Origin of the sequence: Buttiauxella brennerae ATCC 51605, from assembly GCF_001654925.1 — a bacterium.
GTDB lineage: Bacteria > Pseudomonadota > Gammaproteobacteria > Enterobacterales > Enterobacteriaceae > Buttiauxella > Buttiauxella brennerae.
In genome coordinates this window covers 1-57,671 of record NZ_LXER01000034.1, presented here as the reverse complement: position 1 = coordinate 57,671, position 57,671 = coordinate 1, and the positions used below count along the sequence as shown (strand labels likewise).

Here is a 57,671-nt window from a genome sequence, read left to right as displayed (position 1 = left end):
TGCGCTTTGCTGACCGCAACCAGCACCAAATTTTCCTCGAGCCTGAAGGGCTAACCAGCAACGAAATCTACCCGAACGGTATCTCCACCAGCCTGCCGTTTGATGTTCAGATGCAGATTGTCCGTTCGATGGAAGGCATGGAAAACGCGAAGATCGTGCGTCCAGGCTATGCTATCGAATACGATTTCTTCGATCCTCGTGATCTGAAACCAACGCTGGAAAGTAAGTACATCGAGGGGCTATTCTTTGCAGGCCAAATTAACGGTACCACCGGTTACGAAGAAGCTGCGGCACAAGGCTTGCTGGCGGGTCTGAATGCCGCGCGTTTCTCTGCGGAGAAAGAGGGTTGGGCCCCACGTCGTGATCAAGCATACCTTGGCGTACTGGTCGACGATCTTTGCACCCTCGGTACCAAAGAACCGTACCGCATGTTCACCTCACGTGCTGAATACCGCCTGATGCTGCGTGAAGACAACGCAGATCTGCGTTTAACAGCTGCTGGCCGTGAAATGGGGCTGGTGGATGACGAGCGTTGGGCACGCTTCAACGAAAAGCTGGAAAGCATTGAACTTGAACGCCAGCGCCTGAAAGACATCTGGCTGCATCCTCACTCTGAAAGCGTCGAAGAAGTGAATGCGAAGTTAAGCGCACCTCTTTCTCGTGAAGCAAATGGTGAAGATCTGCTGCGTCGACCAGAAATGACCTATGCTGAGATGATGCAATTGTCCGTGTTCGCACCGGGCCTTGAAGATCCGCAATCTGCTGAGCAGGTGGAAATTCAGGTCAAATACGAAGGCTACATCGTTCGCCAGCAAGAAGAGATTGAAAAACAACAACGTAACGAAAACACGTTGTTGCCTGCAACGCTCGATTATCGCCAGGTGAGTGGTCTTTCTAACGAAGTGATCGCCAAGCTTAACGATCATAAGCCTGTTTCAATAGGGCAGGCATCGCGTATTTCAGGGGTAACACCAGCAGCGATTTCCATTCTGCTTGTCTGGTTAAAAAAACAAGGCCTGCTACGCCGTAGCGCCTGATGCATACATTCCAGGGCCAGGATATCCTGGCCCCTTTTTTTGATTGATGGGTAATACCACCGTGCTTAACAAACTGAATCGCCTGCTGAATAGCGCAGGCATTACGTTGCCAGAAAACCAGAAACAACAATTGGTTGGCTATGTTGAACTGCTCCACAAATGGAACAAAGCATACAACCTGACTTCCGTGCGTCTTCCTGAAGACATGTTGGTGCGCCATATTCTCGACAGCATCGTTGTTGAACCACATTTGCAGGGATCGCGTTTTATCGATGTGGGAACAGGGCCGGGTTTACCGGGTATTCCACTCGCAATTGTGCGACCAGACTCGCATTTCACTTTGTTAGACAGCCTTGGTAAGCGTGTGCGCTTCCTGCGCCAGGTTCAGCATGAACTTCACCTTGAGAACATCACGCCTGTGCAAAGTCGTGTTGAAGAGTTTCCTGCACAACCGCCATTTGATGGTGTCATCAGCCGTGCATTCGCCTCGATGAACGACATGGTGACGTGGTGTAAACATCTGCCAGCTGAGAACGGCCGTTTCTATGCACTCAAGGGTTTACGCCCGGATGATGAAATAGCAGCCTTGCCAGCGGAGTTTGAGGTTGAAGAGGTGATTCGTTTGCAGGTGCCAGAGCTTGATGGCGAACGACATTTGGTGAAGATTAAACCAAACAAAACTTAATATTTATCAAAAAAAGGCTAGAAAGGATTGTTTCGAGAACGTTAAAAATAGGAAGTAAAAAGCCTGAAATCTCTGGTTACATTTAACGCAATCTTAACTTCACGGCCTTGAGTTTTTAACGCGACGAGCGTTGCTGATTTTAAAAGTAGTCAACAATGAAAATATAACCCTGCTAAATATTTTGCAGGTAGCAGACACAGATGAATGTTAAAATATTAATAAAAATGTCAATGAGTTGTTTTAATGATGTTTACGGCTATTTTAAATAGAGTAGACAGTAATCAGCTTATTTATCAGGCATCTGTGTTTCGCACTTTATGAGGCAGACAAATGCATAAAGCCTGTGAGATGTTTGATTTGTGATCTGGTGCACGCTTTATTATGCGGTTATTTCGGTTGTTTGCAGTTTTTTTGAAAATAACCGGTATTCAGTAAATGTTTAAAAATAACCCTGCGGGAAAATATTTAAACATTTGTTCACCTTTTTGCTACTTATTGTTTGAAATCACGGGGCCGCACCGTATAATTTGCTCGCTTTTTGAGGCTTGACTCAAAGTCGTAAAGGCAGTTTTATACCAGCGCGACATACCCCGAAGGGAGCAGGAGTTAGGATACGCCATGTCTGTGTCGCTATTGAGTAGAAACGTTGCTCGTAAGCTTCTGTTCCTTCAGCTTCTTGCAGTGATAGCAATTGGATTGCTGTTTTGCTTCAAAGACCCCGCGTGGGGCGCTTCTGCTTTTGGCGGAGGCCTGGCAGCCTGGCTGCCAAATGCTGTGTTTATGAATTTTGCCTGGCGTCACCAGGTGCATACACCATCAAAAGGCCGCCTGGCCTGGACATTCGCCATTGGTGAAGTGTTGAAGGTGATTGCGAGCTTTACCATACTGGTGGTGGCGTTAGCTGGTTTTAAGGCGGTATTGTTGCCGCTTATTGTGACGTGGGTTTCGGTGCTGGTTGTGCAGATACTCGCACCAGCTGTAATTAACAACAAAGGGTAAGAGGCATCATGTCTGCAGGAGAAATCTCTACACCGCAGGAGTATATAGGCCACCATCTGAATAACCTTCAGCTGGACCTACGTACTTTCTCGCTGGTTGATCCGCATAACCCCCCAGCCACCTTCTGGACGCTCAATATTGACTCCATGTTCTTCTCGGTGGTTCTGGGTCTGCTATTCCTGGTGTTATTCCGTAAAGTCGCCAAAACAGCGACGAGCGGCGTACCTGGTAAGTTTCAGACAGCGGTTGAAATGGTTATCGATTTTGTTAATGGCAATGTCAAAGACATGTACCATGGCAAAAGCAAGGTCATTGCTCCGTTAGCCCTGACAGTCTTTGTCTGGGTATTACTGATGAACCTGATGGACCTGCTGCCAATCGATTTCCTGCCGTATATCGGTGAGCAAATCTTTGGCCTGCCAGCCCTGCGTGTGGTGCCGTCTGCGGACGTGAATATCACCCTCTCTATGGCGCTTGGCGTGTTTATCCTGATTCTTTTCTACAGCATCAAAATGAAAGGCATTAGCGGCTTCACGAAAGAGCTGACGCTGCAGCCGTTCAATCACTGGGCATTTATACCGTTCAACTTAATCCTTGAAGGTGTAAGCCTGCTGTCCAAGCCTGTATCACTTGGTCTGCGACTGTTCGGCAACATGTATGCCGGTGAATTGATCTTCATTCTGATTGCTGGTCTGTTGCCGTGGTGGTCACAGTGGATTCTGAGTGTGCCTTGGGCCATTTTCCACATCCTGATTATTACGCTGCAAGCCTTCATATTCATGGTTCTGACGATCGTTTATCTGTCGATGGCATCTGAAGAGCATTGATTTTACTTACCACTACTGTGTTTTAACTGAAACAAACTGGAGACTGTCATGGAAAACCTGAATATGGATCTGCTGTACATGGCTGCCGCAATTATGATGGGCCTTGCGGCAATCGGTGCGGCGATCGGTATCGGCATCCTCGGTGGAAAATTCCTGGAAGGCGCAGCGCGTCAACCTGATTTGATTCCTCTGCTGCGTACTCAGTTCTTTATCGTTATGGGTCTGGTGGATGCAATCCCGATGATCGCTGTTGGTCTGGGTCTGTACGTGATGTTCGCCGTCGCGTAGTAAGCGTTGCTTAAGATACCAAGCAATATCAGAACGTTAACTAACAAAGAGGCATTGTGCTGTGAATCTTAACGCAACAATCCTCGGCCAGGCCATCGCGTTTGTCCTATTTGTTCTGTTCTGTATGAAGTACGTATGGCCGCCAATTATGGCTGCCATCGAGAAACGTCAAAAAGAAATTGCTGACGGTCTCTCTTCTGCAGAACGTGCCAAAAAGGACCTTGACCTTGCACAGGCCAACGCGACCGACCAGCTGAAAAAAGCCAAAGGTGAAGCTCAAGTGATTATCGAGCAGGCGAACAAACGCCGCGCTCAGATCCTTGATGAAGCTAAAACCGAGGCAGAGCAGGAACGTGACAAAATCGTTGCACAGGCTCAGGCAGAAATCGACGCAGAGCGTAAACGCGCTCGTGAAGAACTGCGTAAGCAAGTGGCTCTGCTGGCTATCGCCGGTGCCGAGAAGATCATTGAACGTTCCGTGGATGAAGCTGCTAACAGCGACATCGTTGATAAACTGGTCGCTGAACTGTAAGGAGGGAGGGGCTGATGTCTGAATTTGTAACTGTAGCTCGCCCCTACGCCAAAGCAGCTTTTGACTTTGCCGTCGAGCACCAAAGCGTTGATAACTGGCAGCATATGCTGGGTTTCGCCGCTGAGGTGTCTAAAAACGAACAAATAGCAGAGCTTCTTTCCGGCGCATTAGCACCGGATACTCTCTCTGCGTCGTTTATCTCCATCTGTGGTGACCAGCTAGACGCCAACGGCCAAAACCTGATTAAGGTGATGGCTGAAAATGGGCGTCTGAAAGTTCTTCCTGATGTTCTTGAGCAATTCGTTCAATTGCGCGCAGCCCAGGAGGCTACCGTTGAAGTCGAAGTGACTTCTGCAAGCGCATTAAACGAAGAACAGCTTTCGAAAATCAGCGCCGCGATGGAAAAACGTCTGTCACGCAAAGTTAAGCTGAATTGCAAAATTGACAAGTCTGTAATAGCGGGTGTCATTATCCGCGCAGGTGATATGGTTATTGATGGCAGCGTACGCGGCCGTCTTGATCGCCTGACAGACGTCTTGCAGTCTTAAGGGGACTGGAGCATGCAACTGAATTCCACCGAAATCAGCGAACTGATCAAGCAGCGCATTGCTCAGTTCAGTGTTGTGAGCGAGGCTCACAACGAAGGTACAATCGTTTCTGTAAGTGACGGTATCATCCGCGTACACGGCCTGGCCGATGTTATGCAGGGTGAGATGATTTCCCTTCCGGGAAACCGTTACGCTATTGCACTGAACCTCGAGCGCGACTCTGTAGGTGCAGTAGTTATGGGTCCGTATGCTGACCTTGCCGAAGGCATGAAAGTTAAGTGTACTGGCCGTATTCTTGAAGTACCGGTAGGCCGTGGCCTGCTGGGTCGCGTGGTGAACACCCTGGGTGCACCAATCGATGGTAAAGGTCCGCTTGAGCATGACGGTTTTGCTGCCGTTGAAGCGATCGCACCAGGCGTAATCGAACGTCAGTCCGTAGACCAGCCTGTACAGACTGGTTATAAGTCCGTCGATGCCATGATCCCAATCGGTCGTGGTCAGCGTGAACTTATCATCGGTGACCGTCAGACAGGTAAAACTGCTCTGGCAATCGACGCCATCATCAACCAGCGTGATTCAGGCATCAAATGTATCTACGTTGCTATCGGCCAGAAAGCGTCCACTATCTCTAACGTGGTTCGTAAACTGGAAGAGCACGGCGCACTGGCTAACACTATCGTTGTTGTTGCAACTGCATCAGAATCTGCTGCACTGCAATACCTGGCACCGTACTCCGGTTGCGCGATGGGTGAATACTTCCGTGACCGTGGTGAAGATGCACTGATCATTTATGATGACCTGTCCAAACAGGCTGTTGCTTATCGTCAGATTTCCCTGCTGCTTCGTCGTCCACCAGGTCGTGAAGCTTACCCAGGCGACGTATTCTATCTCCACTCCCGTTTGCTGGAACGTGCTGCGCGTGTAAACGCTGATTACGTTGAAGCATTCACTAAGGGTGAAGTGAAAGGCAAAACAGGTTCCCTGACTGCGCTTCCGATTATCGAAACGCAAGCGGGTGACGTTTCCGCGTTCGTTCCGACCAACGTAATTTCTATTACCGATGGTCAGATCTTCCTGGAATCAACACTGTTTAACGCCGGTATTCGTCCTGCGGTTAACCCGGGTATCTCCGTATCTCGTGTTGGTGGTGCTGCTCAGACCAAGATCATGAAAAAACTGTCCGGTGGTATCCGTACCGCTCTGGCACAGTATCGTGAACTGGCTGCGTTCTCTCAGTTTGCATCTGACCTTGACGATGCGACCCGTAAGCAGTTGAGCCATGGTCAGAAAGTGACCGAGCTCCTGAAACAGAAACAATATGCGCCGATGTCTGTTGCGCAGCAGTCTCTGGTTCTGTTCGCTGCTGAACGTGGTTACCTCGAAGATGTGGAACTGGCTAAAATCGGTAGCTTCGAAGCCGCTCTGCTGGCTTACGTTGACCGTGACCATGCTCCACTGATGCAAGAAATCAACCAATCTGGTGGCTACAACGACGAAATCGAAGCGAAGCTGAAAGGCATCCTCGATTCCTTCAAAGCAACTCAGTCCTGGTAAAGTCTGGCGGCTTGTCTTAGGGCAAGCCGCAAGGCATTGAGGAGAAGCTCATGGCCGGCGCAAAAGAGATACGTAGTAAGATCGCAAGCGTCCAGAACACGCAGAAGATCACCAAAGCAATGGAAATGGTTGCCGCGTCCAAAATGCGTAAAACGCAGGAACGCATGGCTGCCAGCCGTCCTTACGCAGAAACAATGCGTAAAGTGATTGGCCACCTGGCTTTGGGTAATCTTGAATACAAACACCCTTACCTGGATGAACGCGAAGTCAAACGCGTGGGCTACCTGGTGGTGTCCACTGACCGTGGTCTGTGTGGTGGCTTGAACACTAACCTGTTCAAAAAGCTGCTGGCTGACATGAAAGAGTGGTCCGATAAAGGCGTTCAAAGCGAAATCGCAATGATCGGCTCTAAAGGCGTCTCTTTCTTCAACTCTGTAGGCGGCAATATTGTTGCTCAGGTGACCGGTATGGGTGATAACCCTTCCCTGTCCGAGTTGATTGGCCCGGTGAAAGTGATGTTGCAGGCCTACGATGAAGGCCGTCTGGACAAGCTGTATGTTGTCAGCAACAAATTTATTAACACAATGTCTCAGGTTCCTACCCTTACCCAACTGTTGCCGTTACCGCCAGCAGAAGATGGTGAGCTGAAGAAGAAAACCTGGGATTATCTGTATGAACCTGATCCGAAAGCGCTGCTGGATACCTTGCTGCGCCGTTATGTGGAATCTCAGGTTTATCAGGGCGTCGTAGAAAACCTGGCCAGCGAGCAGGCCGCACGTATGGTGGCGATGAAAGCCGCTACCGACAATGGCGGCAGCCTGATTAAAGAGCTGCAGTTGGTATACAACAAAGCTCGTCAGGCCAGCATTACTCAGGAACTCACCGAAATCGTCGGTGGCGCATCCGCGGTATAACCAGGTTTACGTTTTTAGAGGATTCGAGATGGCTACTGGAAAGATTATCCAGGTAATCGGCGCCGTGGTGGACGTCGAGTTCCCTCAGGATGCCGTACCAAAAGTGTACGACGCTCTTGAGGTTACAAATGGTAAAGACCGTCTGGTGCTGGAAGTTCAGCAACAGCTGGGTGGTGGCGTAGTTCGTACTATCGCCATGGGTACTTCTGATGGTTTGCGTCGTGGTCTGGAAGTTTCTAACCTCGATCACCCAATTGAAGTGCCGGTAGGTAAAGCAACTCTGGGTCGTATCATGAACGTCCTGGGCGAGCCTATCGACATGAAAGGCGATATCGGCGAAGAAGAACGTTGGGCTATTCACCGTTCAGCTCCAAGCTACGAAGAACTGTCCAGCTCTCAAGACCTGCTGGAAACCGGCATCAAAGTAATGGACCTGATTTGCCCGTTCGCTAAGGGCGGTAAAGTGGGTCTGTTCGGTGGTGCGGGTGTTGGTAAAACTGTAAACATGATGGAGCTGATCCGTAACATCGCGATCGAGCACTCCGGTTATTCTGTGTTTGCAGGCGTGGGTGAGCGTACTCGTGAGGGTAACGACTTCTACCACGAAATGACCGACTCCAACGTTCTGGACAAAGTATCACTGGTTTATGGCCAGATGAACGAGCCACCAGGTAACCGTCTGCGCGTTGCGTTGACCGGTCTGACCATGGCTGAGAAGTTCCGTGACGAAGGTCGTGACGTTCTGCTGTTCGTTGATAACATTTACCGTTATACCCTGGCCGGTACAGAAGTATCTGCACTGCTGGGTCGTATGCCATCTGCGGTAGGTTACCAGCCAACACTGGCAGAAGAGATGGGTGTTTTGCAGGAGCGTATTACCTCCACCAAAACTGGCTCAATCACTTCTGTTCAAGCGGTATACGTACCTGCGGATGACTTGACTGACCCATCTCCAGCAACCACCTTTGCGCACTTGGATGCAACCGTGGTACTGAGCCGTAACATCGCGTCTCTGGGTATCTATCCTGCGGTAGATCCACTGGATTCCACCAGCCGTCAGTTAGATCCACTGGTTGTTGGCCAGGAACACTACGACACCGCGCGTGGCGTGCAGTCTATTCTGCAACGTTACCAGGAACTGAAAGACATCATCGCCATTCTTGGTATGGATGAACTTTCTGAAGAAGATAAACTGGTTGTAGCTCGTGCGCGTAAGATTCAGCGCTTCCTGTCTCAGCCATTCTTCGTAGCAGAAGTCTTTACCGGTTCTCCGGGCAAGTTCGTATCGCTGAAAGATACTATCCGTGGCTTTAAAGGCATCATGGACGGCGAATATGACCATCTGCCAGAGCAGGCGTTCTACATGGTTGGTACTATCGACGAAGCCGTTGAGAAAGCTAAAAAACTTTAACGCCTTAATCGGAGGGTGACATGGCAATGACTTATCACCTGGACGTCGTCAGCGCGGAGAGCCAAATGTTCTCCGGTCTGGTTGAGAAGATCCAGGTAACGGGTAGCGAAGGTGAGCTGGGTATTTTTCCTGGCCACGCCCCGCTGCTCACCGCCATTAAGCCTGGTATGATCCGCATCGTTAAACAGCACGGACATGAAGAGTATATCTACTTGTCTGGTGGTGTGATGGAAGTGCAGCCTGGCACGGTTACCGTGCTGGCCGATACCGCAATTCGTGGTCAGGACCTCGACGAAGCTCGAGCCCTGGAAGCGAAGCGTAAAGCGGAAGAGCGCATCCATAGTTCCCACGGTGATGTGGACTACGCTCAGGCTTCTGCTGAACTGGCTAAGGCGATCGCGAAACTTCGCGTTATCGAGTTGACCAGAAAAGCGATGTAACTACCTGCTTGAAAAGACAAATGCCAGCCAGGTTTCCCTGACTGGCATTTTTTTCGTCTGAACTATTCTACTGCTTTGTCAGAAACTCACCCGTGATGAACGAACCATCAGCATTACGTTGCAACGGGACTGGCAGCGTCAAAGACTGATAATCTTTTATACTCAGCTGCTTACCTTCGCTGTTTACCGTTTTACCATCCTGAATGAAATAGTTGCTGTTATCTACGCGGCCAGATATCGCATCATCATATTTGCCTTCCTGGCTACGTAGTGAAATGTTATCGGTGAACTTACCTTGAGTTTCCGCACTGCCGTAAGGGCTTGGGCGGAAGATGTAGTTAAAGCGTTGGTTATCAACCGAAACGTTGTTAGCCACCACCAACGCGCCTGGGTTAAAGTTATCGGTAAAACCATCAAGATGGTTACCAATCGCGATGCTGTTGTGGATTTCATGTGCGACAGGCTGCCCTTCCCCGCCCAGCTTGAAACCGTTGCTGGTGTTGTTACGGGCAATAGAGTTCTCGATCACCACAACGCCATTTGCACCGTCTTCAATCTTGTTGAACAGGTCATAGCCATCATCAATATTGTCGTGTGCATAGCATCCTTCAAGACGGTTGCCATCACCCACACGCATCTTCACCGCAAAGCCATCAGCATTGATTTTGCCCGGATCTTCATTACTGAAGGATTCGGCATTAACGACTTTGTTGTAGCTTGCCCAAAGTGGGCGGCCAACATTGTCAGGAGATGAAATCTGAATGCCTGTATCGTCGTTTTTGTAAGCGATGATATCTTCGATCAGGTTGTGGCTGCCCTGCACTCGCAGGCTCTTATCGGTGACTTCAACCCCTTTAACGTGCCAGTAGTTACCATCCAGTAACAGGCCACGAATCACGACTTTGCCATCAGCCTCGAGGGTTTTCAGTTTGCCTTTTAAGCCGCTGTCAGCTGTGGGAATGATAGTAAGTGGGTACTCACCACTTCCAAGAATGATTTTCCCGCCTGGAGCCACGAGAGTAATGGCGCTGGCCAAATCTAGTGGTGCTGATTTTGAGCCGTCACTGTTTGATGTGCCATCTGGCGCGACATACAACGTATTACCCTGCCTGTTTTTGACTTGCTCAACAACGAAGTTCTGGCTGACCGGTGTTCTGTCTTTCCCGCTGGTTGGCGTGAAGGTGACGGTAAAACGAGTTTGATCTTTAATCGTGGTTGGGAGGGAGAACATCTCCCCGGCCTTGGCCACTTTTTCCTGACCGATCACAACTTCGTCTTGGCGCACGGTGTAGTTGCCGTCGTAGTTGGCGCGCGCCTGCACAACATAATCGCTGGTGGTACTCTTTTGCCCGGAAGCGATTTGCATCACCACGGGCCAGGCTTTCGGGACAAACGGCGCGGATGCCACGGTTTTTGCCGCACTCGTTTCTAATGACGCATCGCTAACAGTGATTTTGGCATTCCGGGAAGCAAAGAAACCCACGTAGTACTGCCCTTTATCCTGGCTTGTGATGATATCGGCGCGTTTCACATTTTCAGAAACCCATGCATCGCTTCCGGCTGGAGCCCATGAAGTTACAAACCCATCATTGGTACGCTCGAGCTTCATGCGGAAAGTCGGCACTTTGCTCAGATCAATCGCTTCCTCGTAACTTTTACGTGAAATGGTCGAACCGGTATTTCCCCAGGGTTGGGTGATCCCATCGCGGGCAATAGCCTGCATTTTTACTCGTGATGCGTCCTTTTTATCCTGCGTCATTATGGCATTCATCACCATATTGGATGCCGCCGGGAATTCCTCGTAGCCTTCTTTTAGCGGCTCCTGGCGTGGATTACCTAATACATCCCTCACTAACATCCCGGCACCTTCTTGAGCGGCGGGTTTAGCGCCATTTTCAGGGCCAAACTGATCGACGGTGACCGTTGCCTGTAAGACAAAATTCTTACTGGCGGGTAATGCGGTATAGAAGAACGTTAATCCATCGTGAGAGTTAGCAATTTTTCCGCCACGACTTTCTATGGTGACGGGTTTAGAAAGATCGGCTGAATCTGCGGTTGCCAGCTTTTTGCCGTCAATCGTTACGTTATTCACCCCCACTTTTTCAGGTAAGACGTTAGACGAGAAGTTAACATCTGTTGATTGCCCAAAAGCAATCGCGTGCCAGACGGGTTGTTGCTGTGCGGTAGCAGGCAGGGATAAAGCTGCGCCACAAAGCGTAAGAGCCAGCGGTATTTTTGACGCCATTGTTATTCTCCTTATAAATGTCAGCGCCATTATGTATAAAAATGAAACGGTGTTTCTTTTATGCTTGTCACAAAGGCTGTTTTTTAAAACAAGGACCTACCAAATTTGTGGGGTGGCTTTGTTTCTGCGTGAAAAGAAGTGTTAATCCACAGAGATCTATGGCTTTTGTTATTTCAGAAGTACTTTTTTCGAGCTAATCCACCTACAATTGAGCGCATGAGCAACGGAAAAGAACCCCAGAAGCCTGTTTTTTAGGCATCGCGTTTTTTGTTGCAAAATATGTAGAATTTTCAACGTGAAATCGTTTTACTTCACTCTCTAATTAAAGTCAGGACGCGTATGTCAAACAGTGCGATGAGCGTGGTTATCCTAGCCGCAGGCAAAGGGACCCGCATGTATTCAGACCTCCCAAAGGTGTTACATACCCTTGCCGGGAAACCGATGGTTCAGCATGTTATTGATGCGGCTAATAAATTAGGCGCTCAGCGAGTACATCTGGTTTACGGCCACGGTGGTGACTTGCTGCAAAACACACTTAGCGATGGTTCTCTGAACTGGGTTTTGCAGGCTGAACAGTTGGGTACCGGTCACGCAATGCAGCAAGCGGCTCCCTTCTTTGCTGATGACGAAGACATTCTGATGCTCTACGGCGATGTGCCGCTTATCTCCGTTGAGTCACTGCAACGCCTGCGTGATGCCAAACCGCAAGGCGGCATCGGCTTGCTGACCGTAAAACTTGACGATCCCACCGGTTACGGACGTATTGCTCGTGAAAATGGCAAAGTGGTCGGTATTGTTGAGCATAAAGACGCGACTGAAGAACAGCGCAAAATTGACGAGATTAATACCGGGATCCTGGTCGCGAACGGCGCGGACTTGAAACGCTGGCTGGCGAAGCTCGATAACAACAATGCTCAGGGTGAGTTCTATATCACCGACATTATCGCGCTGGCGCACCATGAAGGCCGCGAAATCACCGCCGTTCATCCGGACCGCTTAAGTGAAGTGGAAGGCGTGAACAACCGCCTGCAACTGTCACGCCTTGAGCGCGTCTACCAGAGTGAACAAGCCGACAAGCTGCTTCTGGCGGGCGTTATGCTGCGCGATCCTGCTCGTTTCGACCTGCGTGGTGAACTGACGCACGGGCGTGATGTAGAAATTGATACTAATGTCATTATTGAAGGTTCGGTGACCTTAGGTAACCGCGTAAAAATTGGTACCGGCTGCGTCATCAAAAACAGCGTGATTGGCGATGACTGTGAAATCAGTCCGTACACCGTTGTAGAAGATTCAACCCTTGCTGCTGCTTGTTCTATCGGCCCGTTTGCGCGTTTGCGCCCTGGCGCAGAACTGGCAGAGGGCGCACACGTCGGCAACTTCGTGGAAATGAAAAAAGCGCGTCTGGGTAAAGGTTCGAAAGCAGGTCACCTGAGCTATTTGGGTGATGCTGAAATTGGCGACAACGTGAATATTGGTGCTGGCACCATTACTTGTAACTATGACGGTGCAAACAAATTCAAAACCATCATCGGTGATGATGTATTTGTCGGTTCCGATAGCCAGCTGGTAGCGCCTGTGACCATTGCTCGCGGTGCAACAATTGGCGCGGGCACAACTGTCACACGTAACGTTGGTGAAGACGAACTGGTTATCAGCCGCGTGAAGCAGACTCATATCCAGGGTTGGCTGCGTCCGGTTAAGAAAAAGTAATTTTGTATTTTCCTTCTGCCTGAATGGGAGAAGGCTGGGGTGAAGGTTGTTCTCGAAAATGACCCGCCCCGCAGTACTACCAAAACTATAACCCCACTCTCTACAAGGCTCGGGGCCCCGGAATACGGGATATTTACCCAAAAAATTTCGTGCAACCAACATATCTTCTTTAGTGCGAAAGGTGACGGGTAAAACAGGTCAGCGACAACACATGGCTTAATGCCATTATCAGGAATCTAATCTTATGTGTGGAATTGTTGGCGCGGTCGCGCAACGTGATATCGCTGAAATCCTTCTCGAAGGGTTACGCCGTCTGGAATACCGTGGCTATGACTCTGCGGGCCTGGCAGTTGTTGACGAAAAAGGTCATATGACCCGTCTGCGCCGTCTGGGTAAAGTGAACAAACTGGCAGAAGCTGCAGCAGAAACTGCGCTGCATGGCGGTACCGGTATTGCGCACACTCGCTGGGCGACTCACGGCGAACCATCGGAAGTTAACGCTCACCCGCATGTTTCCGAACATATTGTGGTGGTTCATAACGGCATCATCGAAAACTATGAACCGCTGCGTGAAGCTCTACAGGGTCGCGGTTACACCTTCGTTTCACAAACCGATACCGAAGTTATTGCTCACCTGGTTCACTGGGAACTGGAGCAAGGCGGTACTCTGCGTGAAGCTGTACTGCGTACCATTCCACAACTGCGTGGCGCTTACGGCACCGTAATTATGGACACCCGTAACCCAGACGTGCTGCTGGCAGCTCGTTCAGGCAGCCCAATGGTTATCGGCCTTGGCATGGGTGAAAACTTTATCGCCTCCGACCAACTGGCATTGTTGCCGGTAACGCGTCGCTTCATCTTCCTTGAAGAAGGTGATATCGCGGAAGTGACTCGTCGCTCTGTAACAGTATTCGATACCAAAGGTGAGCAGGTTAAACGCCCTGATATCGAATCCAGTCTGCAATATGACGCGGGCGACAAAGGCATTTATCGCCACTACATGCAGAAAGAGATCTACGAACAGCCGAACGCGATTAAAAATACCCTGACTGGCCGCATTAGTCATGGCGCTATCGATCTCTCTGAGCTTGGCCCGCAGGCCAATGAAATGTTGTCTCAGGTTGAGCACATTCAAATTGTGGCGTGCGGTACGTCCTATAACTCAGGGATGGTTTCGCGTTACTGGTTTGAATCACTGGCAGGCGTGCCTTGCGATGTCGAAATCGCATCTGAGTTCCGCTACCGTAAATCAGCAGTGCGCCGTAACAGCCTGATGATCACGCTTTCCCAGTCTGGCGAAACGGCAGATACCCTTGCAGCATTGCGTTTGTCTAAAGAGCTGGGTTATCTGGGGTCGCTGGCAATCTGCAACGTGCCGGGTTCTTCTTTGGTGCGTGAGTCCGATCTGGCGCTGATGACCAACGCAGGCACTGAAATCGGTGTGGCATCAACCAAGGCGTTTACCACTCAGTTGACCGTCTTGCTGATGCTGGTGGCGAAACTGAGCCGCCTGAAAGGTGCTGATGCCTCTATTGAGCAAGATATTGTTCATGGTTTGCAGGCACTGCCAAGCCGTATCGAGCAGATGCTTTCCCAGGATAAACGCATTGAAGCGCTGGCCGAAGATTTCTCTGACAAACATCATGCGCTGTTCTTAGGCCGTGGCGATCAGTACCCAATCGCAATGGAAGGCGCGCTGAAGCTCAAAGAGATTTCATATATTCACGCCGAAGCTTATGCGGCAGGCGAGCTGAAACACGGCCCGCTGGCGCTGATTGATGCAGATATGCCGGTTATCGTTGTGGCACCAAACAACGAATTGCTTGAAAAGCTGAAGTCGAATATCGAAGAAGTGCGTGCTCGTGGCGGCCATCTGTATGTATTTGCAGATAAAGACGCAGGGTTTGCCAGCAGCGACAACATGCACATCATTGAGATGCCGCATGTAGAAGAAGTTATTGCACCTATCTTCTATACCGTACCGTTGCAGTTGCTGTCTTATCACGTTGCGCTGATCAAAGGCACTGACGTTGACCAGCCACGAAATCTGGCGAAATCAGTGACGGTTGAATAAGTCGTTCTAAACAGACACGCAAAATAAAAAAGGCCGGTTGCGCTAAGCACAACCGGCCTTTTTACTGCTAAATCAATTCTCTTCCTGCGTCACCAGTTTTGGTTCTTCAGGGGATTTCAGCAGAACCCACAAGACAATCGCCCCGATTACGTCGAACACGGAAAGCACCGCGAACAACGGGCTGAAACCAACCGTGTCGGCCAGAGCGCCCACAACCAGTGCAAACATGGTGCTGGCAGTCCAGGCTGCCATGCCGGTAAAACCGTTGGCGGTGGCGACTTCGTTGGAGTCGAACATATCAGAAGACAACGTGATGAGCGCACCAGACAATGACTGGTGGGCAAAGCCGCCAACGCACAACAGTGCGATCGCAACCATCGGGCTGCCAAACAAACCGACCATGCCTGGCAGAATCATCAGCGCTGCACCCATGGTGACCACCAGCTTGCGGGATACCACGATATTCACGCCAAAAGCTTTCTGGAACATACCCGGTAGGTAGCCACCAATGATGCAGCCGAAATCAGCGAACAGCATCGGGATCCAGGCAAACATAGCGATATCTTTGAGGTTAAAGCCGTAGGTGTGCACCATAAACAGTGGGATCCACGCGTTAAACGTTCCCCACGCGGGTTCTGCCAGGAAGCGCGGCAAAGCGATACCCCAAAACTTACGCTGTTTCAGCAGGCGACCAATGCGAACTTTCTCAACCTTTGGTTTCTCAGGCTGGCCGTTGGTAATATAGAGATACTCTTCCCGGGACAGTGATTTGGTTTTCACCGGACGGTTATAAGTGAAGTACCAGCCAGCAGCCCAAAGTACGCTGAAAATACCCACGATAATAAACGCCAGTCTCCAGTCCCTGATGTAGATAGCCCAGGCCACTAACGGAGGAGCAATCACCGCGCCAATGGATGAACCTACGTTGAAATAGCCCACGGCGACAGAACGCTCGGTGTCCGGGAACCATTCAGTCACTGATTTCAAACCAGCAGGGATCATCGCACTTTCGGCGAAACCGCCGAGACCACGGAACATTGCCAGGCCTTTCCAGCCGGTTGCAAATGACGCACCAATGCAGAACACGCCCCACATCAGGCCAAAAATGGTGTAACCCACTTTTGTGCCTAATGTATCAAGCAGATAGCCAGCAATAGGCTGTGCAATGGTGTAGCAGGCCGAAAATGTCGCAATAATGTAAGAATATTGCTGGGTGGTAATGTGCAGATCAGTCTGTAATGTTGGCGCTGCGGCAGAAATAGTATTTCGGGTTAAATAGCAAAGAATGGTGCCTAATGTCACCAGTGAAAGCATAAACCAGCGCTTGTGGCCTGTTTTGCGCATAACGAATCCCCGTTTTTCAAGCAATAAGTGGCCTGACCGCTGCAAGGCAGCAGGCAATTAAATAATTCAGAGGAGATAAAAATCAGCGGCGCTTCAGAAGACGTCGAGGATTCTGGTTTGGCCCATCCTGGACTTGTTTTTGTTATGTAGATCACACTATGTGTTGATAATGAACCCGCGTTTCACTTTTATTTGTGATTCATCTCAATTTTTTGTGTGTAATCTACCCCTAACGGGTAACGTATGTGACGTGCGTCACATTTCTTCAAATAATGAATGAATGGTAATTATGCAAAATATGAATGATGCGCACCGCAAAATGCCCGCTGATTCACCCATACGAATTAATAAGTACATTAGCGATTGCGGTATCTGCTCCCGCCGTCAGGCCGATCGTTACGTTGAACAAGGCGATGTGTTTATTAACGACAGGCAGGCGAGTTTTGGCGCTCAGGTATTTTCCGGGGATGTGGTGAAGATAAACGGTCAGCTTATTGCGCCGCGTGATGACAACGATCTCGTGCTGATGGTTTTGAATAAGCCTGTGGGCATCATCACCACAATGGAAAAGAGCGTGCGCGATAACATCAGCGGTCTCATTCATAGCGACAAACGCGTTTCTCCTATCGGGCGTCTGGATAAAGATTCGCAGGGACTCATTTTACTGACCAACCATGGTGATGTAGTTAATAAAATTCTCTGCGCTGGTAACAATCACGAAAAGGAGTATGTCGTCACCGTCAACAAACCGATGTCTGACGAGTTTATTATTGGGTTGAGCGCGGGTGTTCCGATACTGGGTACGGTAACCAAACCCTGCAAAGTGACAAAAGAATCTCCCCAAATATTTCGCATCACATTAGTTCAAGGGTTGAACCGTCAGATCCGCCGGATGTGTAAATATTTTGGCTATGAAGTCACCCGGCTTGAACGAATCCGCATCATGAATATCCATCTGGAAGGGTTGCCGTTAGGGGAATCACGCCATTTAACTGGCGAGGAAAAAAGCGAGTTATTGAAGCGGATTAAGTACTCAGCATCCGCAGTGTGACAGGTAGAAAGAGGCAGTAAAGCTGTCTGTCATAAAACTGTCATATTTAATACATTTAACTGTCACCAAACTGTCCTATTTTCTATCCTGCATCCACTAAACAACGATTTACGTTCACCTCTGCAGGAGACACTATGAAAGCTATGCGTACCACTGTCGCAACTGTTGTCGCCGCGACCTTATCCCTGACTGCTTTTGGCGCAAACGCCGCTGCAAGCCTGACTGGTGCCGGTGCAACATTCCCTGCGCCGGTGTATGCCAAATGGGCAGATACCTACAATAAATCAACTGGTAACAAAGTTAACTACCAGGGTATTGGCTCCTCCGGTGGCGTTAAACAAATCATTGCTAACACCGTGGATTTCGGTGCGTCTGATGCTCCTCTGGCTGAAGATAAACTGCAACAAGAAGGGCTGTTCCAGTTCCCGACTGTTATCGGCGGTGTCGTTCTGGCAGTTAACCTGCCGGGCGTGAAATCCGGTGAGCTGGTGCTCGACGGTAAAACGCTGGGTGACATCTACCTGGGCAAAATCAAAAAATGGGATGACGAAGCTATCGCTAAACTCAACCCAGGCATGAAACTGCCACAGCAGAACATTGCCGTTGTGCGTCGTGCTGACGGTTCCGGTACCTCCTTCGTCTTCACCAGCTACCTGGCGAAAGTGAACGAAGAGTGGAAAACCAAAATCGGTGCAGGCTCAACGGTAAACTGGCCAACGGGTCTGGGCGGTAAAGGTAACGACGGTATCGCAGCCTTCGTTCAACGTCTGCCGGGTTCAATTGGTTATGTTGAATACGCTTACGCTAAGCAAAACAGCCTCGCTTATACCAAACTGGTATCAGCAGATGGTAAGCCAGTAGCGCCTTCGGAAGAAAACTTTGCTAATGCAGCGAAGGGGGCGGACTGGAGCAAATCATTCGCTCAGGATCTGACTAACCAGAAAGGTGACGGCGCGTGGCCAATCACGTCCACCACTTTCATCCTGGTTCACAAAGAGCAGAAAAACCCAGAGCAAGGTGCTGAAGTACTGAAGTTCTTCGATTGGGCATATAAAGACGGTGCTAAACAGGCAAGTGACCTGGATTACGCCGCTCTGCCAGACGCTGTGGTTGAGCAGGTTCGTGCTGCATGGAAGACCAACGTGAAAGACAGCTCCGGTAAGTCACTTTATTAATAGTAATTTTTTAACGAAAATGGCGGATAGCGCTTATGCTAATCCGCCCTACAACTGCTTTTCGTCGGTCGGATTAGCGTAAGCGACATCCGACATGTTGTAAGAAATATATTTAACTTAAAGAGTAAGCTATGGCGGTAAGTAAGCCGGTGTTCAAAGCTCCTGGCAAACAAGGTGATGTCATTTTCAGTGCGCTGGTAAAACTGGCTGCGCTGATTGTGCTATTTCTGCTGGGTGGCATCATCATCTCCCTGATCATCTCCTCCTGGCCGAGTATCCAGAAGTTTGGTTTCTCGTTCCTGTGGACGAAAGATTGGGATGCTCCAAATGATATTTATGGTGCGCTGGTGCCGATTTACGGCACGCTGGTCACCTCGTTCATTGCGCTGTTAATTGCTGTGCCGGTGAGTTTCGGTATCGCGCTGTTCCTGACGGAACTTGTACCAAACTGGCTGCGCCGCCCGCTGGGAATCGCCATCGAACTGCTGGCTGCAATCCCAAGTATCGTGTACGGCATGTGGGGCCTGTTTATCTTTGCTCCGCTGTTTGCGAAATACTTCCAGGAACCTGTCGGCAACGTGCTCTCTTCTGTGCCGATTGTTGGCGAGCTGTTCTCTGGCCCGGCATTCGGTATCGGTATTCTCGCCGCAGGCGTAATACTGGCCATTATGATCATTCCGTACATTGCAGCCGTTATGCGTGATGTTTTCGAACAAACGCCCGTGATGATGAAAGAGTCGGCCTACGGCATTGGCTGCACCACATGGGAAGTTATCTGGCGCATCGTTTTACCGTTTACCAAAAACGGCGTGATCGGTGGTGTGATGTTGGGTCTGGGCCGCGCACTGGGTGAAACCATGGCGGTGACCTTTATCATCGGTAACACCTACCAACTCGACAATGCCTCGCTGTATATGCCGGGCAACAGTATTACTTCTGCACTGGCGAACGAATTTGCTGAAGCGGAATCTGGCCTGCACACCGCAGCGCTGATGGAGCTTGGCCTGATTCTGTTTGTGATCACCTTTATCGTACTGGCTATCTCTAAGTTCATGGTTATGCGTCTGGCGAAGAATGAAGGAGCGCGTTCATGACGACAATGGAAATGCAAAGCCGCACGGCGCTCGCAGAATCACGCCGCAAAATGCAGGCACGTCGTCGGTTCAAAAACCGCATTGCTCTGACACTTTCAATGGGAACCATGGCGTTTGGCCTGTTTTGGTTGGTGTGGATACTATTCTCTACGGTGACTCGCGGTATCGACGGTATGTCGATTGCGCTGTTTACCGAAATGACACCACCGCCAAACACCGAAGGTGGTGGTTTAGCCAACGCCCTTGCAGGTAGCGGCCTGTTAATCCTCTGGGCGACCGTGTTCGGTACGCCACTGGGCATCATGGCGGGTATCTACCTGGCGGAGTACGGACGTAAATCGTGGCTGGCAGAAGTGATTCGTTTTATTAACGACATCCTGCTTTCTGCCCCATCCATCGTCGTCGGCCTGTTTGTTTACACCATTGTTGTCGCGAAGATGCAGCACTTCTCTGGCTGGGCTGGAGTGATTGCACTGGCGCTGTTGCAGGTGCCAATCGTAATTCGTACTACGGAAAACATGCTGAAACTTGTGCCAGATAGCCTGCGCGAAGCGGCTTACGCACTTGGCACGCCAAAGTGGAAGATGATTTCCGCAATTACATTGAAGGCTTCTGTTTCCGGGATTATTACCGGGGTGTTGCTGGCGATTGCTCGTATCGCGGGTGAAACCGCCCCGCTGCTGTTCACGTCGCTCTCCAACCAGTTCTGGAGCACTGACATGATGCAGCCGATTGCCAACTTGCCAGTGACGATATTCAAATTTGCTATGAGCCCATTTGCCGAATGGCAACAGTTAGCCTGGGCTGGCGTTCTGATTATTACCCTTTGTGTGCTGTTGCTGAATATTCTGGCGCGCGTGATTTTCTCAAAGAGTAAACACGGTTAAATTTTGCGACGCGGCAAAGGCGGCGTCGGATGGAGATTAAGAAACAGATGAGTATGGTCGATACTACCCCAGACAAAATTCAGGTTCGTGATTTGAACTTCTATTACGGTAAGTTCCATGCCCTGAAAAACATCAATCTGGATATCGCAAAAAACCAGGTTACCGCGTTCATTGGCCCGTCAGGCTGTGGCAAATCCACCCTGCTGCGTACATTCAACAAAATGTACTCTCTCTATCCAGAGCAGCGTGCCGAAGGTGAGATTCTGCTGGATGGGGAAAACATCCTCACCCAAAGCCAGGATATCGCCCTGCTGCGTGCCAAAGTCGGCATGGTGTTCCAGAAGCCGACGCCATTCCCAATGTCGATTTACGACAACATCGCGTTCGGCGTGCGCCTGTTTGAAAAGCTGTCACGCAGCGACATGGATGAGCGTGTGCAGTGGGCTTTGACCAAAGCCGCATTGTGGAATGAAACCAAAGATAAATTGCACCAGAGCGGATACAGTCTCTCCGGTGGCCAGCAGCAGCGTCTGTGCATTGCGCGTGGTATCGCGATTCGCCCGGAAGTGTTGTTGCTTGATGAGCCGTGTTCAGCGCTCGACCCAATCTCGACCGGTCGTATTGAAGAGCTGATCACTGAGCTGAAAGAAGATTACACCGTGGTGATCGTTACCCACAACATGCAGCAGGCGGCGCGTTGTTCAGATCACACCGCGTTCATGTACCTCGGTGAACTGATTGAATTTAGCGAAACCGACACGCTGTTTACCACACCAGCTAAAAAGCAAACCGAAGACTATATTACTGGCCGCTACGGCTGATCCGGGAGAACAAAATGGATAGCCTCAATCTCAACAAACACATTTCCGGCCAGTTTAACGCCGAGCTGGAATATATCCGCACTCAGGTGATGACCATGGGTGGGCTGGTGGAGCAACAGCTTTCTGATGCGATCACCGCCATGCACAATCAAGACGGCGAGCTGGCTAAGCGCGTTATCGAAGGCGACCAGAAAGTTAACATGATGGAAGTGGCAATCGATGAAGCCTGTGTGCGCATCATCGCTAAGCGCCAGCCAACCGCCAGTGACTTACGCCTGGTCATGGCCATCATCAAAACGATTTCTGAGCTGGAACGTATTGGCGATGTGGCAGATAAAATCTGCCGCACGGCGCTGGAGAAATTCTCGCATCAACACCAGCCGCTGTTGGTGAGCCTGGAATCACTGGGCCGCCACACCGTGCAAATGCTGCATGACGTGCTGGATGCGTTTGCGCGTATGGATCTCGACGAAGCGGTGCGTATCTACCGTGAAGATAAGAAAGTTGACCAGGAATATGAAGGCATCGTGCGCCAGTTGATGACTTATATGATGGAAGACTCGCGCACTATTCCAAGTGTGCTGACCGCACTGTTCTGCGCGCGTTCTATCGAGCGTATCGGCGACCGTTGCCAGAATATCTGCGAGTTCATCTTCTACTTCGTCAAAGGACAGGACTTCCGTCATGTCGGTGGCGACGAGCTGGATAAGCTGCTGGCGGGTAAAGACCCGAAAGAGTGATCAAAAAAGAGTTATAAAAAAACGCCAGCGAATCGCTGGCGTTTTTATTGGTGCATCGTTCAAAGATTAGCGAACGATAATGCCGAGCAAAATACCCAGCGCACCAAAGTCGGCATCACTGAACGTGGTGTTAGCAAAACCGATATCGCCCAGCACTGGCAGCAGGAACACTGGCAGGAAGGTAATCAGCAAGCCTTGCGCAAACGCCCCCAGAATCGCGCCACGACGCCCGCCGGTTGCGTTACCGAATACGCCTGCTGCAGCACCCACGAAGAAGTGTGGAACCACACCTGGAATAATCACTGTCATATTCAGCAGATATAACGCGAACATACCGATTAAACCTGCCGCAAAGCTACTCAGGAAGCCGACCAATACCGCATTAGGTGCGTAAGGGAAAACGACCGGGCAGTCGAGCGCAGGCTTCGCATTCGGTACCAGCTTATCGGAAATCCCTTTAAACGCCGGAACGATCTCCGCAATCACCATGCGCACACCTTGCAGAATGATGTACACGCCAGCCGCGAAGGTAATGGATTGCATGATTGAGAACATGAACCAGTTTTTACCGCCGCTCAGCTCTTTCACCACATCAGCTCCAGCGAACAGGCAAGTCACAAGGAAGATAATGCTCATGGTAAAGGAGATAGCTACCGGCGTGTCGCGCAAGAACAGCAGACTTTTCGGTACATTCATGTCTTCAGTCGAGTGTTCTTTATTACCAAACTTGCTGCCAATAAAACCGGCCAGCACATAAGATAACGTTGAGAAGTGGCCGATTGCCACGTCGTCAGAACCCGTAACTTTCTTCATGTAAGGGTGGGCAATGGCCGGGAAAAAGACCATCGCCACGCCAACAACCAAAGAACCCACGGCAATCAGCGTTACGCCGCTCATGCCTGCGGTTGCCAGAATTACCGCCACCATCATCGACATAAATAGCGTGTGATGGCCAGTCAGGAAGATAAATTTCCACGGCGTGAAGCGGGCAATCAGAATGTTGATAACCATCGCGAAGAACATGATCATCGCCATTTCTTTACCGAAGCTCTTCTGCGCCACGGAAACAATCGCTTCGTTGTTCGGCACCACACCCTGAATACCAAAAGCGTGCTGGAAGATGTTTGCAAAGTCACCCAGCGACGAGACAACTAAGCCCGCACCGGCACCTAAAATCACAAAACCCATAATGGTTTTGACGGTGCCTTTAATACATTCTGTGACCGGTTTTTTCTGTGCAATCAAACCAATCAAAGCGATTAAACCGACCAGCACAGCCGGTTCGGAAAGCACATCGCTCATCAAAAAACGAAAGAAATCCATATCGACCCCTGCTTACAGTGCGCCTAACTCGGTTAATGCCACGGACAAACGTTCTTTCATGGCTTTCTTATCGATCATGTTATCCAGTGCGACGATTTTGCCGCCAACAGACTGGGCGACTAATTGCTCGGCAATGTCTTTGGTGCCGACAAAAATATCGCTCGGCGTACCTTTGGCTGAACCAAGATCAACATGGTCAACATCCGCACTGACACCCAGGTCTTTCAGGATGGTTTTAATGCTCATTTCCATCATTAGACTGGTGCCTAAACCGTTACCGCAAACCACTGTAATTTTCATAATTTTCCCCTGGGTTAATAGCGCGCAATGACGGACAAAATGTCCTGCGTTGTTTTGGCCGTCAAAATGGCCTGAATGTCTTGTTCGTTATCGAATAACTGTGCGAGTTGAGAAATCGCTTCGATGTGGCTGGTGCTGTCGGTTGCGGCCAGCACAATCAGCAATTTCACCGGATCGTTTTCATCAGCATCAAAATTCACACCTGAAGTAATCAGTGTCAGCGCCAGGGCGAGTTTATTTGCCCCTTCTTCCGGGCGAGCATGCGGCATCGCAATACCGGGTCCCACCACGTAATACGGGCCGATGGCCTCGTGAGAGCGGTAGATAGCATCGACATAACGCGGTTCTATCGAACCATTTTCAATCAGTGGCTGACATGAAATTGCCACGGCATCGCGCCAGTCTTTAGCCTGCCCGACGACCTGAATGACCTCTGCGGTTAATAGATTCTTTAACATGCGACTGATAACTCCCGATGATAATTAACAGGAGGGTAGATTTTTTGCGCAGACATTAATGTGATGGTTGTCTCATTTGATAGCGCTACCTGATAGCGCTATCAATGTTTGTGATAACGCTATCATTTATCCCTGCTCCGACTTTGGCTATATCCGATTCCTGCATATACAATGCGTTAGGGTTTTTGCTAACGTGTCCCATGCTCTGACAGATAGATGGTGAAATAAAAATAATGAAAACAGAGAGTTGCATCAATCCGGAGAGGCCTAATGGAAAAACCGCGTAAGCGCCGAGGTACCGGTCGAGTCACACTGCAAGAAGTCGCCAATTATGCAGGCGTCGGAACCATGACAGTTTCCCGGGCCCTAAGAACCCCGGAGCAGGTTTCTGACAAACTGCGAGAGAAGATAGAACAAGCAGTAGAGGAATTGGGTTATATCCCCAACCGGGCTGCGGGAGCACTGGCTTCCGGCCATAGCGATACGGTCGCCGTGCTGATTCCTTCTTTAACCGACAAAGCCAGTTCACGTTTTATGCAGTCGCTACAGCAGGTGCTGAATAAAAATGAATTCCAGTTGCTGCTTGGCTGCCATGAACATAACCAGCATAAAGAAGCCGAAATCTTAATGACGTTGCTGCAAAGCAATCCGGCTGCACTGGTGATTTTTGGCTCGCAGCTGGCAGAGAAAACCTGGCAAATACTCGAAAAGGCTAACATTCCGACGATTAACGTCGTGGGCTCCCCCTTTAGCCAGGCAAAGATCTCCCTTGAAACCGCATTTTTCGAAGCGTCGCATAAACTGACCGAACACCTGCTGGATCAGGGTTACAAAAATATCGGTTTTATTGGCGCGCACATGGACAATCGCCTGCAACGCCAGCAGCTGAATGGCTGGCATAAAGCGATGCTCAGCCGCTACCAGAATTCTGATCAAGTGATCACCACGCCGGAAGCAGCCAGCCTGCAGTTCGGGCGTTATGCGTTGACCGAAATACTGCAACGTCAGCCGGAACTCGATGCCGTTATTTGCAGCCATGAAGACATTGCGCTAGGGATAATGTTTGAGTGCCAGCGCCGCTTGCTGAAAATCCCGGGTAATATTGCGGTTGCTTGTCTCGATGGGTCAGACAGTTGTGAACAGACGCATCCGACGCTGACGTCTATCCGTATTGATTATAAAAAGATGGGCAAAGAGGCAGGTAAGCTGCTGATTGAAATGCTGAATAATGATCAGGATGATGAGTTAGATGAATCGCGCGTAGAGCTGTTTAGCTACCAGATTGAATTACGACAAAGTACCTGAGTCATTGGGCGGATAAGCGAAATCGCCATCCGCCATCTTCGTTAGCCTGTAATATCCCAGCCCCGTGCACGCCATAACTCCGGCAACTGCGCTAAATCGGTAAACGTTGTCACTTTGGGGTGATCAATCGGCTGGTTGTGCGGGTCGGCGCAAAAATAGAAAACTTCCATTCCTGCAGCAATACCCGATTGCGCACCTGCCATGGAATCATCCACCAGCACGCAGTTTTTCACATCCACATGCAACGCGTCTGCGGCGTGGTACATGATCGCCGGGTCCGGTTTCCACAACTGGATATCGTAACCGCTAAACAGTTTGTCCGGGAAATGGCCGAGCATGCCGGTTTTGCCCAGTGAATGCTGCATTTTGCTGACCGGGCCGTTGGATACGATACACATCGGCACGGTGACTTGCGCAATCAGCGCCGCGGCACCGTCAATCTCAACCAGTTCGCTGTCGAACAGGCGCGAAACTTCGGCGCGATAAACCGGCTCCAGCTCCTCTTTCGGCAAGTTCACTCCATATCGGGCATTGATCGTGTCGATTATCTCGTAGAGCTTGATCCCCTTAAAGGTCTTAAAAACCTCTTCGAGCGCAAGTTCAATGCCGTATTGCGCAAACATGTGCACGTAGGCTTTGGAGCAAATAACTTCACTATCAACCAGCGTGCCATCGCAGTCGAAGAACACCGCATCTATCCGGGACATACCGCTTCCTTTTATTAAAGTGAACATGCATCTTACCCAATTTGCGCAATTTTTGCGGCACGCAATCGTTGCCGTATAAGAAAATGCAATGAAAAAAAATCTACGTTGACCATCATGTTTTGTATTTTTTGGTATAGGATAGCGACGGATTTTCCCTCTCAATGTTCGGAATTAAGACTAATGAGCCAACCACAATCTACTCCGGCCGCAAATCCGGGGCTGCTCGAGCGCGTGTTTAAACTGCGCGAACACGGCACCACGGCCCGCACTGAAGTGATCGCCGGTCTTACGACCTTCCTGACGATGGTGTATATCGTTTTCGTCAACCCGCAGATCCTTGGCGCCGCTGGTATGGATACCCAGGCCGTTTTTGTCACCACCTGTTTGATTGCCGCATTAGGTAGCATCCTGATGGGTATTTTCGCCAACCTGCCAGTCGCACTGGCTCCGGCAATGGGCCTGAATGCGTTCTTCGCCTTTGTGGTTGTTGGCGCGATGGGGATCTCCTGGCAAATCGGGATGGGCGCCATTTTCTGGGGTGCCGTAGGTTTGCTGTTGCTGACCATTTTCCGCGTGCGTTACTGGATGATTGCCAATATTCCGGTGAGCTTGCGCATCGGTATCACCAGCGGTATTGGGCTCTTCATCGGGATGATGGGCCTGAAAAACGCCGGTATTATTGTGGCGAACAAAGACACCCTGGTGACCATTGGTAACCTGACTTCGCACAGCGTTCTGCTGGGCGCGCTGGGCTTCTTTATCATCGCTATTCTGGCGTCACGCAACATTCACGCTGCGGTGCTGGTTTCCATTGTTGTGACCACGCTGCTGGGCTGGATGATGGGCGATGTTCAATACCACGGTATTGTTTCTGCACCACCAAGCGTGTTGTCTGTTGTGGGACAGGTAGATTTAGCCGGTTCCCTGAACATTGGTCTGGCGGGTGTGATCTTCTCCTTTATGCTGGTTAACCTGTTTGACTCATCCGGCACGCTGATTGGCGTGACTGATAAAGCAGGGCTTGCCGACGAAAAAGGGAAATTCCCACGTATGAAGCAAGCGCTGTACGTTGATAGCGTTTCATCTGTTGCGGGTGCGTTTATCGGGACTTCTTCCGTTACCGCGTATATCGAAAGTTCTTCTGGCGTGTCTGTTGGCGGGCGTACTGGCCTGACGGCAGTTATCGTTGGTTTGCTGTTCTTGCTGGTTATCTTCCTGTCACCATTGGCGGGTATGGTTCCGGCATATGCAGCAGCAGGCGCTCTGATTTACGTTGGCGTGTTGATGACATCCAGCCTGTCGCGCGTGAAATGGGATGACCTGACCGAAGCGGTTCCGGCGTTTATTACTGCGGTAATGATGCCATTTAGCTTCTCAATCACCGAAGGTATCGCGCTCGGCTTCATCTCTTATTGTGTGATGAAACTCGGCACGGGCCGCTGGCGTGAAATCAGCCCATGCGTGATTGTTGTGGCGCTGTTGTTCATTCTGAAGATCGTGTTTATCGACGCGCACTAGTAGTGTTTTGTAGGGTGGATTAGCGTAAGCGACATCCACCATAATTTATGCCTGTTTTGTCGGATGTCGCTGCGCTAATCCGACCTACGTATGATTCTCTCTGCGATACCTGCCCGGCGGCTGATTAAACGTGCGCGTAAATATCCGCGTAAACGTCTGCTGCGAATCAAAACCATACTTCAGACTAATGTCGTAAACCTTGTTATCGGTATCGCGTAAATCACGTGCTGCCAGTAGCAATTTACGATCGCGGATATATTTCCCGAGACTCTCGCCTTTGTACTGCATAAACAAACGCTGCAAGTGCCACTTCGAATAACCCGCATGTAAGGCAATATCATCAATGCGTAATGGCTGATGCAAATTGTCGTCAATCCACTGAACGATGGTGTCGATAACCTGAGCTGAAATTGTCATTTATCCCCCTGCGCGGTTTGCTTACATGGCACCAGCAGACTCCCACCAGGCGCTAAATTGTTGGGCGTTGTCGTTCACCAATACAGGTTCACCCTGTTTCGGTGTTAACAGGCGAAAATCTTTATCCGCACTGGCTTGCGTAAGGCTTTTGTAGGGTGCATCCCAGGTATGCTTAGCCAGTACAAAACGCCCCGCATGTCCAGGAAGTACAGCGCGAGCATTCAAATCAACGGCAGCCTGGGCGGTTTCTTTTGGCATCATATGAATATTGTTCCAGTCCTCGTCGTACTGGCCGTTTTCCATAATGGCGAGATCGACAGAACCAAACTGTTCGCCGATAGCTTTGAAATGAGGCCCGTAGCCGGTATCGCCGCTGTAGTAGACTTTATGGTCATTGGTTACGAACATAAAACTCGCCCATAAAGTCTGGTTGCTCTTAAGACTACGACCGGAGAAGTGACGGGCGGGCAGAACATGTACCGTTAGCTCATTCGAGACTTTTACCGCCTGGTTCCAGTCTTTTTCATGAATGATGTCGCTATTTACTCCCCAGTAACGCAGATGCGAACCCACACCCAGTGGTGTAATCACCTGGCGGATTTTCGGTTTCAGCGCTTTGATGGTCGCGTAATCCAGATGATCGTAATGGTCATGGGAAATAATCAGCAGGTCGATCACAGGCATCGACTCTGCCGTCCACGGGTAATCGCCGGGAAACGCTTTATTCAGAAATGAAAAAGGTGCCGCGTAACTACTGAATACAGGATCGATAAGAATGCGTTTGCCCGCCAGCTGTATGTACCACGAGGAGTGGCCGAGCCAGACCATGGTGTCTTGTTCTATCGGTAGGTTCGCCAGATCGGTTTTCACTAATGGCAAAGGTTGCTGCGGGCGTGCATTTTCAATTTTGCTGGTTAAAAACTCCCACATCGCTGCCAGCTTACTTTTCTTGCCGGTATAGCCTTCGGTAGGAACCTGGTTACGAAATTGCCCGTCAACGTAATGGGCTGAATGCTCAACTAAACTTAAACCTTCCCCCTGCGGAGCCTGGCCAAACCCGGCATTCAGGACAAAAGGCAAACTGGCTGCTGTTGCAATCAACATAATTATTACCGCACATAAGGAGAGACGTTTCATATCCAGGCCCGCATATTCCGTACCATCCCTTGGTACGGTGCAATTAAATTTGATAATGAGTGAGCAAGCACTCATTATAGATGGGGTGTGATAACCGTCAAGATCATTTTCAATTGCTGACATTGCGCGTTGCAGTGGCGTAGCTCGCGTGATTCAATTTGTGTTTTAGTGTGAATGAGGAAAAACGTTGTGGCTCGTCCGAAGAGTGAAGATAAGAAACTGGCGTTACTGGAAGCGGCTACTATCGCCATTGGCCAGTCGGGGATTGTTGCGTCTACCGCGCAGATTGCCCGTGCCGCAGGTGTGGCAGAAGGCACACTGTTTCGCTATTTTGCCACGAAGGACGATTTGCTCAACGAGCTGTACCTGCATTTGAAACAGGGTTTACTTTTTTCGATGCAGGAGAATCTGGACCGCACACTGAAAGACCCGAAAGAATATACCCGCTATATCTGGAACAGTTACATCGACTGGGCGATTGGTCACCCTGAAGCGCACCGGGCGATTCGTCAGTTGGCTGTGAGTGATAAAATCGGTGAGGAAACCAAGCAGAAAGTCTCGGAGATGTTCCCGGAAATGCACGAGATCTGCTCGCAATCGATATTGAAAGCTTTTCAAAACGGCCCGTATCGAGCCTTTAGCGACGCGATGTTTTCATCACTGGCAGAAACGACTATGGAGTTCGCCAGCCGCGAACCGGAGCGTGCTGGCGATTATAAGGCACTCGGATTCGAGTCTATGTGGCGCGCCTTAGCAAACTAGCTTTTAACGCGCTGAATATAATCACCAAAGGCGGTCAGCTGCCCGGTCAGATGATCGAGCGTGCTTTGATCGACCACTTCGCCCGTTTGCGTATCCACTTTATTCTGAATCACGCCACCCATAAATTCTGGCTTGTTCATCACCATTGCGTCGAGGAACACCAGAATCTGGCGCAGATGATACTGGCAGCGTGCACCACCAATTGCACCCATCGAACTGGTCTGAATCAAGACCGGTTTCCCCGCCAGCGGCTGTTCAGGCAAGCGAGATAACCAGTCGATAGCATTCTTCAGCCCACCGGGCACCGAATAGTTATATTCCGGCGTAACGATCACCACACCGTCTGCGGCGCGAATTTGTTCGGCAATAGCTTCAACGGTTGATGGGAAACCTTCTTCTTGCTGTATATCGGCGTCATACAGCGGGATATCTTTAATGGAGGGTAACGCATCAACGCTCATTCCGGATGGGGCGATGCGTGGCAGTGTGCGTGCGACCATGGCGTTGAATGAACCATGGCGAAGGCTACCTAATAACGTGACAATCTTTAACGTGTCGGACATTAATACTCCTTGGTGTCAGGACGCTGAATTTTGATATTACGCTTTTTCGGACGACATACTGGTTAAGCGAATGATGCTGCCGTCGGGATCCCGGTAGCGAGATTGAACATCCCACAGACTATGCCAGTTTTGCGGGCTTTCAAACTCCCACAAGCTCAATTTTTCTATTGCGGGCGACACTACGCATCCCCAGATCAATAACCCTTCCACATCGCTGATGGCTTCTATTTCTGATTGATTGCTGACACGAATTCTCCCGGCACCTGGCAGGAGTTGCAAACCTTCTTCGCGCCCGGTTAGCTTAAAAGCACTTTGATGCAGCGTGCGCAGCTGCGCTTTAGCCTCATCTGGGTTTGTTTGATTGTTTATCCAGATAGACTCATTACTGCGAAAATTTGTCGCAGAAGCGACAGAAGGAAGTTGGCCGAAAGACTGGTTTATCTCGATATCCAGCCCGCAGTGGCCTTCGGTGGTGATCAATACACCGACTTTATTGCCGGCGTAGGCAATGCTGAAATCCGTTAGCGAAGGGTCGGCAAAGTACGGGCGACCGGTATCGGTTGTGACGATTTTCGGCAATTGCTGAATGCCATACAGCATATAAAGCATTTCAGCTAACAGGCTTCGGGAGGATAAAAACCGCGAGCGACGGTATTCTGGCAATTGGCGAGCCCAGGCATGGCATTCTTGATTCAGCCGGCTCGAAAAAGGGAATTTCGGGTTGAGCGTCCATCTTGCGAAATGCGTTGCCATTTGTCTCTCCTTGATAATGGGCAAAGTCCTGTGATTTCGATTGTAGGTTTTTTAGCGGCGAAACGCACGGCCAGGTATGTGTAAAAAATCGTCAACAGATCAACCCTATGAATACCTGGATTTTAAAGCCCCGACAAGACGGCAAAAAAAATCCCGCAATACTGGGTGTATTGCGGGATGAGTAAAAAGTGAGCGCACGCTTACTTTTTAGATTACTTACCGATACAGAAGCTGGAGAAAATGCGGCCAAGCAAATCATCAGAGGTAAATTCACCGGTGATTTCACTCAGACGCTGTTGAGAAAGACGCAACTCTTCAGCCAGTAATTCCCCGGCCCACGCGCCCAGCAGCTGTGCTTTCCCTTGCTGCAGATGGGTTGCCGCCTGTTCCAGCGCCTGCAAGTGGCGACGACGCGCCAGGAAGCCGCCTTCCATATTTGTCTCAAAGCCCATGCTCTGTTTTAGATGATCGCGCAGCACATCTACGCCTTCACCGGTACGCGCAGAAAGGCGTACAAGTGAGTGACCATTCACATCGCTCAGGCCCAGCGTTTCACCTGTGACATCCGCTTTGTTACGCACCACGGTAATCGGCAGGCGTGCTGGTAAGCGCGCAATAAAGTCAGGCCAGATATCGGCAGGATCTGTGGCATCGGTGGTGGTTCCATCAACCATAAATAGCACGCGGTCAGCTTGTTCAATCTCATTCCACGCACGTTCGATACCGATACGCTCAACTTCGTCGCTGGCTTCGCGAAGACCTGCGGTATCGATAATGTGCAGTGGCATACCGTCGATGTGGATATGTTCACGCAGTACGTCGCGAGTTGTTCCGGCAATATCCGTCACAATCGCCGCTTCACGGCCCGCAAGGGCGTTCAGCAGGCTCGATTTCCCGGCGTTTGGACGCCCGGCGATCACCACTTTCATGCCTTCGCGCAACAAACTGCCCTGGCGTGCTTCGGCCCGAACAGCGTCCAGATCGTTAATGACCTGGTTCAGCTGCGCTTCAATTTTGCCGTCCGACAGAAAATCAATCTCTTCATCCGGGAAATCAATCGCCGCTTCCACGTAAATACGCAGGTGGGTCAATGCTTCAACCAGATGGTTTACGCGTGCTGAGAATGCACCCTGTAATGAATTTAACGCAGAACGTGCTGCTTGCTCGGAACTGGCATCAATCAGGTCGGCAATCGCCTCGGCCTGAGCCAAATCCAGCTTGTCATTCAGGAAGGCTCGCTCGGAGAACTCACCGGGCCTTGCGATACGCAGCCCTGGGAGCGCCAGGATACGCTTTAACAGCAGATCGAGGATGACCGGGCCACCGTGTCCCTGAAGTTCCAGCACGTCTTCACCGGTGAAGGAATTTGGGCCGGGGAACCACAGCGCAATGCCCTGGTCCAGAACGCTGCCGTTAGTATCGCGGAATGGCAGATAATCGGCGTAGCGTGGCTTGGGCAGTTTACCCAGAATTGCTTGTGCGACATCACGTGCATGAAGGCCTGAGACGCGCAGGATACCGACCCCACCACGTCCCGGCGGTGTCGCCTGGGCAACGATTGTCTCGTTATGGCTCATAATTTCTCTCAGACTTTTTAGCAAATAAAAAAGGCGGTCTATTGACCGCCTTTCGTAAGCATCTGGCTAATTGCTATCAGGTCTTTTTCTTATCGCGGCTGTGTAAGCCACGTTTCTCAAGACCGCGATAGATCAGCTGCTGCTGGATGATGGTCACTGTGTTACTGACGATATAGTACAGTACCAGGCCTGACGGGAACCACAGGAAGAACACCGTGAAGATGACCGGCATAAAGGTCATGATCTTCTGCTGCATCGGGTCGGTCACAGTGGTCGGCGACATCTTCTGAATGAAGAACATCGTCAAGCCCATCAGGATCGGCAGGATGTAGTACGGGTCTTGTGCAGACAAGTCATGAATCCACAGTGCGAACGGCGCATGGCGCAGTTCCACAGAACCCATCAACATGTAGTACAGCGCCAGGAAGATTGGCATCTGGATAACCAGCGGGAGACAGCCACCCAACGGGTTAACTTTCTCAGCTTTATACAAAGCCATCATTTCCTGGCTCTGGCGCTGCTTATCGTCACCAATACGTTCACGCATAGCGGCCAGTTTCGGCTGCAACATACGCATTTTCGCCATGGAGGTGTACTGCGCTTTAGTCAGCGGGTACATGATGCCACGAACGATAAAGGTGATAACGATAATGGAGAAGCCCCAGTTACCGATGAAGCTGTGCAGGAATTTCAACAGCTTGAACAGCGGCTGAGAAATAAACCACAACCAACCATAATCCACAGTCAGGTCAAGGTGCGGCGCAACGGCTGCCATTTTGTCCTGAATTTCCGGGCCGACCCACAGGGTGCTACCCAGTTTAGCGGTCTGACCAGGCTGAACCAGTTGCGGAGCGGATTTATAACCAATCGCTGCCACATCGTTGTTCAGTTTGGTGGTATAGAAGTTGTTGGTACCCTGATTATTTGGAACCCATGCTGTTGCGAAATACTGCTGCAGCATAGCAACCCAACCATTACTGGCGTTAACGTTCAGGTTTTCACCATCAGCGATTTTATCGAATTTATATTTTTCGTATTTCGCATCTGGAGTCGAGTACGCAGCACCACGGAAGGTATGCAACGCAAAGTTGTTGCTTCCGGTATCGCGGTGGGTCGGCAGATTGATGGACTGCTTCAACTGACCAAAGGTAGCCAGTTCCAGCGGTTTCTCACTGGCGTTCTTCACATCGTAATTCACGCTTACCGCGAACTCGCCGCGTTTCAGGGTGAAGGATTTAGTGAAGGTATTGCCCGCCGCATCGGTATACGTCATTGGAATAACGATTTCGTTCTGGCCTTCTGGCAGCACGAAGGTATCGCTATTAACGTTATACAGAGGACGCTCACCGTTAGCCGGATTATCCGGGCCATCGCGACCGGTCAGGCCACTTTGCGCCTGGTAGACAAACTCTGGCGTAGTTTCCAGTAACTGGAACGGCTCATTTGATTTGAGCTCTTTCGGGTAGGTCAGTAACTGTGCCTGCTCAACATCACCACCACGGGTGTTGATGGAAAGCTCAAGGACGTCAGTTTTAACCGTGATGATTTTACCCTGGCCACTGGTCGGCACACCCTGGCTTGCGGCGTTACCTGCTGCGGTGGTCGTAGTCTGCGTGGTCTGTTGCACCTGAGGTTGTGGAGCGTGGTCCTGCTCCCAGGCTTGCCAGATCATGAAAGACACGAACAACAAAGCGATGAGAAAGAGATTGCGTTGCGAATCCATCGTTAGTGTTCTCTGGTATCAAAAGGTCCAGGTGGGACGGGATCGTCTCCACCGGGGTTCAAAGGGTGGCATTTTAATACGCGTTTCACTGTCAACCAACTGCCTTTTAATACCCCAAACCTGCGCAATGCCTCAATTCCGTAGTGAGAACAGGTTGGAGTAAAACGACAATGCGGCCCGAGAAGCGGACTTATCAGGCGCTGATAGACCTTTATCAGGCCTATCAAGAGCCGGGAGAAAGGCGACAATGACGGCGCCATAATTTTTCCAATGCTTCCGATAAAGCCCGGTTATCCAGGTCTGCAACCCCTTTCTTAGCCACTACCACGAAATCCATTGGCGGGAGTTCGTGCTGACGTAAACGGAAACTCTCACGCGTCAGACGTTTAATCCGATTGCGTTCGTGTGCGCGTTTAACGTTTTTCTTAGCGACTGTTAGACCGATGCGGGGATGCCCCAGCGAATTTAGGCGGCCGAGGATGGTGATTTGCGGCGTGCCAGCCCGTTGAGGCTGCTGGAAGACGAAAGTGAAATGAGTGGGAGTTAACAAGCGTAACTCCCTGGGAAATGCGAGCTTAACCACTCAGGGGTTAGCTTTTATTACTTAGAAACGGTCAGACGGGAACGGCCTTTAGCACGACGACGTGCCAAAACCTGACGACCATTTTTAGTTGCCATACGAGCACGGAAACCGTGTGAACGGTTACGCTTCAGTACGGACGGTTGAAAAGTGCGTTTCATGGCGATTTCTACCTAAACTTGGATAAATTTCACTGGGTTAGCGAAGAGCCTTGCATAAACTGCAAACGACTTACGCCTCAGTGTGGCTGATTAAAGAGGCCGGATTGTAATAATTGTACACTCCGGAGTCAATTCTCTTTCCTTATTTCCCGCGCCTTAATTCGCTTTTTGACCCTAAAAGTGACCAGGATCTGAACAAAGTAAAGCCATAGAGACACGCGACGGGTGGGGAATTATACGGCGTCCCCATTAAAGCGCAAGGATCGTCACGGATCTTCGTTAGATCAGTTAAGACGATTTTGTGCGCTAGTCATTAAATTTTCCAATATAGGAATGTTATGCGCTGCGCGTTTGATAGGATCGTTTACACTTAGACTCCACAAAACAGCCCTGTGGATAAATCAGGAAGAAACTGTGAGAAACAGAAGATCTCTGACGCGCTTTAGGCTATGATCCGCGGTCCCGATCGTGATCCTTTAGCGTTCACCTTGGGGTAAACCGCAGATAGCGGTTCGCACGCTTCCCGTACCGGGGTTCCGATGAGGAAGAGTCGGCGTGTGTCAACAATCATGAATATAAACTTTCAGTCTTCGTCATTTTATCGACTTTGTTCGAGTGGAGTCCGCCGTGTCACTTTCGCTTTGGCAGCAGTGTCTTGCCCGATTGCAGGATGAGTTACCAGCCACAGAATTCAGTATGTGGATACGCCCCCTACAGGCGGAACTGAGCGATAACACGCTGGCCCTGTATGCGCCAAACCGTTTTGTACTCGATTGGGTGAGGGATAAGTACCTTAATAACATCAATGGCTTGCTCAATGATTTTTGCGGTAATGATGCCCCAGTCCTGCGTTTTGAAGTTGGCAGCAAACCGGTCAGCCAAACGCTGAATCAGCAGACTGTTACTACTGCTCCGGCGCATGTACACATTGCACGTCCAACGAATCAAATTCGCCCAAGCTGGGATAACCTCCCGGCCCCGGCTGAACACTCTTATCGTTCTAATGTTAACGTGAAACATACCTTTGATAACTTCGTTGAAGGTAAGTCGAACCAGCTGGCCCGCGCGGCGGCACGTCAGGTGGCAGATAACCCTGGCGGCGCTTACAACCCTCTCTTCCTTTATGGCGGCACGGGTCTGGGTAAAACGCACCTTTTGCATGCTGTTGGCAACGGAATTATTGCGCGCAAACCGAATGCAAAAGTGGTGTACATGCACTCTGAACGCTTCGTTCAGGACATGGTAAAAGCACTGCAAAACAACGCCATTGAAGAGTTCAAACGCTACTACCGTTCCGTTGATGCGCTGTTGATCGATGACATTCAATTCTTTGCGAACAAAGAACGTTCACAAGAAGAGTTTTTCCACACCTTCAACGCCCTGCTTGAAGGCAACCAACAGATCATTCTCACCTCGGATCGTTATCCAAAAGAGATCAACGGTGTGGAAGATCGTCTTAAATCCCGCTTCGGTTGGGGTTTGACGGTTGCTATTGAGCCGCCAGAACTGGAAACGCGCGTTGCGATCCTGATGAAAAAAGCAGATGAGAACGATATTCGTCTGCCGGGTGAAGTAGCCTTCTTTATTGCCAAGCGTTTACGTTCAAATGTGCGTGAACTGGAAGGGGCATTGAACCGCGTTATCGCCAACGCCAACTTTACTGGCCGTGCGATTACTATCGACTTCGTGCGTGAAGCGCTGCGAGACCTGCTTGCTCTGCAAGAGAAACTCGTCACCATCGACAATATTCAGAAGACGGTGGCAGAGTACTATAAAATAAAGATTGCTGACCTGTTGTCCAAGCGTCGTTCCCGCTCTGTTGCCCGTCCACGTCAAATGGCCATGGCACTGGCGAAGGAACTGACTAACCATAGCTTGCCAGAAATCGGCGATGCCTTTGGTGGCCGCGACCATACTACGGTTCTGCATGCCTGCCGTAAGATTGAGCAGTTGCGTGAAGAAAGCCACGACATCAAAGAAGATTTCTCTAACCTAATCAGAACATTATCTTCGTGACGCTATGAAATTTACCGTTGAACGTGAAACTTTATTAAAACCGCTGCAACAGGTGAGTGGCCCTTTAGGTGGCCGTCCTACGTTACCGATTCTCGGCAACCTGCTGTTGCAAGTCGCGGAAGGAACCCTCTCATTAACAGGTACTGACCTGGAAATGGAGATGGTGGCGCGTGTCGCTTTAGTGCAACCGCATGAGCCGGGTGCGACTACGGTGCCTGCGCGTAAATTTTTCGACATTTGCCGTGGTCTGCCAGAAGGCGCGGAAATTGCTGTTCAGCTTGAGGGCGACCGCATGCTGGTGCGCTCCGGGCGTAGCCGTTTCTCGCTCTCCACGCTACCTGCCGCAGATTTCCCGAACCTGGACGACTGGCAGAGTGAAGTAGAATTCACGCTCCCGCAAGCGACCATGAAACGCCTGATTGAAGCCACGCAATTTTCTATGGCGCATCAGGACGTTCGTTACTATTTGAACGGCATGTTGTTTGAAACCGAAGGCGAAGAATTACGCACCGTGGCGACCGATGGTCACCGCCTGGCTGTGTGTTCTATGCCGGTCGGTCAGTCTCTGCCAAACCATTCGGTGATCGTGCCGCGTAAAGGCGTGATTGAGCTGATGCGTATGCTCGACGGCGGTGATTCACCGCTGCGCATTCAAATTGGCAGCAACAACATTCGTGCTCACGTCGGCGACTTTATCTTCACTTCTAAGCTGGTTGATGGCCGTTTCCCGGATTATCGCCGTGTATTGCCGAAGAACCCGGACAAACATCTCGATGCCAGCTGCGATTTGCTGAAACAAGCGTTTTCACGTGCGGCTATTCTCTCAAACGAGAAATTCCGTGGTGTTCGTCTGCAAGTGATTGCCAATCAGTTGAAAATCACCGCTAACAACCCGGAACAGGAAGAAGCCGAAGAAATTCTCGACGTCACTTATGACGGCACAGATATGGAAATCGGCTTTAACGTCAGTTACGTGCTGGATGTACTGAACGCACTCAAATGCGAGAACGTGCGCATTTTGCTGACCGATTCTGTTTCCAGCGTGCAGATTGAAGATGCAGCTTCGCAAGCGGCAGCCTACGTCGTCATGCCAATGCGTCTTTAGTATCGGGCTATCTTACTTGTTATTCTGGTTCCGGGCAGTGCTCACAATCCTCACGTACTTCAGTACGCTCCGGTTGTTGCGCGCTGGCCGTAATCAGACTAACTGCGCCGATAACGCCCTGGTTGTGAGTTAAATATGTCGCTGTCGCGCTTATTGATTAAAGACTTTCGTAATATCGAAAATGCGGATCTGGCTCTGTCTCCAGGGTTTAATTTTCTGGTCGGAGCCAACGGAAGCGGCAAAACCAGCGTGCTGGAGGCAATTTATACCCTCGGGCACGGCCGCGCTTTTCGCAGCCTGAAAATTGAGCGCGTCATTCGCCACGAACAAGAATCCTTTGTCCTGCATGGGCGCATACAGAACAATGAGCGGGAAACTGCCGTTGGCCTGACCAAAGACCGTGCGGGCGATAGCAAAGTGCGTATCGACGGCAGCGACGGCCACAAAGTGGCTGAACTTGCTCTCTTGATGCCAATGCAACTCATCACCCCTGAAGGGTTTACATTGCTCAACGGTGGCCCTAAATTCCGTAGAGCTTTCCTCGATTGGGGATGTTTCCATAACGAACCAGGTTTTTTTGTCGCCTGGAGCAACCTCAAGCGTCTGCTTAAGCAACGCAACGCTGCGCTGCGACAAGTCACGCGTTATGCGCAATTGCGGCCATGGGATCAAGAACTTATCCCACTCGCGGAGCAAATCAGCCGCTGGCGTGCTGAATACAGTGCAGCCATTGCCGATGACATGGCTGATACCTGTGCGCAATTTCTACCGGAGTTCTCGCTGAACTTCTCTTTCCAGCGCGGCTGGGAAAAAGAGAGTGACTACGGCGAGCTACTGGAACGCAATTTCGAACGCGATCGAATGCTGACCTACACCGCCCACGGCCCCCACAAAGCTGATTTTCGGATCCGTGCTGACGGTGCGCCGGTAGAAGATACGTTATCGCGTGGGCAGCTTAAATTACTGATGTGCGCCTTACGACTGGCGCAGGGTGAGTTTCTCACCCGACAGAACGGGCAGCGTTGCCTGTATCTGATAGATGATTTTGCCTCTGAACTAGATGATGCACGTCGTGGTCTATTAGCCAGCCGGTTAAAGGCGACGGAATCACAGGTTTTTGTTAGCGCGATAAGCGCAGAACATGTGATGGATATGGCGGACAAAAATTCGAAGATGTTCGCCGTGGATCAGGGTAAAATAACGGATTAACCCAAGAATAAATGAGCGAGAAACGTTGATGTCGAATTCTTATGACTCCTCCAGTATCAAAGTCCTTAAAGGGCTGGATGCGGTACGTAAGCGCCCGGGAATGTATATCGGCGATACGGATGACGGCACCGGTCTGCACCACATGGTATTTGAGGTCGTAGATAACGCTATCGACGAAGCACTTGCCGGTCACTGTAAAGACATCGTTGTCACCATTCATGCTGATAACTCTGTTTCTGTTACCGATGATGGCCGTGGTATTCCTACCGGTATTCACCCGGAAGAAGGCGTGTCTGCTGCTGAAGTTATCATGACCGTGCTTCACGCCGGCGGTAAGTTCGATGATAACTCCTACAAAGTTTCTGGTGGTCTGCACGGTGTGGGTGTTTCGGTTGTTAACGCCCTGTCTCAGAAGCTGGAACTGCTGATTCGCCGCGAAGGCAAAGTTCATCAGCAAACTTATGTTCACGGTGTGCCACAAGCGCCGCTGGCGGCAACGGGTGATACCGATGCAACCGGTACGCAAGTCCGTTTCTGGCCAAGCCACGACACCTTCACCAACGTGATTGAGTTTGAATACGACATTCTGGCTAAACGCCTGCGCGAATTGTCGTTCCTGAACTCTGGTGTTTCTATCCGCCTGATTGATAAGCGTGATGGCCGCCAGGACCACTTCCACTACGAAGGTGGTATCCGCGCGTTTGTTGAGTATCTCAACAAAAACAAAACCCCCATTCACCCAACCGTGTTCTATTTCAGCACTGAAAAAGACGGCATTGGTGTGGAAGTGGCGTTGCAGTGGAACGATGGTTTCCAGGAAAACATCTACTGCTTTACCAACAACATCCCGCAGCGCGATGGTGGTACTCACCTGGCAGGTTTCCGCTCGGCGATGACACGTACGCTGAATGCGTATATGGAAAAAGAAGGCTACAGCAAAAAAGCGAAAGTGAGCGCCACCGGTGATGATGCCCGTGAAGGCCTGATTGCTGTTGTTTCCGTAAAAGTTCCAGACCCTAAATTCTCTTCTCAGACCAAAGACAAACTGGTCTCTTCTGAAGTGAAAACAGCGGTTGAACAGCAGATGAACGAACTGCTGTCTGAATACCTGTTGGAACACCCGTCTGACGCGAAAATCGTCGTCGGCAAAATTATTGATGCCGCTCGTGCACGTGAAGCAGCACGTCGTGCACGTGAAATGACCCGTCGTAAAGGTGCGCTGGACCTGGCAGGCTTGCCAGGCAAACTGGCTGATTGCCAGGAACGCGACCCGGCTCACTCCGAACTGTACCTTGTGGAAGGGGACTCAGCGGGCGGCTCTGCAAAACAGGGGCGTAACCGTAAGAACCAGGCGATCCTGCCACTGAAAGGTAAAATTCTGAACGTTGAGAAAGCGCGCTTTGACAAAATGCTCGCCTCTCAGGAAGTTGCCACGCTGATCACCGCGTTGGGCTGCGGCATTGGCCGTGACGAATACAACCCGGACAAACTGCGTTACCACAGCATCATCATCATGACGGATGCAGACGTCGACGGCTCACACATTCGTACTCTGCTGTTGACCTTCTTCTACCGTCAGATGCCTGAAATCGTTGAGCGCGGCCATGTGTATATCGCACAGCCACCGCTGTACAAAGTGAAGAAAGGCAAGCAAGAGCAGTACATCAAAGATGATGAAGCGATGGACCAATACCAGATCGCAATCGCTCTGGATGGCGCAACGCTGCACACCAATGCCCACGCACCAGCCATTGCTGGCGAAGCGCTGGAAAAACTGGTGTCTGAGTTTAAAGCCTGCCAGAAAATGATTGGTCGCATGGAGCGCCGTTATCCGCGCAACTTGCTGAACAACCTGGTTTATCACTCAACGCTTGCTGATGCCGACTTGGTTGATGAAAGCAAAGTGACAGCCTGGGTTTCTGCTCTGGTCACCGCGCTGAACGAAAACGAACAGCACGGCAGTACCTGGAACTCTCTGGTTCGTCATAACCGTGAACTGAATCTTTTTGAGCCGGTAATTCGTGTGCGTACCCACGGTGTCGATACTGACTATCCGCTGGAGCAAGAGTTTATCGTGGGTGGCGAATACCGTCGTATTTGCACGCTGGGCGAGAAACTGCGCGGTCTTATCGAAGAAGATGCGTTCATCGAACGTGGCGAGCGCCAACAGCCAGTTGCTAGCTTCGAGCAGGCGCTGGAGTGGTTGGGCAAAGAGTCCCGTCGTGGCCTGTCTATTCAGCGCTACAAAGGTTTGGGCGAAATGAACCCGGATCAGCTGTGGGAAACCACAATGGATCCACAAAGCCGTCGTATGCTGCGCGTGACTGTTAAAGATGCGATTGCAGCCGATCAGCTGTTCACCACCCTGATGGGTGATGCGGTTGAACCACGTCGTGCATTTATCGAAGAAAACGCCCTGAAAGCGGCGAACATCGATATCTAATCTGTACCTGTTGGTGGGCGTCTGCCCACCAACCATTTCCTTCTCCATGCCTCTATTTTCCCGTGTTAATCCCCCTGAATGACTACACTTCAAGTACACACTTCGTGAATGCAAGAGGACACGGTCATGGGTTTATTCGATCAAGTTACTGGCATGATGGGGGGTGGCGATGCAGGTAAATTCAAAGTCATCCTTACGTGGATTAATGAACAAGGCGGCATTCAGACGATTCTTGAGCGGTTTCGCGAAAAGGGTTTCTCTGATGTGGTTACCTCCTGGCTGAGCGGCGCACATAACCAAAGCGTTAGCCCGGAGCAAATGCAAGACGTGTTGGGCACACCAGCAATCAGCGGTCTGGCTGAAAAACTCGGGATTGATGTGGGAAGCGCATCGCAACTACTCGCTGAGCAGTTCCCGAAAATTGTCGATACGCTTTCACCCGCAGGTGAAGTGGCGCACGACGAAGATTTGCTGACTAAAGGCTTCCATATGCTAAAGGATAAATTCTTTAGCTAATACCCGTCATACTTCAAGCCGCAGATGCGTTGGCTGCAACTCGAATTATTTTGGGTATAAACGCCACTCTTTACGGGTGGCGTTTTTTTATGCTTAAAACGGACCTTTTTCATTCGAAACGTAGCGCTATTTTTGCAGGCTCAATCGCGTTAGCATGAGATAAACTCACTACCTCAGAAAATCCTATGCCTATAAAACTCATTGCTATTGATATGGACGGCACATTGTTGCTGCCAGACCACACCATTTCTCCAGCCGTTAAAGCCGCCATCGCCAGTGCGCGCGAACGTGGTGTAAACGTTGTTTTGTGTACCGGACGCCCTTTTGCAGGAGTTGAGAGCTATCTCAGAGAGCTGCATATGGATAAGCCTAATGATTATTGCATCACTTATAACGGTGCATTAGTACAAAAGGCGGGTGACGGAAGCACCGTGGCACAAACCGCGCTGAGCTATGATGATTATCGCTACCTGGAACAGCTTTCTCGTGATGTCGGCTCCCACTTCCATGCGCTGGACAGGCACACGTTGTACACCGCGAACCGCGATATCAGCTATTACACCGTTCATGAATCCTTTATCGCTAATATCCCGCTGGTGTTCAGCGAGCCAGAAAACATGGATAAGAACGGCCAGTATCTGAAAGTGATGATGATCGATGAGCCAGCGGTTCTGGATAAAGCGATCGCCAAAATCCCAGCCGAAGTTTATGAGCGCTATACCCTGCTGAAAAGCTCGCCATACTTCCTGGAAATTCTCGATAAGCGCGTCAACAAAGGTACGGGCGTGAAAGCGCTGGCAGAAACCCTGGGTATCAAGCAAGAAGAAGTGATGACGCTGGGCGATCAGGAAAACGACATTGCGATGCTGGAATACGCGGGTATCGGTGTGGCGATGGAAAACGCTATCGATAAAGTGAAAGACGTCAGTAACTTTGTCACGAAATCCAACCTTGAAGATGGCGTTGCGTACGCAATTGAGAAGTTTGTTCTGAACGATCAATAATCTCTTTACCCCGGTTATCATTTTGCCGGGGTTTATCTCTTCTCAAAACTCTCTTCTCATTTCCCCCTTCAACGTAATAACTCGACCTTCATAGATATTTTACATCTATCAATTGTCCGTTTTGTGATCCAAATTGTAGTACAACATGCATTGTTTGTACTACATTAACCCCATCAGAAGTGCTAGCAGATTCACATTTGTACTTCAAAATAGCGGTGTTTTTCAGCGCTCGCGGTAAAGTGTGGTTAATACCTAAATCGAACAGGGCAAACCATGACTAAGACCGATCGCATCATCGTGACGCTGGGCAAACAGATTGTCGGCGGCAAGTACACTCCGGGCGCGGCGTTACCGGCAGAAGCCGACTTATGTGAGGAGTTCGAAACCTCACGCAACATTATTCGCGAAGTTTTTCGCTCCTTGATGGCGAAGCGCTTGGTTGAAATGAAACGTTATCGCGGTGCTTTTGTGCAGCCGCGAAACCAGTGGAATTACCTCGATACCGAAGTGTTGCAGTGGGTGCTGGAGAACGACTATGACCCGCGCCTGATTAGCGCCATGAGCGAAGTGCGAAATCTGGTCGAACCCGCCATTGCACGCTGGGCCGCAGAACGCGCCACTTCAAGTGACCTGGCGCGTATCGAAGGTGCACTCAACGACATGGTGGCAAACAATCAGGATCGGGATGCCTTTAACGAAGCCGATATCCGCTACCACGAAGCGGTGCTGGAATCGGTCCATAACCCGGTGCTACAGCAGTTGAGTATCGCCATCAGTTCACTTCAGCGCGCTGTTTTCGAGCGCACCTGGATGGGTGATGAAGCCAACATGCCGCAAACGCTTCAGGAACATAAACAGCTGTTCGATGCGATTCGTCACCAGGACAGTACGGCTGCAGAAAAAGCGGCACTAACAATGATTGCCAGCTCCACCCGACGACTAAAGGAAATCACATGACATCACACTACATCGCTATTGATTGGGGTTCGACTAACCTGCGTGCCTGGCATTACCAGGATGGAATTTGCACTGATAGTCGGCAAACCACCGCAGGCGTGACGCGTCTGAACGGTAAAACCCCAGAAGCGGTGTTCGATGAAGTCACACAAGGCTGGCGTGAAAAAATCACGCCGGTTTTGATGGCCGGGATGGTGGGCAGCAATGCCGGGTGGAAAATCGCCCCTTATCTGCCATGCCCGGCGCGGTTTTCTGATTTAAGCCAGCAACTGACACTGGTGCTGGATAACGTCTGGATCATTCCCGGCCTTAGCGTAAACAGTGACGGAAACTGCAACGTGATGCGTGGTGAAGAAACCCAGCTTCTCGGGGCGCGTACTCTTGGCCCGTCGTCGCTCTACGTCATGCCAGGAACGCACTGCAAATGGGTTCATGCGGATAACGAAACGGTGCAGGATTTCCGCACCGTGATGACCGGTGAGCTGCATCATATCCTGCTCAATCACTCCTTAATTGGCGCAGGCCTGCCTGAGCAACAAACCAGTCACGAATCCTTCGAGGCCGGGCTGCATCGCGGTATCAACGACAGCGATTTGTTGCCACGACTTTTTGAAATACGGGCTGCCCATGTATTGGGGGAACTGCCGCGTAGCGAAGTCAGCGAATTTCTTTCTGGGTTGTTGATTGGTAACGAAGTGGCGGCGATGACTCGCCAGTACGCTCCGGACACTCAACAGCCTGTCACCATTGTTGCTAATCCATCCCTGAGCCAGCGTTATATCAAAGCGCTCGAGTTGCTGGGTTACCAGGCGAAAGTGCTGGATGGCGACAATGCATTCCAGGCAGGAATAAGGAGTATTGCAAATGCAGTGGCAAACTAATCTTCCGCTCATCGCCATTTTGCGCGGTATTACGCCGGATGAAGCACACGCACATGTTGCGGCGTTGCTGGATGCGGGTTTCGACGCGATAGAAATCCCGATGAATTCACCAGACTGGCAGCAAAGTATTCGCGCGATGGTTGCGGAGTTTGGGCATCGCGCACTTATTGGCGCGGGTACCGTTTTGAAAACCGATCAGGTTAATGAACTGACCGCCATGGGCGGCAAGCTGGTGGTGACGCCAAATACCCAGCCAGAGGTTATCCGCCGTGCCGTCGCCAACGGAATGACGGTCTGCGCCGGTTGCGCCACCGCCTCCGAAGCGTTTACCGCGCTGGATGCGGGTGCTCAGGCGCTGAAAATCTTCCCTTCCTCCTCTTTTGGCCCGGATTACATCAAAGCGCTGAAGGCCGTGTTGCCACCAGAAGTGCCAGTGTTTGCGGTAGGCGGGGTGACGCCTGAAAACCTGGCCGAATGGCTAAACGCAGGCTGTGCGGGTGCAGGGCTAGGCAGCGATTTATACCGCGCAGGCCAGCCCGTCGAGCGGACCATTGAGAAAGCAAAAGCATTTGTTAAAGCGTATCAAGAGGCTGTGCAACCATGAAAATTACTAAACTGACGACCTACCGTTTACCCCCGCGCTGGATGTTCCTGAAAATTGAAACCGATGAAGGTATTGTCGGCTGGGGTGAACCGGTTATTGAAGGGCGAGCAAAAAGCGTTGAAGCGGCGGTGCATGAACTAAGCGAATTATTAATCGGCCAGGATCCTGCGCGTATTAATGATTTATGGCAGGTGATGTATCGCGGTGGTTTTTATCGCGGTGGCCCAATTTTAATGAGCGCCATTGCCGGTATCGACCAGGCATTGTGGGATATTAAAGGTAAAGTATTAAATGCCCCTGTCTGGCAATTAATGGGCGGACTGGTTCGCGATAAAATTAAAGCCTATAGCTGGGTCGGTGGCGATCGCCCATCGGAAGTGATTGATGGTATTAAATCGCTGCGGAAAATTGGTTTTGACACCTTTAAATTAAATGGCTGTGAAGAAATGGGTGTTATTGATAATGCCCGTAAAGTTGATGCAGCGGTAAATACCGTGGCTCAAATTCGTGAAGCCTTTGGTAAAGATATTGAATTCGGTCTGGATTTTCACGGTCGCGTCAGTGCGCCAATGGCCAAAGTGCTGATTAAAGAGCTTGAGCAATATCGCCCGCTGTTTATTGAAGAACCGGTGCTGGCGGAACAGGCAGAATACTACCCGCGTCTTGCGGCACAAACGCATATTCCAATCGCTGCGGGCGAGCGCATGTTCTCGCGCTTCGAGTTCAAACGCGTGCTGGAAGCGGGCGGTCTGGCGATTCTCCAGCCTGATTTGTCACACGCAGGCGGTATTACCGAATGCTATAAAATTGCCGGTATGGCTGAAGCTTACGACGTGGCGCTGGCTCCGCATTGCCCGCTCGGGCCGATTGCGCTGGCTGCCTGCCTGCATATCGATTTTGTCTCCCGCAATGCCGTGTTCCAGGAACAAAGCATGGGCATTCATTACAACAAAGGTGCCGAACTGCTCGACTTTGTGAAAAACAAAGAAGACTTCAAAATGGACGGTGGCCACTTTATGCCGTTAATGAAGCCAGGACTTGGCGTAGAAATAGACGAAGAACTGGTGATCGAACGCAGTAAAAACGTAACCGACTGGCGTAATCCTTTATGGCGCTACGAAGATGGTTCAATTGCCGAATGGTGATGGTTATTTTATAAACCACCTGTAATACCCCAATAAATATAAAACACCCTCTGTATATAACAGGGCATGGTGGCTGGTATTGCCATGCCCAAATTCTGGAGACAGAACACGATGGATATTTCTGTAACCGCTACAAAACTTACGCGTCGTCGTTATGTGACGCTTATTATGATCTTTATTACCGTGGTTATTTGTTATGTCGACCGCGCGAATCTGGCCGTCGCCTCTGCCCATATTCAGGAAGAGTTTGGTATTACCAAAACCCAGATGGGTTATATCTTCTCGGCTTTTGCCTGGCTTTATACTTTATGCCAGATTCCTGGCGGCTGGTTCCTTGACCGCGTCGGCTCGCGCATGACCTATTTCATCGCGATTTTCGGCTGGTCAGTGGCAACTTTATTACAGGGTTTTGCCACGGGTTTAATGTCGCTGATTGGCTTGCGTGCGATTACCGGCATTTTCGAAGCCCCGGCTTTCCCGACCAATAACCGCATGGTGACGAGCTGGTTTCCGGAACATGAGCGTGCGTCTGCGGTAGGTTTTTATACTTCCGGCCAGTTCGTCGGGCTGGCATTCCTCACGCCGTTGCTTATCTGGATTCAGGAAATGCTGAGCTGGCACTGGGTGTTTATTATCACCGGTGGCGTAGGCATCATCTGGTCATTTATCTGGATTAAGGTTTATCAGTCACCGCGTGCCAGCAAAGGCATCAATCAGGCTGAACTGGATTATATTCGTGATGGCGGTGGCCTGGTCGATGGCGATGCGCCAACCGAGAAAAAATCCCGCATTCCTATGACCGCAGCCGACTGGAAACTGGTATTCCATCGCAAACTGGTTGGCGTTTATCTTGGCCAGTTTGCGGTCACGTCCACGCTGTGGTTCTTCCTGACCTGGTTCCCGAATTACCTCACGCAAGAAAAAGGCATTACTGCGCTGAAAGCCGGGTTTATGACTACCGTTCCATTCCTGGCCGCCTTCTTTGGCGTGCTGCTTTCGGGCTGGGTGGCTGACAGGCTGGTTCGCAAAGGCTATTCACTGGGGATTGCGCGTAAAACGCCAATCATCTGCGGCTTGCTGATCTCCACCTGCATTATGGGCGCGAACTACACCAACGATCCGGTGTGGATTATGACGCTAATGGCTATCGCCTTCTTTGGTAACGGCTTTGCTTCAATCACCTGGTCGCTGGTTTCGTCGCTGGCACCAATGCGGTTGATTGGTCTGACCGGCGGAGTATTCAACTTTGTTGGCGGCCTGGGCGGGATCACCGTTCCGCTGGTTGTCGGCTACCTTGCGCAGGGCTACGGTTTCGCCCCAGCGCTGGTTTATATCTCAGTTGTGGCGCTGCTTGGCGCACTCTCCTACATCCTGCTGGTGGGTAAAGTAGAAAGAGTGGGATAAAAACGACCAATGATTTACCCTGAGGTGTCCATCGGCTCAGGGTAAAACCATGACTAAACAACTCACTTTTGCATCTCGTCACCACCAACTGACCAACATCAATACCTGGACGCCGGACAGTCAATATCTGGTGTTTGATGTGCGTCCTTCGGGCGCATCGTTTACCAGTCAAACCATTGAACGTGTGAATGTGCATAGCGGCGAAGTGGTCGTGGTATATCGGGCGTCACGAGGTGCACATGTCGGCGTTGTCACGGTGAACCCGCAGCAACCTGAGCGTTATGTTTTTATCCACGGTCCCGAAAATCCTGATGAAACCTGGCAGTACGATTTCCATCACCGCCGTGGCGTAGTGGTCGAAAACGGCATTGCAACCAATCTCGATGCGATGGATATCACACCGCCTTTCACCCTGGGCGCATTGCGTGGCGGCAGCCATGTTCATGTATGGAGTTATGACGGTTCGCGCCTGAGTTTCACCTATAACGACCATGTGATGCATGAATACGACGCGGCGAAAGACTTGCGTAACGTTGGTGTCGCACTGCCTTACGGCCCGGTCACGCCCGTGAAACAACATCCTCGTGAATATGATGGTAGCCATTATTGTGTGCTGGTCAGCCGCACCACCGCGTCACCACAACCGGGCAGCGATGATATTAACCGTGCTTATGAAGAAGGTTGGGTAGGGAATCAAGGTTATCGCAAACCTGATGGCAGCCAGCAGCGCTGGGCGCTGGCGTTTATTGGCGACACGCTTTCAGCTTCGGGTGAAAAAATACCTGAGTTGTTTATCGTTGATCTTCCCGACAACAAAGACGCATTTTTCCAGGCCGATATTGAGCCGATTGAAGGCACGCAAACCACGCTACCTGCACCGCCTGCGGGCGTGAAGCAGCGGCGTCTGACTTTTACCCATCAGCACCGTTTCCCCGGTTTAACGACTCAGCCCCGGCATTGGGTGCGAAGCAGTCCGGACGGCAGCTTACTGGCGTTCCTGATGCGTGATGAGGTGGGTGTAGTGCAAATGTATCTGCTTTCACCAAACGGTGGCGAACCGCGCCAGCTTACGCATGGGAAAGAGGATATTCAGTCGGCATTTAACTGGCACCCGTCAGGGAAAGTGCTGGGATTTGTACAGAATCATCAGATTGTATTGTGCGATGCGAACAACGGGGAAATCACGCCGCTTACGCAGCCTGGTGGTAGCGCGCCTTCCGCGGATGCTGTTGTGTTTTCACCTGATGGAAAACACATTGCCTGGATGCAGGATGTTGAAGGGTTCCGTCAGTTATTTATGACAGAAACAGGCGTTTAGTTACTGAACGGGCGGGATCACAGAATTGGTCGCCAGATTCTTGCTCTCGCTCGCTTCAACCCTGGATTTCAGGGATTTATCGGTACGGAACATATCCCACGGTAACAACACCGTATCCATCACCGCCGTAAACGGCATATCGAGTGCGACAAAAGGTTTATATCCCCAGCTTGTATCGCTGTCGGCCAGCATTTCGTAGCTTGCGCGAGTGCCAGGATAATATCCCTCTTGCCCACCTGTATGCGTCATGACGCTTGAGCAACCGCTCACAGTTAGCAACCCGCTGCCCAGAATTAATGTTGGAAGATAGCTTTTCATCATCACTATTTTTTCGTTTAAAGGGCCTGCTTAAGGCCTGGCTGCACGGGGTTATATCACCGATATGCAGATAAAATGTAACACTCACGTAACTTTGCGGTACGTATCGCAGATTAATCTTGTTTACGCCATCTGCAGTCTATGTACTGACAGCCAATGCCGCAAAAAATTTCCTTTCGTACCCTTGAAAAATGTCGATAAGCACCGATTTTATGATTGTGACCAATAACAGTACGCCGAAAGGGTACTGGGTTTCAGAAGCCTGTCCATCATGGAAGGCAATGTTTGATTCTCGCTGATTTTCAGGAGTTTTAATTTATGCGTAATTTCGACTTATCCCCGCTCTATCGTTCTGCAATCGGTTTTGACCGTCTGTTTAATTTGCTGGAAAACAACCAAGGTCAGAGCAACGGCGGCTATCCTCCATACAATGTTGAATTAGTTGACGAAAACAACTATCGCATTGCTATTGCTGTTGCTGGTTTCGCGGAAAGCGAACTGGAAATTACAGCCCAGGATAACCTGCTGGTTGTAAAAGGCGCACACGCAGACCCACAACCAGAGCGCACTTATCTCTACCAGGGGATTGCCGAGCGCAACTTCGAACGTAAATTCCAGTTAGCGGAAAATATCCACATCCGTGGCGCTAACCTGGTAAACGGCCTGCTGTATATCGACCTGGAACGTGTGATCCCGGAATCGATGAAACCGCGCCGTATCGAAATCAATTAATTTCAGCGGGTCGCATTAAGCGGCCCACACCAAAAAACTTAATCAGACCCAGGCTTGCCGATAGGGAGCCTAAGGTAAAACTCGCTTCATAGAAGGAGAATAACTATGCGTAACCACGATTTATCACCTCTGCTGCGTCAATGGATCGGTTTTGACAAACTGGCGAATGCATTACAAACCAGCAGCGAAGGCCAGACATTCCCGCCTTACAACATTGAAAAAGGCGATGACAATCATTACCGCATTACGCTTGCGCTGGCAGGGTTCCGCCAGGAAGACCTTGAGATTGAACTGGAAGGCACGCGACTGAGTGTGAAAGGGACGCCTGTTAAACCAGAGAAAGAGCCAACCTGGTTGCATCAGGGGTTAGTGACTCAGCCGTTTAGCCTGAGCTTCACCCTTGCTGAATACATGAAAGTATCTGGCGCGACCTTTACTAACGGTCTGCTGCATATCGACCTGGTACGCGAAATTCCTGAAGCCGTTGCGCCAAAGCGCATTGCTATCAGCGAACGTCCGGCACTCGATAGCTAATGTTTTTCAGGCCCCATTTTATGGGGCCTTTTTTGTGCTCTGTACCCCATTAACCTCCCTCTCTCTCTGCCAGAATCCCTGATAACAATGATGTTATTCACAGGGAATAATCCAATGAGTGGAATAGCGTTAACCGTCAGTATGTTGGCTTTGGTTGCGGTCGTTGGCCTGTGGATTGGCAACATCAAAATTCGTGGCGTCGGGTTTGGTATCGGCGGTGTGCTGTTCGGTGGAATCATCGTTGGCCACTTTATCAACCAGGCGGGAGTCAGCCTCAATGGCGATATGCTCCACTTTATTCAGGAATTTGGCCTGATCCTGTTCGTCTATACCATCGGCATACAAGTCGGGCCGGGGTTCTTCTCCTCTTTACGTGTTTCCGGCTTGCGCCTCAATCTCTTTGCGTTATTGATTGTGCTGATTGGCGGAGTTGTCACGGCACTCATCCATAAAATCTTCGATGTTCCGCTGCCTGTGGTATTGGGTGTTTTCTCCGGAGCCGTCACCAACACTCCTGCGTTGGGGGCTGGCCAGCAAATCTTGACCGACCTTGGCACGCCTGCGGAAATGGTCGACAAAATGGGGATGAGCTATGCAATGGCGTACCCGTTCGGCATTTGCGGAATACTGATGACCATGTGGCTGATTCGCGTTGGTTTTCGTATTAATGTCGATCAAGAAGCAAAGCTCTTTGATAGCAGTGCCGGGCAAACTCATGCTCAACTCCAAACCATGAATATCTGCGTTGCTAACCCCAATCTCAACGGTTTGCCGATTCAGGAAGTGCCGGTACTGAATAGCGACACCATTATTTGTTCACGCCTGAAACGCGGTGAGTTGCTGATGGTTCCGGCACCTGGCACCGTGATTCAGACCGGGGATTTGCTACACCTCGTCGGCCAGGAAAAAGATCTGCACTCCGCATTGTTGGTGATTGGCCAGCAGGTTGATACCTCACTTTCCACGCGTGGTACCGACCTGCGCGTTGAGCGTGTGGTGGTGACCAACGAGAAGGTACTCGGCAAAAAAATCCGCGACCTGCATTTAAAGCAAAAGTATGACGTGGTGATTTCACGCCTTAACCGAGCGGGTGTGGAGCTGGTCGCAAGCCACAATGCCACCCTGCAATTTGGTGACATTCTGAATCTGGTTGGCCGCCCGGAATCCATCGAAGCGGTGGCGGCGGAAGTGGGCAATGCGCAGCAAAAACTCCAGCAAGTGCAAATGCTGCCGGTGTTTATAGGTATCGGCCTTGGCGTGCTGTTGGGTTCTATCCCGCTTTTCATTCCAGGCTTCCCGGTTGCACTGCGCCTTGGGCTTGCGGGTGGGCCGCTGATTATGGCGATCATCCTTGGCCGAATCGGCAGCATCGGTACGCTGTACTGGTTTATGCCGCCGAGTGCCAACCTCGCGCTGCGCGAACTGGGGATTGTGCTGTTCCTGGCGGTGGTTGGCTTGAAATCCGGTGGTGATTTTGTCGGGACATTGCTGCATGGCGACGGCGTGAGCTGGATTGGCTACGGTATTTTGATTACCGGCATCCCGTTACTGGTGACGGCGCTCATCGCAAGATTGCTTGCCAAAATGAATTACCTGACGCTGTGCGGCATGCTGGCCGGTTCAATGACCGACCCACCTGCACTGGCTTTTGCCAACGGCTTACATGCGACCAGTGGTGCGGCAGCGCTCTCTTACGCCACGGTATATCCACTGGTGATGTTCCTGCGCATTATCACGCCACAGCTTCTGGCAGTGCTGTTCTGGATGTGACGGCGGTTAGATGTGTACCCGGCGCAAATGGTAATCCACCTGGTATTCGCTGGCATTGCGGAACATAACCGAATAATTCACATAGTCACCACTGTCGCTATAGGACAGCGATGTGATGCGCAGAATCGGCGTCAGTTCGTCGATGTTGAGTAATTTTGCCATCTTCCTGTCTGCCAGCACGGGCGTCAGGCTTTCGTAGTTGCCACAGACGATGATGTGGCACTCATCTTCGATATAACTGAATTTAGAACCTTCCAGATGTGCGATGGACAAATTACGGAATAATTTCACCGGCATATAGCTGTCTTCAACCATCAGCGGTTTGCCGTCTACCGAGCGCACTCGGCGCGAGAAATAGATCCGTTCATCAATATTAATGCGTAACTGGCTGGCGATAGCGGGCGGTGCAGGCATGATCAGAAACTCCAGCACATTGCTCACCACCTCTTTGCCCTGGTTACGCATCACCTCAATAAACCCCGTCAGGTTGCTGGTTTCATGGTGAACGTCTTTTTTAGCCACATAGGTACCGCTGCCGTGGCGGCGAACAACCAGCCCCCAACTCACCAGTAGATCGATAGCTTTGCGTAGCGTCATCCGTGACACGCCAAATTCACTCGCAAGACGGATTTCTGAAGGCAGAGGGCTGCCAATATTGTAATCCGCTGAATTAAGCCGGATTCGTAACCGATCGGCGATAGATTTGTAGATCACCTGTAGACCTCTTAATGGCTTCGCGCTGGGCTTAATAAACCTTCTTTTTATTAAGTATTCATCTGATTTAAATGATTTTAATTTCATATTCATATCGTGAACTAGAAAGAAAAAATCATCGTGTCTAGTTATTCATCAGAAAGTAGACAACTTACCCCAAACAAAAACTATGAAAGCGATCACGAATCGGTGCGACGGGCAAGGATTAGTCACCTGTGCCTCCTTACTCTCAGTCGCAGGCCAGCGTTAAAACCAGCGTTAAAAAATAAGGCCATTTACCCTACAGGTTGTTACGTGAGGATTTAAAAATGCTCAGTCAAATACAACGTTTTGGTGGCGCAATGTTTACCCCGGTTTTGCTGTTTCCGTTCGCCGGGATTGTCGTCGGTATCGCCATCATGCTGCGCAACCCGATGTTCGTCGGTGAAGCGCTAACCGCACCCGATAACTTATTTGCTCAGATAGTCCATATTATTGAAGAAGGCGGCTGGACGGTGTTCCGCAATATGCCGCTGATTTTTGCCGTCGGCTTACCGATTGGCCTCGCTAAGCAAGCGCAGGGCCGTGCTTGCTTAGCGGTGCTGGTGAGCTTTATGACCTGGAACTACTTCATCAACGCGATGGGGATGACCTGGGGCCATTATTTCGGTGTCGATTTCAGCGCCGATCCGGTGGCGGGAACCGGGCTCACTATGATTGCCGGAATAAAAACGCTGGATACCAGCATCATCGGCGCGATTGTTATCTCCGGGTTTGTCACGGCTATCCACAACCGCTATTTCGAAAAACAACTTCCTGTTTTTCTCGGCATCTTCCAGGGCAGTTCCTTCGTTGTCATCGTCGCTTTCTTTGCCATGATCCCTTGTGCCTGGCTGACTTTGTATGGCTGGCCAAAAGTGCAAATGGGCATTGAATCGCTTCAGGAATTTTTGCGTAGCGCCGGTTCGCTTGGCGTCTGGGTTTACACCTTCCTGGAACGCATTCTGATTCCAACCGGCCTGCATCACTTTATCTATGGTCCGTTTATCTTTGGCCCGGCCGTTGTGGAAGGTGGCATTCAGGTTTACTGGGCGCAGCATTTGCAGGAGTTCAGCCAGAGCACGCTGCCGCTGAAAACGTTGTTCCCGGAAGGAGGATTTGCGCTGCATGGTAACTCGAAGATATTCGGTTGCCTGGGTATTGCGCTTGCTCTGTACGCCACCTCAGCACCTGAAAATCGCGTGAAAGTCGCAGGCTTGCTGATACCTGCAACACTCACCGCGATGCTGGTGGGCATTACCGAGCCACTTGAATTTACCTTCCTGTTTATCTCGCCAGTGTTATTTGCTGTCCATGCCTTCCTCGCCGCAAGCATGGCGACCGTGATGTACATGTGTGGCGTGGTGGGCAACATGGGCGGAGGTCTGCTTGACCAGTTCCTGCCGCAAAACTGGATACCGATGTTCCACAATCATGCCTCGATGATGTTCATCCAGATTGGTATCGGTCTTGCGTTCACGGTCATCTACTTCGTGGTGTTCCGCACCCTGATCTTACGCTTCAACCTGAAAACGCCGGGCCGCGAAGAGAGTGAAATCAAGCTCTACAGCAAGGCGGATTACCAGGCATCACGTAAGCCGACAACAGCTGCGGCAACCAAAGAAACCAAACAAGGCCAGGCGGCTGGCTTCCTCGAAGCGCTGGGCGGCACCGGCAACATTCTTAGCGTCAATAACTGTGCGACTCGCTTACGTATCACTCTCGCAGATATGGCTCTGACGCACAGTGACGACATTTTCAAAGCGCTGGGCGCACACGGTGTGGTGCGGCGCGGCAACGGTATTCAGGTGATTGTGGGTCTGCATGTTCCACAAGTCCGTGACCAGATTGAAACCCTGATGAAAGACATTTCTTCGACCGAACTTAAATCCATGACGGAGGCAGTATCATGAAAAAATTCTCTGTAGTAGTAGCCGGTGGCGGCAGCACATTCACTCCTGGTATCGTATTGATGTTACTGGCAAACCAGCACCGCTTCCCGCTGCGTGCCCTGAAGTTTTATGACAATGACGGCGCACGCCAGGAAACGATTGCAGAAGCCTGCAAAGTTATCCTCAAAGAGCAGGCACCTGATATCGAGTTCAGCTATACCACTGACCCGAAAGAAGCCTTTACCGATATCGACTTCGTGATGGCGCACATCCGCGTGGGTAAATACCCGATGCGTGAACAAGACGAGAAAATCCCATTGCGCCATGGCGTTCTGGGCCAGGAAACCTGTGGCCCAGGCGGGATTGCCTACGGTATGCGATCCATCGGTGGCGTATTAGAGCTGGTTGATTTCATGGAGAAATACTCGCCAAATGCCTGGATGCTTAACTATTCCAACCCGGCAGCGATTGTGGCTGAAGCAACTCGTCGACTGCGCCCGAAGGCGAAGATTCTCAACATTTGCGATATGCCGATTGGCATTGAAAGCCGTATGGCACAAATCGCGGGCCTGAAAGACCGCAAAGAAATGCGCGTGCGCTATTACGGCCTTAACCACTTTGGCTGGTGGACATCAATCGAAGACAAAAATGGCAACGATTTGATGCCTAAGATCCGTGAACACGTCGCTAAGTTTGGTTATGTTCCGCCATCAGATGAACATGGCACCGAAGCCAGCTGGAACGATACATTCTCTAAAGCAAAAGATGTGTGGGCACTGGATCCGAGCACTTTCCCGAACACGTATCTGAAATACTATCTGTTCCCGGATTACGTGGTTGAGCACTCCAATCCGGAACACACCCGCGCTAACGAAGTGATGGAACACCGTGAAAAACACGTGTTTGGTTCCTGTAATGCCATCATTCAGGCAGGAAAATCCTCGGCTGGGGAGCTGGAAATTGACGAACATGCGTCGTACATCGTCGATCTGGCCGCAGCTATAGCTTTTAACACTCAGGAACGCATGCTCTTGATTGTGCCCAACAACGGCGCGATTAATAACTTTGACCCAGAAGCGATGGTTGAAATTCCATGCCTGGTCGGCAAAAGCGGGCCGGAGCCGTTGGTGGTCGGCAACATTCCACAGTTCCAGAAAGGGCTGATGAGCCAGCAGGTGGCGGTAGAAAAACTGGTGGTTGAAGCCTGGGAAGAGCGTTCATATGTGAAGTTGTGGCAGGCAATTACGCTGTCTAAAACCGTACCGAGTGCCTCGGTTGCCAAAGCGATTCTTGATGATTTGATTGTAGCGAATAAAGAGTACTGGCCTGAGCTGAAATAGGTTAGTTGGGTGTGGGTCGCCCTCACCCTAACCCTCTCCCACAGGGAGAGGGAACTGTTCGGTTTTCTCCCTCTCCAGGGGGAGAGGGCCG

55 protein-coding genes and 1 pseudogene (1 of these 56 running past the window's edge) are annotated in these 57,671 nt (G+C 50.7%); 39 read left to right on the top strand and 17 right to left on the bottom strand.

The genetic code is table 11. The features are described from left to right. The 11 genes from mnmG to M975_RS18980 form a co-directional block, all read left to right on the top strand. Positions 1-1,037: the 3' portion of a tRNA uridine-5-carboxymethylaminomethyl(34) synthesis enzyme MnmG gene (gene mnmG, locus M975_RS19030; RefSeq protein ID WP_064561446.1), read on the top strand. 853 nt of this gene lie to the left of the window's left edge; only the last 1,037 of its 1,890 coding nucleotides appear in the window; its start codon lies beyond the left edge, outside the window; it ends in the stop codon at positions 1,035-1,037. A gap of 61 nt (positions 1,038-1,098) precedes the next feature. Continuing rightward, on the top strand, positions 1,099-1,722 hold the full coding sequence (rsmG, locus tag M975_RS19025) for a 16S rRNA (guanine(527)-N(7))-methyltransferase RsmG (RefSeq protein ID WP_064561459.1): 624 nt from the start codon (positions 1,099-1,101) through the stop codon (positions 1,720-1,722). 618 nt (positions 1,723-2,340) lie between these two features. Further along, a complete protein-coding gene (atpI, locus tag M975_RS19020) occupies positions 2,341-2,721 on the top strand; it encodes a F0F1 ATP synthase subunit I (RefSeq protein WP_064561445.1) in 381 nt (126 codons plus the stop codon). A gap of 8 nt (positions 2,722-2,729) precedes the next feature. After that, positions 2,730-3,548, top strand: a complete 819-nt coding sequence (gene atpB / locus M975_RS19015) for a F0F1 ATP synthase subunit A (RefSeq protein ID WP_064561444.1) — start codon at positions 2,730-2,732, stop codon at positions 3,546-3,548. A 48-nt stretch (positions 3,549-3,596) separates the two neighbouring features. Continuing rightward, positions 3,597-3,836 (top strand): F0F1 ATP synthase subunit C, encoded by a 240-nt coding sequence (atpE, locus tag M975_RS19010; RefSeq protein ID WP_004393045.1) that lies wholly within the window; start codon positions 3,597-3,599, stop codon positions 3,834-3,836. Positions 3,837-3,897: 61 nt separating this feature from the next. Continuing rightward, positions 3,898-4,368 carry a F0F1 ATP synthase subunit B gene (atpF, locus tag M975_RS19005; RefSeq protein ID WP_064561443.1) on the top strand — a complete coding sequence of 157 codons (471 nt, stop codon included), beginning with the start codon at positions 3,898-3,900 and terminating at the stop codon, positions 4,366-4,368. 14 nt (positions 4,369-4,382) lie between these two features. Continuing rightward, positions 4,383-4,916: a F0F1 ATP synthase subunit delta gene (gene atpH / locus M975_RS19000; protein ID WP_064561442.1), complete on the top strand. Its 534-nt coding sequence runs from the start codon at positions 4,383-4,385 to the stop codon at positions 4,914-4,916. A gap of 12 nt (positions 4,917-4,928) precedes the next feature. Then, entirely contained in the window at positions 4,929-6,470 is a 1,542-nt protein-coding gene (gene atpA / locus M975_RS18995; protein WP_064561441.1) for a F0F1 ATP synthase subunit alpha, read from the top strand. A 50-nt stretch (positions 6,471-6,520) separates the two neighbouring features. Beyond that, the gene (gene atpG, locus M975_RS18990; protein WP_064514876.1) at positions 6,521-7,384 is read left to right on the top strand and encodes a F0F1 ATP synthase subunit gamma; all 864 of its coding nucleotides are present in this window, start codon (positions 6,521-6,523) and stop codon (positions 7,382-7,384) included. Between the two features lie 28 nt (positions 7,385-7,412). After that, on the top strand, positions 7,413-8,795 hold the full coding sequence (atpD, locus tag M975_RS18985; protein WP_064514874.1) for a F0F1 ATP synthase subunit beta: 1,383 nt from the start codon (positions 7,413-7,415) through the stop codon (positions 8,793-8,795). Positions 8,796-8,815: 20 nt separating this feature from the next. Then, entirely contained in the window at positions 8,816-9,235 is a 420-nt protein-coding gene (locus tag M975_RS18980; RefSeq protein ID WP_064561440.1) for a F0F1 ATP synthase subunit epsilon, read from the top strand. A 67-nt stretch (positions 9,236-9,302) separates the two neighbouring features. Here M975_RS18980 and M975_RS18975 read toward each other — a convergent pair whose 3' ends face one another. Then, positions 9,303-11,480, bottom strand: coding sequence for a right-handed parallel beta-helix repeat-containing protein (locus tag M975_RS18975; protein WP_064561439.1), 2,178 nt, complete (start codon positions 11,478-11,480; stop codon positions 9,303-9,305). 339 nt (positions 11,481-11,819) lie between these two features. On the opposite strand from M975_RS18975, the gene glmU reads away from it, so the two are divergent. Together glmU and glmS are read left to right on the top strand one after the other, a co-directional pair. Further along, positions 11,820-13,190 carry a bifunctional UDP-N-acetylglucosamine diphosphorylase/glucosamine-1-phosphate N-acetyltransferase GlmU gene (glmU, locus tag M975_RS18970; RefSeq protein ID WP_064561438.1) on the top strand — a complete coding sequence of 457 codons (1,371 nt, stop codon included), beginning with the start codon at positions 11,820-11,822 and terminating at the stop codon, positions 13,188-13,190. Positions 13,191-13,434: 244 nt separating this feature from the next. Next, entirely contained in the window at positions 13,435-15,264 is a 1,830-nt protein-coding gene (gene glmS, locus M975_RS18965; RefSeq protein WP_064555884.1) for a glutamine--fructose-6-phosphate transaminase (isomerizing), read from the top strand. A gap of 72 nt (positions 15,265-15,336) precedes the next feature. On the opposite strand, the gene M975_RS18960 is transcribed toward glmS, so the two are convergent. Next, positions 15,337-16,608, bottom strand: a complete 1,272-nt coding sequence (locus M975_RS18960; RefSeq protein WP_064561437.1) for an MFS transporter — start codon at positions 16,606-16,608, stop codon at positions 15,337-15,339. 319 nt (positions 16,609-16,927) lie between these two features. Here M975_RS18960 and rluF point away from each other — a divergent pair. The 6 genes and pseudogenes from rluF to phoU form a co-directional block, all read left to right on the top strand. Beyond that, positions 16,928-17,650, top strand: a pseudogene (gene rluF / locus M975_RS18955) (23S rRNA pseudouridine(2604) synthase RluF); the annotation flags it as partial. A 143-nt stretch (positions 17,651-17,793) separates the two neighbouring features. Beyond that, the gene (gene pstS, locus M975_RS18950) at positions 17,794-18,834 is read left to right on the top strand and encodes a phosphate ABC transporter substrate-binding protein PstS (protein WP_064561436.1); all 1,041 of its coding nucleotides are present in this window, start codon (positions 17,794-17,796) and stop codon (positions 18,832-18,834) included. Positions 18,835-18,965: 131 nt separating this feature from the next. Further along, complete coding sequence (pstC, locus tag M975_RS18945) at positions 18,966-19,928, top strand: phosphate ABC transporter permease PstC (protein ID WP_064561435.1); 963 nt, start codon at positions 18,966-18,968, stop codon at positions 19,926-19,928. Next, complete coding sequence (pstA, locus tag M975_RS18940) at positions 19,925-20,815, top strand: phosphate ABC transporter permease PstA (RefSeq protein ID WP_064561434.1); 891 nt, start codon at positions 19,925-19,927, stop codon at positions 20,813-20,815. Before pstC ends, pstA begins: the two co-directional genes overlap by 4 nt. Positions 20,816-20,862: 47 nt before the next feature. Next, positions 20,863-21,636 (top strand): phosphate ABC transporter ATP-binding protein PstB, encoded by a 774-nt coding sequence (gene pstB / locus M975_RS18935; RefSeq protein WP_064514930.1) that lies wholly within the window; start codon positions 20,863-20,865, stop codon positions 21,634-21,636. Positions 21,637-21,650: 14 nt separating this feature from the next. Next, on the top strand, positions 21,651-22,376 hold the full coding sequence (gene phoU / locus M975_RS18930) for a phosphate signaling complex protein PhoU (protein WP_034499841.1): 726 nt from the start codon (positions 21,651-21,653) through the stop codon (positions 22,374-22,376). A gap of 66 nt (positions 22,377-22,442) precedes the next feature. Here the strand turns inward: phoU and M975_RS18925 are convergent, their stop codons facing one another. The 3 genes from M975_RS18925 to M975_RS18915 are packed head-to-tail and all read right to left on the bottom strand — an operon-like array spanning position 22,443 to position 24,457. Next, entirely contained in the window at positions 22,443-23,699 is a 1,257-nt protein-coding gene (locus tag M975_RS18925; protein WP_064514855.1) for a PTS ascorbate transporter subunit IIC, read from the bottom strand. A gap of 12 nt (positions 23,700-23,711) precedes the next feature. Next, the gene (locus tag M975_RS18920) at positions 23,712-23,999 is read right to left on the bottom strand and encodes a PTS sugar transporter subunit IIB (RefSeq protein WP_034499832.1); all 288 of its coding nucleotides are present in this window, start codon (positions 23,997-23,999) and stop codon (positions 23,712-23,714) included. A 14-nt stretch (positions 24,000-24,013) separates the two neighbouring features. Next, positions 24,014-24,457, bottom strand: coding sequence for a PTS sugar transporter subunit IIA (locus M975_RS18915; RefSeq protein WP_064561433.1), 444 nt, complete (start codon positions 24,455-24,457; stop codon positions 24,014-24,016). 270 nt (positions 24,458-24,727) lie between these two features. On the opposite strand from M975_RS18915, the gene M975_RS18910 reads away from it, so the two are divergent. Then, complete coding sequence (locus M975_RS18910) at positions 24,728-25,762, top strand: LacI family DNA-binding transcriptional regulator (RefSeq protein WP_064561432.1); 1,035 nt, start codon at positions 24,728-24,730, stop codon at positions 25,760-25,762. 41 nt (positions 25,763-25,803) lie between these two features. On the opposite strand, the gene yieH is transcribed toward M975_RS18910, so the two are convergent. Beyond that, positions 25,804-26,469 carry a 6-phosphogluconate phosphatase gene (gene yieH, locus M975_RS18905; protein WP_064561431.1) on the bottom strand — a complete coding sequence of 222 codons (666 nt, stop codon included), beginning with the start codon at positions 26,467-26,469 and terminating at the stop codon, positions 25,804-25,806. Positions 26,470-26,649: 180 nt separating this feature from the next. On the opposite strand from yieH, the gene M975_RS18900 reads away from it, so the two are divergent. After that, a complete protein-coding gene (locus tag M975_RS18900) occupies positions 26,650-27,987 on the top strand; it encodes an NCS2 family permease (RefSeq protein ID WP_064561430.1) in 1,338 nt (445 codons plus the stop codon). 84 nt (positions 27,988-28,071) lie between these two features. Here M975_RS18900 and M975_RS18895 read toward each other — a convergent pair whose 3' ends face one another. Both M975_RS18895 and M975_RS18890 read right to left on the bottom strand, forming a co-directional pair. Beyond that, positions 28,072-28,404, bottom strand: a complete 333-nt coding sequence (locus tag M975_RS18895) for a RamA family antibiotic efflux transcriptional regulator (protein WP_064561429.1) — start codon at positions 28,402-28,404, stop codon at positions 28,072-28,074. A 21-nt stretch (positions 28,405-28,425) separates the two neighbouring features. After that, complete coding sequence (locus M975_RS18890) at positions 28,426-29,541, bottom strand: MBL fold metallo-hydrolase (protein WP_064561458.1); 1,116 nt, start codon at positions 29,539-29,541, stop codon at positions 28,426-28,428. A gap of 189 nt (positions 29,542-29,730) precedes the next feature. Here M975_RS18890 and M975_RS18885 point away from each other — a divergent pair, with 189 nt between their 5' ends. Next, positions 29,731-30,303 carry a TetR/AcrR family transcriptional regulator gene (locus M975_RS18885; protein ID WP_064561428.1) on the top strand — a complete coding sequence of 191 codons (573 nt, stop codon included), beginning with the start codon at positions 29,731-29,733 and terminating at the stop codon, positions 30,301-30,303. On the opposite strand, the gene M975_RS18880 is transcribed toward M975_RS18885, so the two are convergent. From M975_RS18880 to rpmH, 7 genes are all read right to left on the bottom strand, one after another. Further along, a complete protein-coding gene (locus M975_RS18880; protein WP_064561427.1) occupies positions 30,300-30,866 on the bottom strand; it encodes an NADPH-dependent FMN reductase in 567 nt (188 codons plus the stop codon). The genes M975_RS18885 and M975_RS18880 overlap by 4 nt on opposite strands. Before the next feature lie 36 nt (positions 30,867-30,902). After that, a complete protein-coding gene (locus M975_RS18875) occupies positions 30,903-31,619 on the bottom strand; it encodes a 4'-phosphopantetheinyl transferase family protein (RefSeq protein ID WP_064561426.1) in 717 nt (238 codons plus the stop codon). 212 nt (positions 31,620-31,831) lie between these two features. Continuing rightward, positions 31,832-33,196 (bottom strand): tRNA uridine-5-carboxymethylaminomethyl(34) synthesis GTPase MnmE, encoded by a 1,365-nt coding sequence (gene mnmE / locus M975_RS18870; RefSeq protein ID WP_064561425.1) that lies wholly within the window; start codon positions 33,194-33,196, stop codon positions 31,832-31,834. Between the two features lie 76 nt (positions 33,197-33,272). Beyond that, the gene (yidC, locus tag M975_RS18865) at positions 33,273-34,919 is read right to left on the bottom strand and encodes a membrane protein insertase YidC (protein WP_064561424.1); all 1,647 of its coding nucleotides are present in this window, start codon (positions 34,917-34,919) and stop codon (positions 33,273-33,275) included. Between the two features lie 2 nt (positions 34,920-34,921). Continuing rightward, positions 34,922-35,179 carry a membrane protein insertion efficiency factor YidD gene (yidD, locus tag M975_RS22580; protein ID WP_074388402.1) on the bottom strand — a complete coding sequence of 86 codons (258 nt, stop codon included), beginning with the start codon at positions 35,177-35,179 and terminating at the stop codon, positions 34,922-34,924. Further along, positions 35,143-35,502: a ribonuclease P protein component gene (gene rnpA, locus M975_RS22575; protein ID WP_034499799.1), complete on the bottom strand. Its 360-nt coding sequence runs from the start codon at positions 35,500-35,502 to the stop codon at positions 35,143-35,145. The genes yidD and rnpA overlap by 37 nt, the downstream gene beginning before the upstream one ends. 17 nt (positions 35,503-35,519) lie before the next feature. Then, positions 35,520-35,660 carry a 50S ribosomal protein L34 gene (gene rpmH, locus M975_RS18860; protein WP_003849659.1) on the bottom strand — a complete coding sequence of 47 codons (141 nt, stop codon included), beginning with the start codon at positions 35,658-35,660 and terminating at the stop codon, positions 35,520-35,522. A 627-nt stretch (positions 35,661-36,287) separates the two neighbouring features. On the opposite strand from rpmH, the gene dnaA reads away from it, so the two are divergent. From dnaA to M975_RS18800, 12 genes are all read left to right on the top strand, one after another. Next, positions 36,288-37,676 carry a chromosomal replication initiator protein DnaA gene (gene dnaA / locus M975_RS18855; protein ID WP_034499796.1) on the top strand — a complete coding sequence of 463 codons (1,389 nt, stop codon included), beginning with the start codon at positions 36,288-36,290 and terminating at the stop codon, positions 37,674-37,676. 4 nt (positions 37,677-37,680) lie between these two features. Then, positions 37,681-38,781, top strand: coding sequence for a DNA polymerase III subunit beta (gene dnaN / locus M975_RS18850; protein WP_034499793.1), 1,101 nt, complete (start codon positions 37,681-37,683; stop codon positions 38,779-38,781). Positions 38,782-38,916: 135 nt separating this feature from the next. Beyond that, entirely contained in the window at positions 38,917-39,990 is a 1,074-nt protein-coding gene (recF, locus tag M975_RS18845; RefSeq protein WP_064561423.1) for a DNA replication/repair protein RecF, read from the top strand. 28 nt (positions 39,991-40,018) lie between these two features. Beyond that, the gene (gyrB, locus tag M975_RS18840; RefSeq protein ID WP_064514822.1) at positions 40,019-42,433 is read left to right on the top strand and encodes a DNA topoisomerase (ATP-hydrolyzing) subunit B; all 2,415 of its coding nucleotides are present in this window, start codon (positions 40,019-40,021) and stop codon (positions 42,431-42,433) included. A 126-nt stretch (positions 42,434-42,559) separates the two neighbouring features. Continuing rightward, positions 42,560-42,949: a YidB family protein gene (locus M975_RS18835; protein WP_064514819.1), complete on the top strand. Its 390-nt coding sequence runs from the start codon at positions 42,560-42,562 to the stop codon at positions 42,947-42,949. Between the two features lie 185 nt (positions 42,950-43,134). Continuing rightward, positions 43,135-43,953 carry a sugar-phosphatase gene (gene yidA, locus M975_RS18830; protein ID WP_064561422.1) on the top strand — a complete coding sequence of 273 codons (819 nt, stop codon included), beginning with the start codon at positions 43,135-43,137 and terminating at the stop codon, positions 43,951-43,953. A 273-nt stretch (positions 43,954-44,226) separates the two neighbouring features. Beyond that, a complete protein-coding gene (gene dgoR, locus M975_RS18825) occupies positions 44,227-44,910 on the top strand; it encodes a D-galactonate utilization transcriptional regulator DgoR (protein ID WP_064561421.1) in 684 nt (227 codons plus the stop codon). Then, positions 44,907-45,791 (top strand): 2-dehydro-3-deoxygalactonokinase, encoded by an 885-nt coding sequence (locus tag M975_RS18820; protein WP_064561420.1) that lies wholly within the window; start codon positions 44,907-44,909, stop codon positions 45,789-45,791. Before dgoR ends, M975_RS18820 begins: the two co-directional genes overlap by 4 nt. Continuing rightward, complete coding sequence (locus M975_RS18815; RefSeq protein ID WP_064561419.1) at positions 45,775-46,395, top strand: 2-dehydro-3-deoxy-6-phosphogalactonate aldolase; 621 nt, start codon at positions 45,775-45,777, stop codon at positions 46,393-46,395. Before M975_RS18820 ends, M975_RS18815 begins: the two co-directional genes overlap by 17 nt. After that, positions 46,392-47,540, top strand: a complete 1,149-nt coding sequence (gene dgoD / locus M975_RS18810; protein ID WP_064561418.1) for a galactonate dehydratase — start codon at positions 46,392-46,394, stop codon at positions 47,538-47,540. The genes M975_RS18815 and dgoD overlap by 4 nt, the downstream gene beginning before the upstream one ends. Positions 47,541-47,606: 66 nt before the next feature. After that, positions 47,607-48,944, top strand: coding sequence for an MFS transporter (locus M975_RS18805; RefSeq protein ID WP_074388401.1), 1,338 nt, complete (start codon positions 47,607-47,609; stop codon positions 48,942-48,944). A 49-nt stretch (positions 48,945-48,993) separates the two neighbouring features. Further along, the gene (locus M975_RS18800) at positions 48,994-50,262 is read left to right on the top strand and encodes a YidR family protein (protein ID WP_064561416.1); all 1,269 of its coding nucleotides are present in this window, start codon (positions 48,994-48,996) and stop codon (positions 50,260-50,262) included. On the opposite strand, the gene M975_RS18795 is transcribed toward M975_RS18800, so the two are convergent. After that, positions 50,263-50,583 (bottom strand): YceK/YidQ family lipoprotein, encoded by a 321-nt coding sequence (locus M975_RS18795; RefSeq protein WP_064561415.1) that lies wholly within the window; start codon positions 50,581-50,583, stop codon positions 50,263-50,265. 315 nt (positions 50,584-50,898) lie between these two features. On the opposite strand from M975_RS18795, the gene ibpA reads away from it, so the two are divergent. The 3 genes from ibpA to M975_RS18780 all read left to right on the top strand — a co-directional run bounded on the left by ibpA (position 50,899) and on the right by M975_RS18780 (position 53,616). Then, complete coding sequence (gene ibpA / locus M975_RS18790) at positions 50,899-51,312, top strand: small heat shock chaperone IbpA (RefSeq protein WP_064561414.1); 414 nt, start codon at positions 50,899-50,901, stop codon at positions 51,310-51,312. Positions 51,313-51,417: 105 nt separating this feature from the next. After that, entirely contained in the window at positions 51,418-51,846 is a 429-nt protein-coding gene (ibpB, locus tag M975_RS18785) for a small heat shock chaperone IbpB (RefSeq protein WP_064561413.1), read from the top strand. A gap of 114 nt (positions 51,847-51,960) precedes the next feature. After that, positions 51,961-53,616, top strand: coding sequence for a putative transporter (locus tag M975_RS18780; protein ID WP_064561412.1), 1,656 nt, complete (start codon positions 51,961-51,963; stop codon positions 53,614-53,616). Between the two features lie 6 nt (positions 53,617-53,622). Here M975_RS18780 and M975_RS18775 read toward each other — a convergent pair whose 3' ends face one another. After that, the gene (locus tag M975_RS18775) at positions 53,623-54,330 is read right to left on the bottom strand and encodes a GntR family transcriptional regulator (protein ID WP_064561411.1); all 708 of its coding nucleotides are present in this window, start codon (positions 54,328-54,330) and stop codon (positions 53,623-53,625) included. 308 nt (positions 54,331-54,638) lie between these two features. Here M975_RS18775 and M975_RS18770 point away from each other — a divergent pair, with 308 nt between their 5' ends. Together M975_RS18770 and M975_RS18765 are read left to right on the top strand one after the other, a co-directional pair. After that, entirely contained in the window at positions 54,639-56,261 is a 1,623-nt protein-coding gene (locus M975_RS18770; protein WP_064561410.1) for an alpha-glucoside-specific PTS transporter subunit IIBC, read from the top strand. After that, positions 56,258-57,580, top strand: coding sequence for a 6-phospho-alpha-glucosidase (locus tag M975_RS18765; RefSeq protein WP_064561409.1), 1,323 nt, complete (start codon positions 56,258-56,260; stop codon positions 57,578-57,580). The genes M975_RS18770 and M975_RS18765 overlap by 4 nt, the downstream gene beginning before the upstream one ends. Positions 57,581-57,671: the final 91 nt, after the last annotated feature.

What these genes read in the sequence shown, in the direction of transcription:
- M975_RS18820 (WP_064561420.1), top strand. Translation starts at nt 44,907, where the DNA reads ATGACATCACACTACATCGCTATTGATTGGGGTTCGACTAACCTGCGT.
- pstB (WP_064514930.1), top strand. Translation starts at nt 20,863, where the DNA reads ATGAGTATGGTCGATACTACCCCAGACAAAATTCAGGTTCGTGATTTG.
- M975_RS18925 (WP_064514855.1), bottom strand. Translation starts at nt 23,699, where the DNA reads ATGGATTTCTTTCGTTTTTTGATGAGCGATGTGCTTTCCGAACCGGCT.
- yieH (WP_064561431.1), bottom strand. Translation starts at nt 26,469, where the DNA reads ATGTCCCGGATAGATGCGGTGTTCTTCGACTGCGATGGCACGCTGGTT.
- rpmH (WP_003849659.1), bottom strand. Translation starts at nt 35,660, where the DNA reads ATGAAACGCACTTTTCAACCGTCCGTACTGAAGCGTAACCGTTCACAC.
- atpA (WP_064561441.1), top strand. Translation starts at nt 4,929, where the DNA reads ATGCAACTGAATTCCACCGAAATCAGCGAACTGATCAAGCAGCGCATT.
- M975_RS18910 (WP_064561432.1), top strand. Translation starts at nt 24,728, where the DNA reads ATGGAAAAACCGCGTAAGCGCCGAGGTACCGGTCGAGTCACACTGCAA.
- M975_RS18875 (WP_064561426.1), bottom strand. Translation starts at nt 31,619, where the DNA reads ATGGCAACGCATTTCGCAAGATGGACGCTCAACCCGAAATTCCCTTTT.
- ibpA (WP_064561414.1), top strand. Translation starts at nt 50,899, where the DNA reads ATGCGTAATTTCGACTTATCCCCGCTCTATCGTTCTGCAATCGGTTTT.
- M975_RS18920 (WP_034499832.1), bottom strand. Translation starts at nt 23,999, where the DNA reads ATGAAAATTACAGTGGTTTGCGGTAACGGTTTAGGCACCAGTCTAATG.
- recF (WP_064561423.1), top strand. Translation starts at nt 38,917, where the DNA reads ATGTCGCTGTCGCGCTTATTGATTAAAGACTTTCGTAATATCGAAAAT.
- M975_RS18795 (WP_064561415.1), bottom strand. Translation starts at nt 50,583, where the DNA reads ATGATGAAAAGCTATCTTCCAACATTAATTCTGGGCAGCGGGTTGCTA.
- M975_RS18835 (WP_064514819.1), top strand. Translation starts at nt 42,560, where the DNA reads ATGGGTTTATTCGATCAAGTTACTGGCATGATGGGGGGTGGCGATGCA.
- atpI (WP_064561445.1), top strand. Translation starts at nt 2,341, where the DNA reads ATGTCTGTGTCGCTATTGAGTAGAAACGTTGCTCGTAAGCTTCTGTTC.
- mnmE (WP_064561425.1), bottom strand. Translation starts at nt 33,196, where the DNA reads ATGAGCCATAACGAGACAATCGTTGCCCAGGCGACACCGCCGGGACGT.
- M975_RS18780 (WP_064561412.1), top strand. Translation starts at nt 51,961, where the DNA reads ATGAGTGGAATAGCGTTAACCGTCAGTATGTTGGCTTTGGTTGCGGTC.
- M975_RS18815 (WP_064561419.1), top strand. Translation starts at nt 45,775, where the DNA reads ATGCAGTGGCAAACTAATCTTCCGCTCATCGCCATTTTGCGCGGTATT.
- M975_RS18980 (WP_064561440.1), top strand. Translation starts at nt 8,816, where the DNA reads ATGGCAATGACTTATCACCTGGACGTCGTCAGCGCGGAGAGCCAAATG.
- atpE (WP_004393045.1), top strand. Translation starts at nt 3,597, where the DNA reads ATGGAAAACCTGAATATGGATCTGCTGTACATGGCTGCCGCAATTATG.
- dgoR (WP_064561421.1), top strand. Translation starts at nt 44,227, where the DNA reads ATGACTAAGACCGATCGCATCATCGTGACGCTGGGCAAACAGATTGTC.
- atpB (WP_064561444.1), top strand. Translation starts at nt 2,730, where the DNA reads ATGTCTGCAGGAGAAATCTCTACACCGCAGGAGTATATAGGCCACCAT.
- glmS (WP_064555884.1), top strand. Translation starts at nt 13,435, where the DNA reads ATGTGTGGAATTGTTGGCGCGGTCGCGCAACGTGATATCGCTGAAATC.
- M975_RS18765 (WP_064561409.1), top strand. Translation starts at nt 56,258, where the DNA reads ATGAAAAAATTCTCTGTAGTAGTAGCCGGTGGCGGCAGCACATTCACT.
- M975_RS18895 (WP_064561429.1), bottom strand. Translation starts at nt 28,404, where the DNA reads ATGACAATTTCAGCTCAGGTTATCGACACCATCGTTCAGTGGATTGAC.
- pstS (WP_064561436.1), top strand. Translation starts at nt 17,794, where the DNA reads ATGAAAGCTATGCGTACCACTGTCGCAACTGTTGTCGCCGCGACCTTA.
- glmU (WP_064561438.1), top strand. Translation starts at nt 11,820, where the DNA reads ATGTCAAACAGTGCGATGAGCGTGGTTATCCTAGCCGCAGGCAAAGGG.
- dnaN (WP_034499793.1), top strand. Translation starts at nt 37,681, where the DNA reads ATGAAATTTACCGTTGAACGTGAAACTTTATTAAAACCGCTGCAACAG.
- atpH (WP_064561442.1), top strand. Translation starts at nt 4,383, where the DNA reads ATGTCTGAATTTGTAACTGTAGCTCGCCCCTACGCCAAAGCAGCTTTT.
- M975_RS18880 (WP_064561427.1), bottom strand. Translation starts at nt 30,866, where the DNA reads ATGTCCGACACGTTAAAGATTGTCACGTTATTAGGTAGCCTTCGCCAT.
- atpG (WP_064514876.1), top strand. Translation starts at nt 6,521, where the DNA reads ATGGCCGGCGCAAAAGAGATACGTAGTAAGATCGCAAGCGTCCAGAAC.
- dgoD (WP_064561418.1), top strand. Translation starts at nt 46,392, where the DNA reads ATGAAAATTACTAAACTGACGACCTACCGTTTACCCCCGCGCTGGATG.
- pstA (WP_064561434.1), top strand. Translation starts at nt 19,925, where the DNA reads ATGACGACAATGGAAATGCAAAGCCGCACGGCGCTCGCAGAATCACGC.
- M975_RS18890 (WP_064561458.1), bottom strand. Translation starts at nt 29,541, where the DNA reads ATGAAACGTCTCTCCTTATGTGCGGTAATAATTATGTTGATTGCAACA.
- M975_RS18805 (WP_074388401.1), top strand. Translation starts at nt 47,607, where the DNA reads ATGGTGGCTGGTATTGCCATGCCCAAATTCTGGAGACAGAACACGATG.
- M975_RS18900 (WP_064561430.1), top strand. Translation starts at nt 26,650, where the DNA reads ATGAGCCAACCACAATCTACTCCGGCCGCAAATCCGGGGCTGCTCGAG.
- atpD (WP_064514874.1), top strand. Translation starts at nt 7,413, where the DNA reads ATGGCTACTGGAAAGATTATCCAGGTAATCGGCGCCGTGGTGGACGTC.
- M975_RS18975 (WP_064561439.1), bottom strand. Translation starts at nt 11,480, where the DNA reads ATGGCGTCAAAAATACCGCTGGCTCTTACGCTTTGTGGCGCAGCTTTA.
- yidC (WP_064561424.1), bottom strand. Translation starts at nt 34,919, where the DNA reads ATGGATTCGCAACGCAATCTCTTTCTCATCGCTTTGTTGTTCGTGTCT.
- M975_RS18800 (WP_064561416.1), top strand. Translation starts at nt 48,994, where the DNA reads ATGACTAAACAACTCACTTTTGCATCTCGTCACCACCAACTGACCAAC.
- pstC (WP_064561435.1), top strand. Translation starts at nt 18,966, where the DNA reads ATGGCGGTAAGTAAGCCGGTGTTCAAAGCTCCTGGCAAACAAGGTGAT.
- yidD (WP_074388402.1), bottom strand. Translation starts at nt 35,179, where the DNA reads ATGGCGCCGTCATTGTCGCCTTTCTCCCGGCTCTTGATAGGCCTGATA.
- M975_RS18770 (WP_064561410.1), top strand. Translation starts at nt 54,639, where the DNA reads ATGCTCAGTCAAATACAACGTTTTGGTGGCGCAATGTTTACCCCGGTT.
- M975_RS18960 (WP_064561437.1), bottom strand. Translation starts at nt 16,608, where the DNA reads ATGCGCAAAACAGGCCACAAGCGCTGGTTTATGCTTTCACTGGTGACA.
- M975_RS18915 (WP_064561433.1), bottom strand. Translation starts at nt 24,457, where the DNA reads ATGTTAAAGAATCTATTAACCGCAGAGGTCATTCAGGTCGTCGGGCAG.
- ibpB (WP_064561413.1), top strand. Translation starts at nt 51,418, where the DNA reads ATGCGTAACCACGATTTATCACCTCTGCTGCGTCAATGGATCGGTTTT.
- phoU (WP_034499841.1), top strand. Translation starts at nt 21,651, where the DNA reads ATGGATAGCCTCAATCTCAACAAACACATTTCCGGCCAGTTTAACGCC.
- gyrB (WP_064514822.1), top strand. Translation starts at nt 40,019, where the DNA reads ATGTCGAATTCTTATGACTCCTCCAGTATCAAAGTCCTTAAAGGGCTG.
- yidA (WP_064561422.1), top strand. Translation starts at nt 43,135, where the DNA reads ATGCCTATAAAACTCATTGCTATTGATATGGACGGCACATTGTTGCTG.